This window comes from Parvimonas sp. oral taxon 393 str. F0440 (genome assembly GCA_000223315.2).
Taxonomy (GTDB): Bacteria; Bacillota; Clostridia; order Tissierellales; family Peptoniphilaceae; genus Parvimonas.
Genome location: AFUS01000004.1, coordinates 461,372 through 519,042, shown reverse-complemented (window position 1 = coordinate 519,042; position 57,671 = coordinate 461,372). Strand labels below are relative to the sequence as shown.

The window sequence follows — 57,671 nt, the reverse complement described above, 5'->3', positions numbered from 1 at the left end:
AATATATTCGTCTAAAATTTTCTTGATTTCTACCGGAGTTGGTAATTTTTCTAAACTTTCTTTTTTCTTTGTTCTTTCTTGGTATTCAAGCATAGAATGGCAAATTTCAATACATTCATTGCATATATTTGCATTAATTCCGCTTACTATTTGATCTACTTCTTCAACCTCTTTTCCACAAAAAGAACATCTAGTAATCTTTTTTTCCAAAATTTACTCCTTAATTTTCAATTACTTCATCAATTATTCCATATTCTTTTGCTTCATGAGCAGTCATATAGAAATCTCTATCTGTATCTTTTTCAATTTTTTTAAGTGATTGTCCTGTTCTCTTTGCCAAAATTTCATTTAGAGTAGCTCTAACTTGTAAAATCTTTTGAGCTTGAATTCTAATATCTTCAGCTTGCCCTTGTGCTCCTCCTAATGGTTGGTGAATCATAATATCAGCATTAGGCAGTGCAAATCTCTTTCCCTTTGCTCCTGATGTCAATAAAAATGCTCCCATACTTGCAGCACGACCAATACAAATAGTACTTACATCAGGTTTAATATATTGCATTGTATCATAAATTGCAAGTCCTGCACTAACTGATCCTCCTGGACTATTTATATAAATTTGAATATCTTTTTTGGGATCTTCTGATTCTAAAAACAAAAGTTGTGCAACAATCAAATCAGCCATTTGATCATTAACTTCTCCACTTAAAAATATAATTCTCTCTTTTAAAAGTCTTGAATATATATCATAAGACCTTTCTCCTCTATTAGTTTGTTCAACTACCATTGGTATAAGTGCCATAATTACCTCCTAATAAAAAATATAGCTTAACATAATGCAAGCTATATTTTAACTAATTATTCTTCAACAGTTTCTTTTTTAGGTTCTTGGAATTTAACAAGACTTACCAAATGATCAACCGCTTTTCTTCTAATTAAACTTGCAGTAATTCCTTCTAGACCTTCTCCTGATTTTAATTCCTTCTTAAATCCTTCAAAATCTTTTACTTTCATATTCTTTCCAAATTCATCAATTTCTTTATCAATTTCTTCTTCAGATACTTCAATATTTTCTAATTTTGCAAAAGCGTCAATAACAAGTTCTGCATTAGCTCTCTTAGTAGCTTCAGGTTTTAATTGTTCTCTAACTGCTTCTTCAGTAGTATTTAACATTTTGAAATAGTTATCTAATTCCATATTGTATTGTCTAATTCTACCGGCAAAATCTCTAAAAGCTTTATCAACTTCTTCATTTACCATAGATTCCGGAGCTTCTACATTTGAACTTTCAATAAGAGCATCAATTGCATTATTTTGTTTTTGAACTAATGCATTTCTTTCTGCTGATTCAATAAGATTCTTTTTAATGTCTGCTCTGTATTCTTCCAATGTATCAAATTCTGAAACATCTTGGGCAAACTCGTCATCTAATTCAGGAAGTTGTTTTTCTTTAATAGAATTTATTTTAACTTTGAAAAGTGCTTCTTTTCCTTTTAATTCTTCTGAATGATATTCTTCAGGGAAAATAACATTGACATCAACATTATCTCCAATATTCTTTCCGATTAATTGTTCTTCAAAACCTGGAATAAAAGTATGTGAACCTACTACTAAATCATAATTTTCAGATTTACCTCCTTCAAATGGAACACCTTCAACACTTCCTTCAAAGTCAATATTTACAGTATCCATATCCTTTACAGGTCTATCTTCAATTGAAACTATTCTTGCATTATTTTCACGTTCTTTATTTACTCTTTCATCAACCATTTCATCAGTTACTTCAAACTTAACATCATCAGCTACTAAATTTTTATAATCACCTAATTCAGGAACAGGTTTTAATTCTTGTTCAAACTTAATAACTATAGCTTTGTTTTTATCAAACTCTTCAATATCTATTTTTGGCATTCCACAGATATCTTTACCAATTTCTAATTCTTTTACAGATTCTTCGAATAGGTCAGGTAACAAATCATTTACTGCATCTTCAAAGAAAATTCCTTCTCCATAATTTAATTCTATGATTTTTCTTGGAGCTTTACCCTTTCTGAATCCTGGAATGTTAAATCTTGATCTCATTTTGTTATAAACTTTATTAATTGAAGCTTCAAAAGCCTCTGAACTAATTTCTGATGTAAAAACTATTTTCTTTTCATCTCTTGATACTAATTTAGTATTCATTTAATTTCCTCCTAATCGCTCTATAAAAATTATATTATTTTCTATTTACATACCCAAAAATTATAACATAAAAAAACATATATTTCAATAGATTTAATACATATTCAAAGAATTTATACCCACAAAGTATTATAATCCTTCAAAAAAAATGCTACTCATTATAGAGTAACATAAAAAAACTATATTCTATTTTTTAGTCTAAATTCACCTTGTTCCAATCTGAATATGTTGTAGTGTTTTTAGTTTTAAATTGACCTTTATATCCACTATACTCTATTTTCCAAATTATATTTTTTAAATAAAATGTATTTTTATCAAATACAGCTTCAAATGTCATATCAACTTCTTTTTCTGAAACATTATGAAGAGCTAATTTATATTCTGATTTTAACAAATTAAAAACTTTTAAACTTTTATTGTCATTTTTTAATTTTAAATGGTATTCAGTATCCGTTTCTTCCAATTTTAAATCTTTTTCTTCAATAGAATAAATACCATCTAACAATTTAAAATAGTTTGGATATATATTATAATTGACGTTATTTTCTTCTTTTCTATTTTCCTCACCATTTACTTTTTTTGTTATAATCATTGTTTTGTTTTCATCACCAACAAATTCGACATCATAATTATTTTGTTCATAATTTGAATTTCCACTATATCTGATAGATGCCTTACCTTTAGTGATTTCCTTAGTACTTTTATCATTAATCAATTCAGCCTTCATAGTTTGAATCATTACAGTTCCCCTATTTTCACTATTTATTTCATTAACCAATATATATGACTGAATAGTATTATTTGCTTCTTTTATTTTTTCAAATATATCACCAACATCTTTTTCATCTGAACAAGCTGTAAAAGAAAATAATATAAATAATAATACCATTATAAAAAATTTTTATTTTTAAACATTATATAACACCCCAAAATATTTCTATTATTCCAATACACATTTTAATAAATTCTATTAAAAGTTTTAACTAGAATAAGAACCCCACCCTTCCACGATGCTTCGCATCGGATGGGTTCCCGGGAACCTTGTTATTTCACAATAAAAAGTTGGAGAAAACTCCAACTATTTAAATTCTATAAACTATTTTGTTCCAAACAATCTATCTCCTGCATCTCCAAGTCCTGGAATAATATAGCTATGTTCATTTAATCTTTCATCCAATGCAGCTACAAAAATATCTACATCCGGGTGATTTCTTTGAACAGCTTCAACTCCTTCAGGAGCAGCAATTATACAAACTAATTTAATATTTTTACAACCTTTTTGTTTTAAAAGTTTTATTGCATCAGAAGCTGAACCTCCAGTTGCAAGCATTGGATCAAGAACTAAAAAGTCTCTTTCTTCTGCATCTACAGGTAATTTACAATAATATTCAACAGGTTGTAAAGTTTCAGGATCACGATATAACCCAATATGACCAACTTTTGCAGCAGGAAGAATATTTAACATACCTTCAACCATTCCAAGTCCCGCTCTTAGGATAGGAACTACTCCCAACTTTTTACCTGATAATCTCTTAACCTTTGTCTTTTGTAAAGGTGTTTCAATTTCTACTTCATCAGTTTTTAAATCTCTTGTAACTTCATAAGCCATAAGCATAGAAATTTCATTTACCAAAGCTCTAAAATCTTTCCCACCGGTTTTTTTATCCCTTAAATATCCCAACTTATGTGAAATTACCGGATGATCGAATACTGTTAATTTTGACATATTATTACCTCCTACAATTATGCAAAAACTTTTATTATATTAACCTAATCTTTACTATTATACAAAATTTTTTTAAATTAGTAAAGTCTGTTAATTATATTGATAAAATATTTTTAATATTTTTACACAAAAATTTTTATTAAAAATATTGAAATGTTTTTATTTTTATGTTATACTATTTCAGTAATTAAATTTGCCGGCGTGTCGGAACTGGCAGACGAGACAGACTCAAAATCTGTTATCCGCAAGGGTGTGTGGGTTCGAGTCCCACTGCCGGCACCATTTTGAAACTAACTTTTGTTAGTTTTTTTATTGTGAAACAACAAGGTTCCCTGGAACCCACCCGATGCGAAGCATCGTGGAAGGGTGGGGTTCTTATTGCAAAAAAAGGTATGAATTAACATACCTTTTTCTTTATTTTACATTATTCATTTTTTCTCTACATACTTTTTCAATTAAATCTAATTTATCAATACTTTCTTGTTCAGTTTTTCCTATTGTATAAATATATAATTTAATCTTAGGTTCTGTTCCTGACGGTCTTAAAGCATACCAAGAGCCATCATTCAAGTAATATTTTAGACAATTTTGTTTTGGAAAATCCAAATATCCATCTTTAAAATCAATGATTTCTTTTAAAGAAATATCTCCCATTTCTTCAATAGGATTTTCTCTAAAGTCTTCCATCATTCTTCCAATTCTTTGTTGTCCTTCAATTCCTTCAAGTTCAAGAGAAATTTGTCTTTCATTATAATATCCAAATTCTTCATAGATATCATTTAAAACTTCTAATAGACTCTTTCCTTGTTTTTTATAGTATGCAGCCATTTCTACAACCATCATTGAAGCTCCGACAGCATCTTTATCTCTTATAAATGTACCATAGCAAAAACCAATACTTTCTTCATATCCGAAAACATAATTTTTTCTTTAGTTACATCATATTCATTTGTCTTACCACAAATATTTTTAAAACCTGTTAATGTTTCAACTGTTTCTATTCCATATTTTTTAGCTATTGCTCTGGATAAATCTCCTGTTACAATAGATTTTACTAAAACAGGATTTTCAGGTAAATTATTAAGTGCATGTCTTTGTGAGAAAATGTAATATGATAATAGAGCTCCTATTCTGTTACCATTTAAAAATACATATTCTCCATTTTTATCTTTTACTTCAAGAGCAACTCTATCACAATCAGGATCTGTTGCAATTAAAATATCAGCTCCAACTTCTTTACCTAATTTTTCAGAATAAAGAAAGGCTTTAGGAACTTCAGGATTAGGATATCCAACAGTAGTAAATTCAGGATCAGGCAATTCTTGTTCTTTTACAACAAAAATATTTTCAAATCCTCTTCTTTTTAAAACTTCTCTAACAGGTAAATTTCCAACACCATTCAAAGGAGTGTAAACCACTTTAATATCTTTATCTATATTTTCATCATTTATAGTTAAATTTAAAACTTCTTTTTTGTAATCTTCATCTACTGAATCATCAATATATTTAGCAATTCCACTCTTTATAGCATCTTCAAAAGGAATTAATTTAACATCTTCAAACTTTTCAATTTTATCCATATGAGCTGAAATTTGATTTGCTATATCATCAAGAATTTGTGATCCCTCTTTCCAATACGCTTTATATCCATTATATGCTTGTGGATTATGACTAGCAGTAACCATTACTCCCGCTATACAATTTAATTTTCTAATCGCATAAGAACACATTGGAGTAGGTCTAATTCCCTTATATATATATGATTTAATTCCATTTCCAGCCATTATTGAACAAGTAAGTTCTGCAAATTCTTTAGAGCCATATCTTACATCATAACTTAAGGCAACTCCTCTTTCAATAGCTTCTTGTCCATGATCAATAATAGTATTTGCAAGAGCTTGTGCAGCCTTTGAAACCATATATTTATTCATTCTATTTGTTCCGGCACCTAGTTTTCCACGAAGCCCTGCTGTACCAAATTCTAAAACTTTATAAAATCTATCTTTAATTTCTTCTTCATTATCTTTTATTGAAAGTAAATCTTTTCTTGTATTTTCATCAAAAAACTCATTATTTAACCATTCTTCATAAACTTTTTTATAATCTATCATAAAGTCCTCCTAAATATATATATTCTACTATATTTTACATCAAAAGGTATTTTATTTCAACAGTTTCAAACTAAAGCAAAATTTAAAATAGATGTTTGTAACTTAAAAATTATGGTATAATTAATTAGTATGATTAAAAAATAATATGAGGTGATTAAATGAGATTTATTTCTTGGAATGTAAACGGACTTAGAGCTTGTATCAAAAAAGGATTTTTAGATTATTTTAATGAAATTAATGCGGATTTTTTCTGTTTACAAGAAATTAAGATGAGTGAAGGTCAACTTGATTTAGAACTTGAAGGCTATGAAACTTTTTATAATTATGCACAAAGAAAGGGATATAGCGGAACTGCTATTTTTACAAAATTTAAACCTTTGAGTGTAAAATATGGAATGGGAATGGAAGAACATGACAATGAAGGAAGACTTATAACTTTAGAATATGACGATTTCTTCTTAGTAACTTGTTATACACCAAACTCAAAACAAGAACTTTTAAGACTTGACTATAGAATGGTTTGGGAAGATGCTTTTAGAAATTACTTACTTGATTTAAATAAAACAAAATCAGTAATAGTTTGTGGCGATTTAAATGTTGCTCATAAAGAAATTGACTTAAAAAATCCGAAGACAAATAGAAAAAATGCAGGATTTACGGATGAAGAAAGAGAAAAGATGTCCATTCTTTTAGATAGCGGTTTTACAGACACTTTTAGATATTTCTACCCTGATAAAGAAAATGAATATAGTTGGTGGAGTTATTTTGGAAAATCAAGAGAAAGAAATACAGGTTGGAGAATTGACTATTTCTTAACTTCAAAAGATATGGACGATAGACTTGTTGATGCACAAATTCATCAAAGTATTTTAGGAAGCGACCACTGCCCTGTTTATTTGGAAATAAAATAGCTTACTTTTAAAAGATATATTTTTATTTAAATGTATCTTTTTTATGCCTATTTTTAACATAAAAAGACTATTACATCAATTGCAATAGTCTTTAATTCTACTCTACGATTTTTAATTTTATATTATTCTTATCCTCAATTTCAATATAATTATTTTCTTTTACATAATCAATTAAAACTTCGGCAATATCTCTAGTATCTTCTTTAAGAGTTTTAAGTTTTGGGAAAAAAGAAAAGTTTCCTCCTCCTGTCGCTCTATAATTATTTAATACAAGTTTATATTTTTTATCTAAAATCAACTCTTCTCCATCAACTTTTACATCTGTTATATAATTTTTACCACTTTTTGAAATGTTCATTGTGTATTCTATTCCATCAAGCATATCATAATTATACATCTCTCTTTTTGGATATAAAAACTTTGGATTAATATCAATTTTATTATCCTTAACTATCCAATAAGTTGAAAGCTGTGTTAAATAATCTAAAATATTTTGCCCACTCATTTCTTTTAAAACTAATGTATTTGGAAATGGATAATTTAAAATTATATCTCTATATCTTAACTTTTTACCAAAACCGGGCATAACTTCAAAAAGACAACAAGAAGAAATATCCGCTCCCATTGTTTCTTTTTGAATTTTGTTTATAAAACTTGTAATTGAATGTTTTGCCAATTGAGCAGTCTTTGTATCAGAAATATACATTTCTTTATTACAACTTCCAATTTCAATATCCAACCATTTTTCCGTTTCATTTAAAACTTCTTTAAATTTTTCTTCCATTTCAAAATCAATTTCATATTCTGAAATATCTTTAAGATTAACTGAGATATCTTCATCAAATAAAATTTCCATACAAGTTGCACAGCCATCGGCACATTGTATTACAAGAGTGTCTTTTATCTTTCCTGTTAAAGTTCTATGTTGATGCCCTGTAACTAAAACATCTATTCCGGAAATTTTATCACAAATCTCATACCCTACATTTTCTCCTGTCAAGTTTTCAGTAGGATTTCCACTTTCCAAATCTCTTTCAAAACCGCCATGATAAAAAACAACCACATATTCAACCTTATCTCTAACAGCTTCAACTGAATTTTTAACAGTTTCAAAAACGCTTAGGATTTCTAAATTTTCTAAATTTTTAGGATTTTCCCAATGGTCAATATAATCAGTTACAACTCCGATTAGTGCAACTTTTTTATTATCTATGCAAATAATATCTGTATTTCCAAGTTTTTCATCTTTATACTTTACATTACCAGTAATACATTTTGCATTAGTTTCTTTAACATAATTATATAAAAAAACACTACCATAGTTAAAATCGTGATTTCCTATATTTATATAATCACAATGTAAATGATTAAGAGCTTTAGCAACTATATTTTCTTTTAAATTTGCATTAGCATAGGTTACCAAAGGTGTTCCCTGATTTATATCTCCATTATCAACATAAATTACTTTCCCTTTTTTCTTTCATCTTTTAAAAAAGTTGAAAATCTTGAAAGTCCTTTATTTGCTATATCAGAGTTTACAAAATTATATGCTAGTAAATTACCATGAACATCAGTGGTAGATAAAATTTTAAAAGCCATTAATATCCCCTCGCTAATTTTCTTCTTACATTGTTTGAAAATACCTCTATAATTAAAACTAAAATAATTATTCCAACTAAAATTGAACCAACTTCATTCCAACGATAATTGTTCATTGCAAAAATAAGTGGTGCTCCGATTCCACCTGCTCCTACAAGTCCAAGAACAGATGCATCTCTTAAATTCATATCAAATCTATAAATAACGATAGAAATTAACTTTGAATAAATTTGTGGTAAAATTCCATATCTTATTTGTTCAATTTTAGTACATCCAATCGCTGAAAGAGATTCGATAATACCAAAATCTAAATCTTCTATAACATCTATATATAATTTAGTAACCATTCCTATTGAAACAACTGACATTGTAAATACACCAGCCAACGCTCCAGGGCCTGTAACACCTATAAACATAAGTCCATAAATAAAAGCCGGAACAGTTCTAACACACATTGTAAAAAATCTTCCAATTACAGCCACATATTTTGAAACAATTTTCTTAGCAGAAATAAATGCAAAAGGAATAGAAATAATTGCTCCAATTATTGTACCTAAAAATGCAATACACATTGTTTCAAAAAGCAAATAAATTACACCTTTACTATCGAATCTAAAAAGGAATTCCAAATCAGGATGTAATATACCATTTATAATATTTTTAGCAATTGTCATTGAGTCTTTTACATCATCACCTTTTTTAATAGACATTGCTGACCAAACTAAAAGTCCTAAAACTATAACAATAACAGCTATGATATAAGTATAAGATTTTGGCTCTTTTTTTAATTTTTCTTCTACTTTTGAATTCATCATTTCCATTACTCCAACCTTCCTCTAAAATGTTCACTTATAATTTCTATTACAAAAACAGTTAAAAGTAATAAAAATACTATAGTACCAACTTTTGAATATTCTCTCCAACCGAGTTTTTCATTCAAAATCATACCAATACCACCTGCACCAACATAACCTAAAATTGCTGCATATCTAACATTACCTTCAAAGTTGAATAGTGCTGTTGAAATATATGAAGGTAAAACAACCGGTAATATAGCATATCTAAAAGCATAGAATTTAGTAAATCCCATAGATTCCATACATTCAAAAGCACCCATATCAACAGTTTCAATTGACTCATACAATAATTTTCCAACATAAGATAATGAAAAAATAAAGATTGCAACAGTTCCTGCAAAAGTACCAAGACCCCATATATAAGTAGCTATTAAAGCACAAACAAGAGATGGTAGAGTTCTTAAAATACTTAAAAACAATTTAAAAAATCCATTTACAAATTTATTTTTAGTTATATTGCTGGAAGCTAATATAGCAACCGGTAATGAAACTAGTGCTCCTAAAAACGAACCCATTAATGACATTTTTATAGTGTCAAAAAGTGGAGTTAAAACATCTTTTGAATAACTAAAATCAGGCGGAATCATACCTTTTAAAATATTAAAAAAGTTTCCAAAATTATTAAAAACTTCAAAATTAAATCCTGTAACCTTTATTGAAATATACATCAATAAAATTACAATGATTGTAATTAAAGGAGTTTTTGAACGTGGTCTAAAAACCACTTTTCCATTGTCTAAAGTTATCTTTTCTTTTGGAAATACAGTATCAAATATATTTTTCATATTATTCTCCAGTTACAAATAAATCTTTTTGGTAAATTTTATCTAAAATTTCCTTTGTAATATCACTTGATTTTCCATCATAAACAATTCTACCTTTGTTTATACCGATAACTCTATCACAATATTTTAAAGCTAAATCAACATCGTGAATATTTATTAAAATAGTAATTTTATTTTCTTTATTGATTTTTCTAAAATCTTCCATAACTTGATTTGAAGTTACAGGGTCAAGAGCGGCAACAGGTTCATCTGCTAAAATTATTTGTGGATTTTGACCTAAAGCTCTTGCCAATGCAACCCTTTGTTGTTGTCCACCTGAAAGTTGATCAACTCTTACATAAGCCTTTTCCAACATATCTACTTTATCGAGAGCTTCTAAAGATTTTATCTTACATTCCTTTGGAAATATTCCAAAAAATTTTCTAAAACCTGTTAAATCCGGAACAAATGCAGTTAAAACATTTTTTATAACTGTAGTTCTAGTAACTAAGTTAAAAGATTGAAAAATCATACCAATTTTTCTTCTAAATTTTCTAATATCTGATCCACTTAATTTTTTTACATCGACATCATTTACAATTAATTCTCCTGAAGTAATTTCATGCATCTTATTGACACATCTTATTAATGTAGATTTTCCGGAACCCGAAAGTCCTATAATAGCTACAAATTCTCCCTGTTCAATTTGTAAATCCACATCAATTAACCCCTTTGTTCCATTAGGATAAACTTTACTAACTTTTTTAAATTCTATCATTCTTTTCTCCATATATTTTGTTAAAAAAGGAGAGATTTCTCTCTCCCTAATTCTCACACAATTTAATTAATTCAACATTATTTTAATTTTTTTACAATTTCTTGAGCTTTTGCTTCATTATCATAATCAGCATCTTTTGCCGGTTTATAACCTTCATGACTATAAACTGATATAACTTTCTTACCTTCTTCAGTTTTAGCAATTTCAATCAATGCTTTTTCTAAAGCTTTCTTAAATTCAGGTGTTACATTTTTAGACTTCTTAGAAACACTTACAGTGTCATTGTAAATTGGAGTTGTTACACCAATAAGATTTGTTTCTTCCCAAATAGATGCTTTTCTTCCGTAATTTTCAGTCCATTTCTTTTCTTGATCAAGTCTTGCATCAGCATATGTACAAAGTACATCAACTTGTCCTGAAGCAAGTCTTGCAAATGCAGAGCCGTAAGAATCACTTAAAATTGCATTATTTCCTAAATCTTTAATAGTTTTTCCAAAAGTTTCATTTAACCAAAGAGTTGGATAAATATATCCTGCAGGAGAAGTTGGATTCATAACACTCCATTTTAAATCTTTAACATCATCCCATGTTAATTTTTCTCCGGCATTTACTTTTTTAGCTATTGCTTGTCCTTTTTCAGATGGTCCGGCAATCATTAATGCTCTATAAGAAGTAGCTTGATCTTCTGTTTTCTTTGTCGGTTTTTTGTCATTCCAAACTTTAGCAGAATCGTCATTTATAGAAAGCCCTTTTCTAGTAGCAGTTAAAAGAACTTCTGCTCCGTCTCTATATAAAACATAAGTTCCTGCCGGAATAAATCCAACATCTAAAGTTCCGGCATTAAGACCTTCCCCAACTGCTTCAAAACTTGTTCCAACTGTTATTTCAACATTTTTTACATCAAAACCTTCTTTTGCTAATTGTTCCTTTAATAAATTTTTTAAAGGTTCAGTTGCAGTAACTATTTCTGATGGTTCTCTTGAAGGTACAAAACCGATTGAAAGTTTTTCAATAGTAGTTTTTCCATCAGCAGATTTTTTTCCTTCTTTTTTAGAGCCACAGCCCACAAGAAGTCCTGCACTTAAAACAAGTGCCAAAGATGAAATTAAAATTCTTTTAAATATTTTCATAATTCCCCCTATATATTAGTGAAACATAAATTGTATGATTTGCCCTTATATTATATCATTTTGAATAAGCGTTTACAATTAGAAATATGACTTTTTTTCAACTTTTTTAATATTTAATTATATTAATATATTCTCTAAATTTTAATAACAAAAAACGAGTCAATTAAACTCGCTTAATTTTAATATTAAAACACTCCACATAGGCAGACAGCCCAAACAAAATTACAATTAGCTTTTTTCAATTCTTTATAACACTCATCAATCGTAGCTCCACTTGTGTGTATATCATCTAATAGCAAAATATTTTTCCCACTTAAATCACAATCAACTAAAAAGGAATTTTGTAAATTTACACTTCTTTCTTCAAGGGATAAAAAATGTTGTGATTTTGTATTTTTTATCTTACGAAGATTATCAAATAATGGTATATTAGAATACTTTGAAATTTCCTCTGCAAGAAGTTTTGAATGATTATATCCTCTGAGTTTCATCTTCTTTTTACTTGAAGGGACATAAGCTATGTAATCCATCTTTTCAATCAAAGATTTATCCAAATTTTCATATATCAACTTTCCAAAAGGATTTTTTAAATACACTCCATTTTCAAACTTAAATTCCTTAATTTTTATCTTTAGTATTCCAGAATAATAGAATAAAATATCTTTTTTAAAATATTCTTCTCCATAATCATTAAAAATTTCCTTGTCATATTTTCTTATTTTGGATATACAATCCTCACACAAATAAAAATCTTTTACAATATTATCTTTACAGAAAAAACAATAATCTTCATTAAAAAAGAAACTTTTTAAAAAATTTTTTATCATTACAACAATTCCTCAACAAGACCGTAAAAATGTTTAATTCTATTTTCCAAATTTGAATATCTGCTATTTATAGTGTTGTTTCTAATCATATTGTTCATAACATTTTTATCTCCTACTAAAACAATATTTTCCTTTGCTCTTGTAATAGCAGTATATAATAAATTTCTAGTTTGAAGTAGTTTATATCCATCAAACATTGGAATGATAACAGATTTAAACTCAGAACCTTGAGACTTATGAATAGTTATTGCATAAGCTAATTCCAAATTATCCAAATCTTCTAAAGTATAATCTATAAGCCTTTTATCATCCATTTCAACAGTCAATTTCTTGCTTGATTTATCAATAAAAATAATATGTCCCATATCTCCATTATATACTCCAAAATTTTCTTCCCCATCAGAATCAACAAAAGAAAGATTATAATTGTTTTTAGTTTGCATAACTTTATCATTTACACGAAAAAGTTTATTACCAACTAATATTTCATCAGTTTCTTCATTTTTTGGATTTAAAATATCTTGTAACAATCTATTTAATTCAAAAACCCCACAAATTCCTTTTCTACTTTGAGTAAGAATTTGAATATCTCTAGAAAAATCATAGCCATAGGCTTTCGGAAGTCTTTTACTAATCAAATCAACTACAACATTTCTGGTAATTGCAGGAGTTTCAGTTTTTAAAAAGAAAAAATCACTATTTTTTTCATTTAAAATCGGCTCTTGCCCATTATTAATTTTATGAGCATTAACAATTATATTACTATTTTCAGATTGTCTAAAAATATCAACAAGTTTTGTATATTTTATCTTTTCAGAATTTATTAAATCACTTAAAACATTTCCCGCTCCAACACTTGGTAACTGATCAACATCCCCGACAATGATTAATCTCGTATTGTCCTTTGTTCCTCTTAGCAATTTCTCAAAAAGGACCACATCAACCATACTCATCTCATCAATTATAATTAAATCTGTTTCTAAAGGATTATCTTCATTATATTCAAAATGTCCAATATCATCATAACTACTTGGAATATATCCTAACATTCTGTGAATAGTTTTAGCTTCTATTCCGGTAGTTTCTTCAATTCTTTTTGCAGCTCTACCTGTTGGAGCACAAAGAGAAATATTATAACCATTGTCTAAATATATCTTAGCAATTGTATTTATTATTGTGGTTTTACCAGTACCCGGTCCACCTGTTATAATTGATATATTTTCTTTAAAACAGGATTTTATTGCATCTATTTGAATTCCTGACAATTTTATAGACAAACTTTTAATTGCTTCCTTTATTTCCTTTTCAATGTCAAATAAAATTTTGAAATCTTCATTTAATGCCATTTTTGCAAGTTTACTTGCAATATAGCTTTCAGAAATATATAAATAATCCAAATAAATATTTGATTCTTCAAATGAATTGTCTATAACAACTTCTGAAGATAAAAGTAAATTCATATATACAGGCTCTATAAGTTCTTTTTCCACTTTTATAAGTTTAGAAACTTCATCAGTAAGTTTTTCTTTTGGATAATAAACATGTCCAAAATTTATAGCTTTTTGATTTAGTACATATAGAATTGCAGACTCAATTCTATAAGGGCTATTTTTATCTAAATTATTCTTTAAAGCTATTTCATCTGCTTTTAAAAAGCCAATCCCCTTTACATTTTTTATCAGCTTATACGGATTTTCATTAATAATTTCTAAAGTATCTTCTCTAAAGATGTTATAAATTTTTTTTGATAAACTTAAACTTATCCCAAGTCCGCTAAGATGAAATAATATATTTTTGCTAAATCTTAATTCCTCAACTGATTTTTTTATTTTTTCGATACTTTTCTTTCCGATTCCTTTAACTTCTATCAATCTGTCAGTTTCATCAAAAACTATATCTAAACTTTTTTTCCCAAATTTTTCAACAATATAACTTGCATTTTTAGGCCCAATTGTAGAAATAATCCCACTAGAAAGATATCTTTCAATTTCTATAATAGAACTAGGCAATTTTTTTGATAGGAAGTTACATTAAGCTGTTCCCCATATTTGTTATCGTATGTAAACTCCCCTTCAACTTCTAAACTTTCTCCGACATTAACAGAATCAAAAATTCCTACAATTTTGATTTCACCATCACTTGTATTTAAGTCAAAAACAGAATATCCATTTTCCTCATTTACATATCTGACCTTTATAACTTCTCCTGTTAATTTCATAACTTCTCCTGTATATAAATTTAGGAAACTATAACTAGTTTCCTAAAAAATTAATCTTCTATTCTTTCAATATTTGCACCTAATGATTTCATTTTGCCTACAAAATCATTATAACCTCTATCTATATGATAAATATTTCCTATTGTTGTTGTACCTTCTGCAACAAGACCTGCTAAAACAAGGGCAGCTCCTGCTCTTAAATCAGTAGCATTAACTTCTGCACCGACAAGTTTTCTAACCCCTGCAATTCTAGCTTCTTTTCCACTTGTTGCAATAATAGCACCCATTTTATTAAGCTCATCAACATGCATAAATCTATTTTCAAAAACAGTTTCTGTAACTTTTGCCTGATCTTCACAAACACATAGATAAGCCATAAATTGAGCTTGAACATCTGTTGGAAAACCCGGATAAGGTAAAGTTTTAATATCTGTACCCTTAATCTTATCGCTTCCCTTTACAAAAATTGAATCTTCATCTTCATTTACAACAACATAAGCTCCTGTTTCTTTCAACTTTGCTATAACAGGTTTTATATGATTTGAAATACAATTTTGAACTACAACTTTTCCTCCGGTAATTGCAGCAGCTAACATAAAAGTAGCAGCTTCTATTCTATCAGGAATAATTGTATGAACCGTACCACCTAATTTTTCAACTCCTATAATTCTTATAGTGGAAGTCCCCGCTCCTGAAATTTTGGCTCCCATTTTATTTAAGAAGTTTCCTAAATCTACAATTTCAGGTTCTCTTGCAGCATTTTCAATTATAGTTTCACCTTTAGCTAAAGTTGCAGCCATCATTATATTTTGAGTTGCACCTACTGAAGGAAAGTCCAAATAAATTGTATCTCCATAAAGTCTTTCACATCTAGCAGAAATTTTATCAGGCTCTTCTTCAATTAATGCACCTAATATTTTAAATCCTTTTAAATGCAAATCAATAGGACGAGAACCTATTGCACAACCACCCGGTAAAAACGCATCCGCTCTTCCAAATCTTGCAAGTAACGGACCCATTACCAAAAACGAAGCCCTCATCTTTTCCATTAAAGTTCTATCAGTTACAAAAGAATTTATATTACTTGAATCAATAGAAACTCTATTTTCAGATAAAAATTTTACTTTTGCACCCAAACTCTCTAAAACTTTTAAAATTATCTTAACATCTACTAAATTAGGTACATCCTCTAAAACTATAGGTTCCGTTCCCAAAAGCGAAGCAGCTATAATAGGAAGCGCCGCATTCTTTGCTCCGTCTATCTTTACTGTTCCTTCTAAAGGAGCACTCTTTTTTACTAATATCTTAGGCAAACAAATCCCTCCAAAATATTTTTTTATTAAACACATTATTTTATTTTTTAATCAATAAATTTAATTTATTATGGTAAAAATAAATTTTTTCTTATAACATATAAATTTTAACATATAAATTTATAAATATTATACCACATTTATAGTGTATTTTTAAACTATTTATTGTTTTTCTTAGATTTATATCTCAATTGTGAGTCTAAAATCTTCTTTCTCATTCTTAAACTCTTAGGAGTTATTTCAATATATTCATCACTTTCTATAAATTCCAACATTTCTTCCAAACTCATAATCTTTGGAGGACTAAGTTTTAAAGCATCATCAGAAGCTGAAGATCTAATATTGGTTTGTTGTTTCTTTCTACAAACATTAACTTCAATGTCAAGTCCTTTAGCATTAGAACCTACAACCATTCCTTCATAAACTTCTGCTTGAGGAGATATAAATAATGTTCCTCTCTCTTGAGCTGAATTTAATCCATAAGCTGTTGCAACTCCTGTTTCAAAACAAATTAAAGAGCCAACATTTCTCTTTGGAATTTCACCCTTAAAGGGTTCATAACCTTTAAATTCAGTATTTAGAGTTCCACTTCCTCTAGTATCTGTTAAAAATTCTGAACGATATCCTATAAGTCCTCTAGCAGGAATATTAAATATAAGTCTTGTATATCCTGCTTGTGAAGGATTCATATTAACTAAGTCAGCTTTCCTTTGTCCCAATTTTTCTATAACAGTACCTACGAATTCTTGATCTACATCTATAGTTACAGTTTCTATTGGTTCTAATAATTTGCCATTTTGGTCTTTTTTGTATAAAACTTCGGGTTTTGAAACTTGGAATTCATAACCTTCTCTTCTCATATTTTCAATTAAAACTGAAAGATGAAGTTCTCCTCTTCCTGAAACTCTAAAGCTGTCTGTTGAAGCAGTATCCTCAACTCTTAAACTTACATCCGTTTCTAATTCTTTATAAAGTCTTGCACGAATTTGTCTACTTGTAACAAATTTTCCTTCTTTACCTGCAAAAGGAGAGTTGTTAACTATAAAATTCATAGCAAGAGTAGGTTCAGAAATCTTTACAAATGGAAGTGGTGTTACATCTTCCAAAGAGCAAAGAGTATCACCTATGCTAATACCTTCAACTCCCGTTACTGCAATAATATTTCCTACAGATGAACTTTCAACTTCTTTTCTGGATAAATTTTCAAATTCATATATTTTAGTAATTTTTATTTTCTTATTTATACTGCTATCATTATAATTTACAATTACAGCATCATCTCCAAGCTTAACACTACCGCTTTCTATTTTACCAATACCTATTCTTCCTACATACTCATTATAATCAGTAGTAGAAATAAGTAATTTAAAAGGCGCATTTTCATCTCCTTTTGGTGCAGGAATATAGTCAACAATAACATCTAAAAGAGTTTTCATATCTTCAGTCTTTTTGTTAAAATCCATAGTTGCATATCCTGATCTTGCAGATGCAAAAACAAAAGGACTTTCCAAATAATCCTCTGATGCGTCAAGTTGGATAAATAAATCTAAAACTTCATCAACAACTTCTTCACATCTAGCTTCAGGTCTATCAATTTTATTTATACAAATAATAGTTGGCAATTTAAGTTCAAACGCCTTTCTTAAAACGAATTTAGTTTGAGGCATAGGTCCTTCAAAAGCGTCAACTACAAGAATAACTCCATTTGCCATTTTTAAAACACGTTCAACTTCTCCACCAAAATCAGCATGTCCCGGTGTATCAATTACATTAATTTTTATTCCATTATAATCAATGGCAGTATTTTTTGAAAGAATTGTAATTCCTCTTTCTCTTTCTATATCATTTGAGTCCATTACTCTTTCTTTTACATCTTGATTTTCTCTAAAAACACCGCTACTTTTTAATAAACAATCTACCAAAGTAGTTTTACCATGGTCAACATGTGCTATAATCGCAACATTTCTTATATTTTCAATATTTCTCATATACTTTCCTTTCTATATTATATATCCAATGCATAACAATTAATTATAGCATATATACAGTAAAAAGTAAAATAATTTCATTGATTTTATGCCTATTTATCAAAAAAGACAATCCCATTTTGAATTGCCAATTATAAATATAAATCTTAAATTTTTATTCTAGTAAAATATTGGTCTTCATTTTCGGTAAATATGTAAGCCCCACAGTTTAGCTGAGTTTTTAAAGAGTATGGATTATTCTTATTTACACTCATATAAATTTCGTCTTCTTCAATTTTATCTTTTATAAGCTCGATTACTAATTTAAGTCCTCTAGTTGCATAGCCTTTATTTCTATATTTTTTATAATTCCATAACCAATATGTCCTGCACCCTCTCTTAAAGAGTCATTAAGCTTTTTTCGAACTTTAAAAAGTCCTACAATTTCATCATCCCACAAAAAATAATAGTTTTGAGCAACTCTATTAGGTTTTAAGTCAATTCCCTTAGATTGTTTTTCACAATTTGGAATTACCTCATTTACAAATTCTTCAAATGAAACATTATAAAATTTATTCACGAAACCATTCTCATCTTCAGGAATTGAAGTCATTGCAATATATTCTTTCTTTGCATCTTCAATATTCATCTCTTTTAAAAATAACATATAATCACCTTAAATTTCTATAAAATTTTGAGCATAATCATCTTTTATATTCAACTCATCTATTTTATTTTTTATTTCTTCATATTCAAAATATAATCCTATTAAACTGTCAAATTTATTATCGTCTCCCATATTGATTTTTTCTATTTTTCCACCATCAATTTCAACAGTATAATCTCTTTCTTCACCTAAGAAAAAAGTACATTTAGGAGATTGTCCATATATCCAGTCTTTTGTAGCATATTTTTCAGATTTTATTTTATCTATATTTAAAATATCCTCTTTTGTTAATTCATATATTTCAAAATTCTCTTGAATTTTTAAGATTTCATTTTTTAATTTTTCTAAAAAATCTGAAATTTCGTAATCCAGTTTTGAAATTTCTTTTAAATTTGCAACACTGCTCTTTACGGATTTTGCAGATTTTGAAATAATTTTTTTGTTTTTTACATTCAAAGCATTTCTTAGTTTATCTAAGTTACTATCAAAAAGAATACAACCATGGTGTAAAACTCTTTTCTTTCTCATAAATTGAGAATGTCCACAAATTTTCTTTTCCTGAACTCTAAAGTCATTTCTCGGAGAAATATTAGCATCAATATTCAAATTTAAAAGTGCTTTATACATAGGTTTTAAAAATTCCTTAAAATCAAGTGCAGTATCTCCTGTAGTATTTGTTATGTAAGTATAATTAAGATTTCCAAAATCATGAACAACTGTCCCACCACCTGAAAGTCTTCTAGCAATCTTGATATTATTTTCAAAACAGTATTTCATATTTAATTCTTCTATTAAATTCTGATGTTTCCCTATAACTACAGACGGTTCATTTATCCAAAGCATAAAAACTTCATCTTCTTTAAATTTTTCAAAGATATATTCCTCCATAGCTAAATTAAAATATACATCTGTAATTTTATTTTTAATAAAAATCATAATTTCTCCTCAATTCCAAAAGTATCAAAACTATTTTATCATATTCATTAAAAAAAGGATAGAATTTCTATCCTTTTTTTAAATAAATTTTATTATCGCATATTGTAAAATTAAGTTAGCCAGTAGTAGCATAAAAAACCATCTCAAAGAGGTATAATAGTAATTGACTAGAAAACTAAGAAAGGAACCTAAATGAGATGTATAGTAATTGTAACACAAAACATAAGCATTTAACAATAGAGTTAAGAAAATTAATAGAAAAATGGAAGAAAGAAAAAACAATAGAGAAATTACAAGGCTTTTGGGAAAAAGTCCTCAAACAATAAATAATTAAATTAAAAGAAATTTAGCCATTCAGAGAACTTCTTATAGTAAATTAAAAAAGATATACAAAGCAGATTTTGCTCAATTAATTTAAGATAAAAATAAAAAAGATATGGGAGAAAATTAAAGGTATATTTTGAAATTAGAGATAAAATTTTACATTTTTTAAAATAGAAACATTCACCTGAAATAATTTCAAAAACAAAAATAGATAATAAAGTATCAACATCAACAATATATTATTGGATAAATAAAAGCTTTTTTGGATTGAAAAGAAGTATTTTAAATTATCCTAGAAAGAATAAAATAAATAATAATTCTAAAGAAAAAATAGAAAGAATATTAGAAAAATCTGTAGGAGAAAGACCGAATTATATAAATGAAAGAGAGAAAATAGGTCATTTTGAAATAGACACAGTGATTTTAACAAAGGAAAAAGATAATTGTTTGTTGACGATGACTGAAAAAAAGTAGATTTGAAATAATAAGATTAATACCTGATAAAACTATAAAATCAGTAAGTAATGCATTAAAAGAAATACTTAGAGAATATTAAATAAAAAGCGTTACAGCTGATAATGGCTCAGAATTTGGAAGACTTTTTGAAGTATTTGAATATGAAAAAATCTTTTACACTCACCCTTATTCAAGTTATGAAAGAGGAACTAATGAAAATCATAATTGATTAACTCATAATAGATTAATAAGAAGATTTTTAGCTAAAAGAACAAAAAATACTACTCACCAAAGAATAGCATTTATTGAAAATTGGATTAATGATTATCCTAAAAAAATATTCAATTACAAAACACCTAAAGAGTTATTTGTATGTGGCTAATTTATTCTTGCAATTTACCTTGAAAATAAAATAACAAACATCATTAATATTTACTATTGATTTTATTTAATAATTATGATACTATCTATTCAATAAATAATATACTTTTAGTGAGTACCGTATTGCAGTTTTGGAGGTGGATTATTTTTTTCAACTTTGCTAGGTATAAAAACGGAGATAGTTTGTGTTTAATAGATTAATAAACGTTTTTTATATATGAATTAGGGAGGAAAATAATATGAAATTAAAATATAAAATATTAGGGTTATTATTGATACTGAGTGCATTTTTTGTAACCAATACTGTGAATGCAAATGAAACAAATACTAAAATAAAGAATGCTTTTAGAATTTTAGATTTAACTAAGGAAAAACTAGAAAAAGAAAATGATACCAAAATAAAATTATCTAATTAAAATATAAATGGTTTCGATGGAAAATTATATAAAAAGAATAATATTATTTATAAGATAAATAATATTTCAGAAATAATATTCGATAGTAATGGAAATCTATTGAATATGGATAGAACATCTGAATTGAAATTAGATAATAATAATAGTAGCATATCATTCAACAATATAAAGAAAAAAAATATAATTACTGAAATTACAAAATTGATTCCTGATGGTTTCAGACTCAAAGAAGAGCAAGATTTATTAGATGGTGCTGGAACAAAACTAATTTTTTCAAATGATACAGACAATATTGAAAATAAGTATAATGTAATTATTGTCAGTATTGAAAATTCTACCGGTAGAATTATAACTTATTCAAAAATCGAAGAATTTAACAAAAGAGTTTTGGCAAACATAACAATTCAGGAAGCAAAAAACATTGCTGATGGATATTTACACAAAAATAATGTAAAAGCCAACTTTGTAAAAATCAAATTTGTTATAGATAAATTAAAAGAAGACGAAAAACCTAAACCGATTTATAAAGTAATTTATGATAATGAATTTGAAGTCTGGGTTGATGCAAAGGACGGAAGAGTTTTACTTATTAACGGAGTTAAAAGTTTAGATGGAAAATCTTTTTATATTTCCGAAACTTTTGAGCCTGAAAATGCTGTAAACTTAAGAGAAATATTGAGTATTTTAGGATATAGCACAAGTGTAAATTATTTTTCATCAAGTACTGTAAAAGCTTATTTAAAATGACATAATTCTTATGGCTTTACTTTTTCGGGACATGGAAGTACTAACTCTATTACTGATAACTCAGGTAATTATGTATACCCTTCAGATGTCTCCGGAAAATGGAAGTTTGTATTTTTGGATGCTTGCTCAACTGCAGCTAATAATACATGGTCAAATGCTTTTCAAATTTATAATAATTCAAGTAAGATGATTTTTATGGGATGGTTTGAAGATGTCCATATAAAAGTTTCAAATAAATTTTGTAAAAATTTAAATAGATATGTGAAAAGAAACTCTTCAATTTCATTTTATTCAAATATATGGAATGCGTTGAATGCTACGGATGATTACTACCCATTAAGGTTTAGAGGTGATAAAAGTTGGAATGGAAAAATTTAAACAGCAAATTTATACGGATATTGAGCGTATTCATTGTACTCTTTTTGATATGTGCTTGTAATAATAAAGAACAAAATAAACCAATTACAACTGAAACTGAAAAAACTAATGAAACTACCAAACCTAAAAATTCAATTGAAGTTATGGGTAGCATAAATATGGATCAAAGTACTAAAAATTTTCATTTTTATATTTCAGATAAAAACGAAAAGGATATTATAAACGAATTTAAAACTCCTTTCTTAGATTTTACTGCTGATTACAAAAGCGGAAATAAAGACAGATATAAAATCGCAATAGAAATACTAGTAAATATAAATGATGATGTTAAATTTGGAATCAGTAGCTATGAAGATTTGAAATCAGGAAAGGAAGTAATCATGGAAAGATATGATCCGAAAGATAAAAATATTGTCGGAACCTTTGAATTAAACAAAGATGAAAAATTATATAATCATGTTCTTAAATTATGTGATATGATTATTGAAAAAACCAAGTAATAAATAAGGGACTGCTTTCAGATTAATAATTCTGATACAGTCCCTTAAATTTTTATTGTTTTCTCGGTAAATGTACACTAACTCCTTCAACATCTGCAATAGCTTCATAAATTGCTTCTGAGAATGTTGGATGTCCAAATACCATTTTAATTGCTTCTTCAACAATAACTTCAGATTGCATTAAAACCGAAACTTCATTAATCAACTCGGATGCTCTAGGTCCAACGATATGAGCTCCTAAAATTTCACCATATCTTGCATCAGAAATAATTTTAACCATTCCTGATGAATCTCCATGAGCTAAAGCCCTACCATTTGCTCCATAATTGAATTTTCCAACTTTTACATCATAAGATTTTTTAGCCTCTTCTTCAGTTAAACCTACACTACCAATTTCAGGATATGTGTAAATTGCTCTAGGAATAACATTGTTATTATACTTATCTGATTTACCTTCAACAATTTCAGATGCAACAATATTTCCCATTTTAAATGCAGCATGTGCAAGAAGATTTTTACCATTAATATCTCCAGGTACATAAACATTCTTTAAACTTGATAGCATTTTATCATTTGCTACAACATTTCCATTTGAAACTTCAAGTTTTACATCTTTTAATGCAGTTAAATCAGCTTCTCTAGTTGTAAGTAAAATTACTTTTGCACTAGCAACTTCTTCTGAACCTGATAATACTTTTTCTCCTGAAATTTCAGTAATTTCTTTACCAAATATAAATTTAATTCCTGATTTTTCTAAAGACTTGATTAAAATTGAAGAAACTTCTGAATCTACAACTTTAATTGCTGATTCTTTTCTTTCAACAACAGTTACTTTACTTCCAAAAGAGCTGAATATTTGAGCCATTTCAACTCCAATATAATCTGCTCCGATTATTACTAAAGATTCCGGTGCTTCTTTTAAATCTAAAGCTTCATCAGTGTCTATAACATTTGAATTTTCTGAACCTTTAATATTTTTAACACATTTAGAACCACCGGCAAAAATTACAGAACCACATACAAGTTCTTTTCCACTTTCTAAAGTAACATTTCCATTTGAATTAATATAAGCAGTTTCTTTAAACATTTCTACTGAATTGCTCTTTAATAAGAATTCAACACCAGCAGTAAGTTTCTTTACTATAGAATTTTTGAATTTTAAAGCCTTTGCAACATCAATAGTAGCATTATCATTTTCTAAAATAATTCCTCTTTTGCTTGATGATTTAATTCTTTCTAAATCTTCAACATTTTGTAAATATGTTTTTGTTGGAATACAACCTCTATTTAAGCAAGTACCACCAAATTTGTTATTTTCTGCTATTGCAACTTTTGCTCCTTTTTGAGCAGCTTTAATTGCTGAATAATAACCTGCAGGGCCTCCACCAATTACAACAACATCATATTCACCGTCTTTTAATTCTTTTTTAGTTTCAGCTTTAACTTCAACAACTTTTTCTTCAGGTTGTGCTTTAACTTCTTCCTTAACTTCTTCTTTAGCTGGTGCTGAAGCAGTTTCAGGAATAACATCTCCTTCATCTCCTATATATGCAATAGTTGTTATAACCGGAACAATTTCTCCATCTTGTTTTAAAATTTTAAGCAAAGTTCCTGAAGCTTCAGCTTCAATTTCCATATTAACCTTATCAGTCATAATTTCTAGAATTATTTCTCCAGCTTCAACTTTGTCTCCCTCTTTTTTAAGCCATTTTACAATTTGACCTTCTTCCATTTCACTACCAGCTTTTGGCATTATTACTTCTGTTAACATAATTTTCTCCTCACACTAAACTAAAATTGAAATAGGATTTTCTAAATAATTTTTCAAAGTATTTAAAAATTTAGCAGCTTCCATTCCATCAACAACCCTATGATCAACAGTAATTGATAATTTCATAATAGGTCTTACAGTTATTTCTCCATTTACTACAACAGGTTTATCAACAGTTGCACTTACACCTAAAATTGCACTATTAGGTTGATTTATAATAGGAGCAAAAGAATCAATTCCAAACATTCCTAAATTACTAATAGTGAATGTACTATCTTCTAATTCTTCTGACTCTAATTTCATTTCAACAGCTTTCTTAGTTAAGTCTTTTAATGAAATCATAAGTTCTCTTAAACTCATTTTCTCAGCATTTTTAACAACCGGAGTTAAAAGTCCACTTTCAAGACCAACAGCCATAGCAAGATTTACATATTTATGAAGTAAAATTTTAGTTCCATCTGCTGATAAACTACAATTTACATATGGATGTTTAACTAAACTCTTAACAGTAGCTAAAGAAATTATATCTGTAATAGTAAGTTTATATCCTGTTTCATCAATTAATTGTTGCATAATATTTGCTCTTAAGTTTTTAACTTCAGTCATATCAACTTCTATATTTGCTACAAAAACTGGTGCTGTGAAATAGCTTTCACTCATTCTCTTAGCAACAGTTCTTCTCATCATTGACATTGGAACTTCTTCAACTTCACCGTATGATTTTTTAACTTCTTGAACTTCAACTTGTTGTTCTTCAACAGCATTTTCTGTAGAAATTACATCTTTATTTGTTAAAAATTCTAAAACATCTTCCTTTAAAATCTTACCATTAACTCCAGTTCCAATTACCTTAGTTAAATCAACACCTTCAACTTCTGCAATTTTTTTCGCAAGAGAAGAAACTTTAATAATTCCAAAATTTTTAAAATTTAAAATATCTTCTTTTTGAATTCTTCCCTTAGGGCCTGTTCCTTTTAGCAATGATAAGTCGATATTATTTTGCTTAGATAAAAATCTTGCAGCAGGTGTTGCTCTTAATTTTGTATCAGACATAATTTCCTCCTATCTATTAACTGCTTTTCTAATTGTATTTTTAATATCTTCAACACTTGGTACAATTACTGCCTCTAAGTTTTTAGCAGAAGGTATATTTGTGTCGGCTCCAGCAAGTCTATAAATTGGCGCATCTAAATAATCAAAAGCATCACTTTCAGCAATTCTAGCTGAAATTTCTCCACCAAATCCACCTGTTTTAAATGAATCATGGCAAAGAACAAGTCTTCCTGTTTTCTTAACAGATTCAACTATCAAGTCTTCATCTAAAGGTACTAATGTTATTGGGTCAACAACTTCTACACTAATTCCTTCAGCTTTTAATTCTTCAGCGGCCTGTAAAGCCCTTTCTAACATTCTTCCCCAAGAAACTAAAGTTACATCTTTACCTCCGACTTTAACTTCCCCTTTTCCGATTTCAACAATTTCTCCAACCTTAACTTCTCCTTTTCTTCCAAAAAGGGCTTTGGATTCGATAAAAATTACAGGGTTATTATCTCTTATTGATGCTTTTAATATTCCATAAGCATCATTCACTGTTCCGGGTGCAACAACTTTTAAACCCGGAATATGACAGAACCATGATTCAAGAGCCTTGCAGTGTTGAGCAGCGGCTCCAGTACCAGATCCAGACGCACAACGATAAACAACCGGGACACTTACTTCTCCACCTAACATATATCTCATTGGAGCAGCTTCATTTACTATAGCATCCATTGCTATTGTAACAAAATCCATAAAAGTTAAATCAACGATAGGGCGCATTCCAACAGACGCAGCACCTGCGGCAGCTCCTGCTATAGCAGCTTCACTTATAGGACAATCTCTAACTCTTTCTTCTCCAAATTCTTCAAGCATTCCGACAGTAGTTCCGAAATCTCCTCCGAAAATACCAACATCTTCTCCCATTAAAAATACATTTTCATCTCTACGCATTTCTTCGGACATTGCTTCTTTTATTGCTTCACGCAAAGTCATAATTTTTATTTCACTAGCCATAATCTTCTCCTATTAAATAATATTAAGCATAATTGTCAGTACAAGCATCTTTTTCATCTGCTAAAGGTGATTCCTTAGCAAAAGTTATTGCATCAGCGATTACTTTCTTTACACTTTCTTCCATTTCATCAAGTTCACTTTCAGTCGCAATTTTATTTTCAACCAAATATTTTTTAAATGCAACATTAGGATCTTTTTCTTTCCATTCGTCAACTTCTTTTTTATCTCTATATTTTCCTGCATCTGAAGCAGAGTGACCAAACCATCTATAGCTTTTTGCTTCAACCAAAACAGGTCCATTACCTTCCCTAGCGTAATCAAGTGCTTCACTCATAGCATCATAAACATCTAAAACATTATTACCATCTTCAACATAAATTGATTTTACTTTATAAGCCTCTGCTCTATCAACAACTCTTTCAACAGTCATTGATCTTTGTTGAGACATTGAAATACCATAATTATTATTTATTACATAAAATATTAAAGGTAATTTCCAAATTGACGCCATATTTAAACATTCATGAAAACTTCCTTCATTTGTAGCACTTTCACCCATACAACAAACTACAACATTTCCTGTCTTTTTCATTTTTTGAGCAAGAGCTGCACCAGTACTTAAACCATGTCCACCGCCAACAATACCATTACATCCCATATTATTTACTTCCAAATTGTAAAGATGCATACTGCCTCCACGGCCTTTACATTGCCCAGTAGATTTTCCCAAAATTTCTGCCATCATTTTATTTATATCAATACCTTTTGTAATTGTTTGACCATGTCCTCTATGATTTGAATACATTAAATCTTCTTTTCTCATGGGATAAATAGCACCTACATTTGCAGCTTCTTCCCCAACAGAATAATGTGTCATTCCATGAATAAATCCTCTTGAATATAATTTACTAAGTTCCATATCAAAATGTCTTATAAGTAACATTTTATCATACATTTCTAAAAGTTCTTTTTTTGTTAATTTTTTTGAATTACTCACTATAAACCTCCAAAATTTAATATCAAAATTATTATTTTGTACTATGTATTTACCTCATATTAATAAGATATATCAAAACTTATTTAATTTTTTAACAATAAAGTTTTAGAAATATAATAATTGTGATTTAAATCACAATAACTTTTAATATTTTTATTACTTTTTTGTAATTATTTTATTTTTAACTAATTATGATAAAATATATCTGTTAGAAAAATTTAAAAGGAGAATCTTATGAAAAAATTTTTAAAAATATTTTTAATATTAATGACTTTTCTTCTAGTGTCATGTTCAAATAATAAGAAAGACAAACAAAGCGATAATTCAAAAACTTCAAATACAGAAATAGTAACAGCCGTTAAAAAACAAGAGTACAATCTGGATCCGAAATTATCAGACAGCCTAAATAATGATTCAGTGGTATCTCAACTTTTTGAAGGTCTTACTGAATATTCATCTCATGGAAAAATAGCCTTAAACCAAGCTGAAAGCATAGAAAAAAGTGCAGATTTTAAAAAGTGGACTATTACACTTAGAGATAATTTAAAATGGTCTGACGGATCAGATATTACTGCAGAAGATTATGTAGAGTCTTGGATGAGCATTTTAAATTATGAAAATAAAAATCCTAATGCTTTTAAACTATTTTTTATTAAAGACGCAAAAAAACTATATGATGGAAAAGCAAAACTCAAAGAATTTGATGGAATTAAAATTTTAAACAAAAACACAATAGAAGTAACTATGGAATATCCTGTTAAAAATTTCGATGAAATACTTTCAAATGTATTTATGTTCCCTACTAAAAAAGATAGTAAGATTGACAAAGAAAATCTTATTACTAATAGTGCTTTTAAATTAAAAAGCTACACCGATGAAGAAATAATTTTAGAACAAAATGAAAATTATTGGGATAATGTAAATACAAAGATTAAAAAAGTAACTTTGAAATTAGTAGAAAATGAGATATTAGCTTATCAACTTTTCGACTTAAAACAAATTGACTTTTTCGGCCTTCCATTTTATGAAATACCATATGAAAGACGTCTTGACTCAAGTAAAAAACCGGAACTTCTAAACTTTAAAACTAATATTTTTGAATTTTTAAAATTAGACACAAACAATAAAATATTAAAAAATGATACTTTAAGGAAAAATTTGAATGATTTAATAGATTCTAAATTTTTAGCTGAATTCATTTTGTATAATAATTCAGTCCCTATGATTCAAAGAGAAAATTTAGTTTCAGAACAAATTTCAAAATTAAAAAATGAAGTTGAGGAAATTTTAAAATCTTCAAATTTACAAAATGAGATTCTTACTTTAAGTAGTAATGGAACAAAATTATCTGAAAGGATTTTGGCATCTCTATCAAAAGAGTGGATTGATAAATATAAAATTAAAGTAAGTATAAAAAATGACGGAACTTCAGAAATAACACACTCAATCTTTAATATGGGAACTACAGACGAATTGGATATAAAATATTATATTAATCACTTTTTACAAAATGATGACTTCTCAAAAATGTACACTTCTATTGAAGATATACAAAGAGATAATCTTATTTTCCCACTATATAAACGTTCATTTTCTGTTCTTGTTCATAATAATATACAAGGACTTCATGTAAATCCAAATGGACTATTATTAATAAAAAATTTATTAAAACACTAAAAATCTCTTTTTCTAAGATGCTTCGCTTTTAGAACATTGTTATTCTACAATAAAAATTAATATTTAATTATTAATTTTTTGTGATATAATATAGCTGATGTAAAAATTACAAATATAGGAGTTTAGGTTATGAAAAAAATTTTATTAATTTCAACAGGTGGAACAATCGCATCAATGCCAACCGATGAAGGATTAACCCCAAAAATAAATTCAAAAAAGCTACTTGAATACTTAAATTTTACAAAACTTGATTTTGAAATAGATACAGTAAATCTTTTAAATGTAGATTCAACAGATATGCAACCGGAACATTGGTTAAAGATAAAAGATGAAATTCAAAAAAATTATGAAAAATATGATGGCTTTGTAATTACACATGGTACTGATACAATGGCATATACAGCTTCAGCTCTATCATATCTAATACAAAACAGTCAAAAGCCAATAGTTTTAACCGGTTCACAAAAATCAATAGATATGCATATAACAGATGCAAAAAATAATTTATTAAATAGCCTTTTATATGCCTCAAAAAGCAATTCAAAAGGTGTTAGCATTGTTTTTGACGGAAAAGTAATTGCAGGAACAAGAGCCAGAAAAGAAAGATCAAAAAGCTTTGATGCTTTTTCATCTGTAAACTTCCCATTCCTAGCAATTATGCAAGATGAAAAAATTTATAGATATATAAACGATGAAAAGTGTGAAAAAGAAGTTAAATTTTATGACTCATTAAATACTAATGTTTTTGTATTAAAATTAATTCCTTCAATGACCGCTAAAATTCTACCTGAAATTTTCAAAAACTATGATGCAATAATAATTGAAAGCTTTGGCGTTGGCGGAATTCCAAAAACGATAGAAACAGAACTGAAGAGATTAATATCAGAATACGACAACGAAAAAACTATAATAATGACAACACAAGTTCCACAAGAGGGTTCTGATGTTGGAGTTTATGAAGTCGGAAAAAGAATAAGTTCAATCTCTTACTTAGAATCCCAAAATATGACAACAGAAGCAACGGTTACAAAAATAATGTGGATTTTAGGAAATTTTGGTAATGATTTTGAAACAGTAAAAAAATTATTCTATACAAAAATAAATAATGATATGATATTTAAAGAAAATTAATAAACTTTAAAACTAATTTTTTATAACAAAAAACTCAGGATTACAAAAACCCTGAGTTTCAGAGTGCAGACAAAGCATAAATTTTGTCTGTGCTTTTTTTATGTATTTTTGTTTTTAATTAAAAATTATATGAAAATTTCTTAAAATCTTAAATTTTATATAAATTTCTCTAAAATTTAAAAAATTAGGTCTCTTTCTACTTAATCTACTCATCATATTTGCTAATTTCTTCATATTTAGACACGCAAAAGTTAGGAGAGCTTTTATTTGCATTTTTGCTTTCCCTTTTTCGTTTGTATATCTAAATCCATGATATTCTTTTACTGTTCCAAATGTTCTTTCTATCGTCTCTTTTCTTCTTTTATATTCTTCTTTTCCTGTTTTTGTATATCTGTATTCTTCACATTCTTCTAAGTAATTCTTCCATATATGTATTGTTATTACTTTTTGTTTGTTTTTGCTTTCTGTACACTTATCTAAATTCTTACACTTACTACATTTTTTTCTATCGCTTTTATACTCTCTATATCCTTCTCTTGTTGTCGTACTATATTTTAATATCTCATTTTCAGGGCAGATGTAACAATCATAATATTCATCATATACATAATCTTTTGGATAAAATCCTTCTTTTCTCTTTCTTTTTGGGCTTGTATATGGTAATACCGGTTGTATTTTATCATCTATCAACATCTTTGCTGTTGCCGGTGTTTTGTATCCTGCATCCATTACTATTTTTCTTAACTCGAATTTCTTTAAGTCCTTTTCATAAAAATCCATAAATGTTTCACTATCATGTAAATTTCCTGCATAGCTTCTACAAGCTAACACCCAGCCATTTTTATCACAACTTGTCTGTACACTATATGCAAAAACCTCGTTATGTTCTCCTTTATGGAATAATCCACTTTCTTTATCTGTTGTACTTTCTACTTTTTTTACTATTTCTTTTCCATTGGTGGGACTTAATTCCTTTTTCCCTTTTAATTCTCTATCCTTTTTTATCTCTTCATTTAATTGACTATGATATTTCTTTGCTTTCTTTTCTATCTTTACTTCTATATTCTTATGTCTATTTGCATGTGCTTTTACATGTGTCGAATCTACAAATTGTATCTTTTCATCTACAAAGCCTTATTTCTCTGCTTGACTTAATATATTTACAAATATCTTTTCAAATATATCTGCATCTTTAAATCTTCTCTTGTAATTTTGTCCATATGTTGTAAAATGTTGTATCTTATCATAAAAATCATATCCTAAAAACCATCTATATGCTACATTTACCTCTATTTCTCTTATTGTTTGACGCATACTTTTTATACCAAAAATGTATTTTAAAAATATTATTTTAAAAAGTACTACTGGATCTATATTTGGTCTGCCATTATCTAAACAATATTTATCTTCTATTAAATCATATATGAAGGAAAAATCTATTGTTTCTTCTATTTTCCTTAATAAATGATTCTTTGGAACTAAAGAATCTATACTTACCATTTGCACTTGATTTACTCTATTTTCATCATTCTTATGTAGCATTTTCAACATCTCCTTTTATATTATTATACTACTTTTTAACTCTTTTCTCCACTAAAAAAGGTGTCTATGATTTCTCATTGACACCTTTGTCTTCAGTCTGAGTGATTAGTAAAACTAATCACTCTAAATTTTATAATAATGCAGATTTTATTTTTTCAACAAAATCCTCAATATGTTCTCTTGCATATTTTTCAGCCATTTCTTCATCCCTTTTTTCAAAGGCTTCTAAAATCTTTCTAAATGTTCTTGTAAAAATTTCCATATCACTAAAATAAATATCACAATAATGCCACAATCTCTCTGTTTGGCAATGCAAATCAGATAATATATCTATAAGCCATGGATTCGCACAAGACTTTGTAACTATTTTGTGGAATTCTTCATCAAGTAAAATTGCTTCCTGATAATCTTTCGTAGTATCATAAGTTTCTAAAGTAGAAACTATTTCTTTAAGTCTCTCTCTATCATTATCTGTCAGTTTTGAAACTGCTAATCTTGTTGCAAGAGGATCTAACACTTTTGTAACTTCAAATAATGATTTTATATTTAAAAAATCTAAAGTTGCAACCTGAACTCCATATCTTGGAACAATATCAACTAATTTAATAGCCTCTAATTGTTGAAATACTGTTCTAATTGGTGTCCTACTAACTCCAAACTCTTCTGATAACTCTATTTCATTTAAAATTTTTCCGGGTTCATATTTTAATGTTACAATTCTATCTTTTAAGATATTAAAAATTTCTTCCTTGGTTCTACCTGTTTTATCCATAAAACATCCATCTCCTACATTAACTCAATCATATGTTTTGTTATATCCATAGATTCAGTTCCTAAAACACTAATTTCATACATTTTATTTCTTTTTACATCAATAATTTGACAATTTGTTTCTTCACAATTCATATTATTTTGCTCTTTTATTGAAATATAACCATATTCATCATCTAAACTTTCAAAACCTAAAAAGTAATTGTTTTTATTTATTGTATCAAATATTAAAATTTTAAAATCTTCTGAGCTTTTTTCAGATAAATATTTTTCATCATAATCAAAACCTTCAAAACTTAGATATTCACTTAAAAATATGGCATTATCAGTTGTCAAATAGCCTTTTAACTTTTCATTATATTCAAACCAACTAGGAATTCTCAATGAAAAGTCTATATCTTTCAAAAATTTATCATAAAAATGATATCCAACTTCATATCTAACTTTTCTATATACAAAATTTGATGATGAGAATTTATCAACTCCCAAATATTTATATATTTCTCTACAATATTTTTGTGGCAAATGTATTTGTACATTATTTTCAATTAAGTTTTCAAACATAAACATAACCATAGATAATCTTTCATCAAAATCATCAACTAATGTCAAATCTTTTAAATTATTCCAAACATGGTAAAGCAAATAATTTTCATCACAATAAGGATCAACTACTTTTTCACTAAATAAGAAAACTCTTCTATAGATTGTTTCAAAATCTTTTTTATATAATTCTTCAAACTCCGAAAGAGAAATTACTCCTGTATAAGTACAAATATAATCATCAGTAGTTATAGGAAATGATTTTTTATTATCCATAAAAATAGACTTAATTCTAACATTTTCTTTGTTATTTAAAATCAAATCCGCTCTATCTTTAAACCAAAGAACAAACTTTTCTTTAAGTTTTTTAATATCATTATCTGTATAGAATCCCGTATCATCTTTAATTTCAAATTTACAACCTAAAAATTCAAAAAGTTCATTAACGAAATCAATAACTAACAAATGATAACCCATTCCGTAATAGCAAGTTTCTGTTCTCATTTCAATTTCTTCATCAATTTTAAAATTACAAGAAAGATAAGGAAGAATTTCAAAATTTAAAACTATAGAACCATCAATTTCTTCAAGTGAATATCCATAATTATCATCTTCAGCAAATTCATCAATTTTTTCTAAAAATCCGTCTATATCATATTGAAATTTAATGCTTATACCAAAATTTTTCATAAAACACCTCTATATAAAATCACATCATACTTATTTATTTTATCACAAATTTCAAACAATATCAAACTGTTATTAGGACTCTCTTTTGTGGTATAATAAAATCGGTTAATATGATTTTTTAAGGAGAGAATGTTATGAAACAAAAATTTTTTAACTTTATGAAAGATAGATATGGCGGAGATGTTTTAAATAATATTATAATCTACCTTTCACTGGGATTTGCTGTTGTAAATCTTTTTAAGAAAAGTGATATTTTAGCAATAACTTCATTAATTTTATTTTCTGTTGCTATGTTTAGGATGTTCTCAAAAAACAAGAGAAAAAGAGCTATGGAGCAAGTGAAATTTTTTAATCTAATTTCTCCAATATACTCAAGACTTTTAAAATTTTCATCCAAAGACAGAAAAAATTACAAGTATTTTAAATGTAAAAATTGCGGACAGGAACTTAGAATTCCAAAAGGAAAAGGAAAGATAAAAGTTATTTGTCCACATTGTAAACATGAAGAAATTAAAAAAAGTTAGAGTAAATTTTATATAAAAACCTAATCTACACAAAATAGATTAGGTTTTTCTTTTAATTACTTATATTTTTTCTTTTTATTATTATACTCGCTATTCCTAATAAAGTCGGAACTAATATCGAATTACTGGAGATATTTGTTTTTGGTAATTTTTTATTTGTTTTATTTTTATCTATAACTTTATCCTTATCTATTATTTTATCTTTTTCATTATTTCCTTTTTTATACTCAACTGCATACATTGAAAAATGTCCTGTTTTAAATATTATAGATTTTTCATTTTGAGTAAAAGTTTTTTCTTCCAGATTTCCTTTTTTGTCAATATAGTAAACCTTATTTACTGTTTTACCTTTTTCTCTAGGAATTGAAACTGTATAATCACCATCTTTAATTTTAACTTTTTCATTAGTTATCTTATTTACAAATGAGATGTCAAAGATTGAAACATCTTTACCTTTAAATGCTAAGAAGTCTTCTCCATTTATTTTTTCAACAACAAGTATAAAGTCTAATAATCTTTTCCCTGAAACTGAAATATTAGTTTTTGGATCAATTAATGTTGTAATCAACTCATCTTCAGGTTTTTCTTCAGGATTAGACGGTTTAACACCATTTAATTTTGACAAACTTTCACTTAAAGCTTTTGTTAAAATGTCGATATTTTTTTGACTTATAGGATTATTTAAAGCCTCTTCACAATCTTTAAGAATCTTATCAAAATCTGATTTTATATTTTCATCAGAATAAATATATTTATCAAAATTCTTAATAGTTTTTGCTTTTTCTATTTCTGTTTTTAAATTTTCAAGATTTACATCTTTTAATATAATCTCATGATGTTTACTTTGCTCAAATTTTAGATGTTCTTTATTGTAAGTGTAAACTTTAACTTTAATAACATTTTTTTCACTATCCATATTGTCATTAAAAGCATTCTTGTCTAAAAATGTTAGACTTGATGGAATAACAACTTCTTCAATTAGACAACTTTTGAATGCGTCTTTTCCTATTATTTTGAGTCCCTCATTTAATATCAAATTTTTTAAATATCTGAATTTTTTATTTGAAGCAAAAGCTTGATCTTCAATAGTTTCAACTGATGATGGAATTTCAAGAGTTGTAATTCTATGTGATAAAAAAGCATATCTTTCTATTTTTTTCACAGTATTTGGAATATTTATACTTTCCAATGGACAACCTGAAAAAGCTGATTGACCGATTTTTTCTACACCATCAGGAATGTCAATGTTTTTCAAATTAAGATTTCTTGAAAAATACCATTTGGTACAGTTTTCATATTCTTAGAAAGTTTTGCATAAGAAATATTATTTAATGAAAAAGTTCCTTCTCCCATTTTAACAACTGAATCGGGTATTTCAATACTCACTAATTGATTCCCATTAAATGCAAGTGTTCCTATTTCTTCCAATCCTTCCGGTAAGATAACTTCCTTTAACTTATTCTTTTGAAAAGCACTTTTTCCTATTTTCTTTACTGTTTTTGGAATTTCAACACTTAAAAGACCATTTAATGATTCTCCAGTATCTGTTGTATATTCATACTCTCCTGTATATTCAAAAGCATTATCTCCAATTTCTGTTATAGATTCTCCTTTTTTGTTTTTATTAGGAATAATTAAATTTTTGTTATATCCTGATTTTTCCTTTCCAAGCTCTGAAAAACCTACTATCTTAGTGCCTTCAAAAATAAAATCATTCTTGTTATATTTTGCTTCTTCACTTAAAACAAGTTTTCCTTCCGCTTTTAATAACTCCAATAGTGCTTTATCAATATCATCTTGTTTAGCTGAAGCATCTTTCACTACAGCCTTCGCTTTTTCAAGTTCTTCTATAAACTTATTATATGAGTCTTCTGTATATAGAATTTTATTAATATTACTTAATCTTGAAATATTTTTTATTAATGCTTTTTTATTTGCACCATTTGGAACCAAATTTTCGATTGCTTTACTTAAACTTTTTGTTATTTCATCAATATCTTTTTGTGTTGAATTATGATTTAACATAATAGTTTTTGCTTCTGCATAAATATTTTCTAATTTTTCAAAACTTGTAGTTTCATAGTCCGATTTATCCAATTCTTTAGCTATTTCAAGTATTTTTTGAAGTTTATTACGGTTAACATCTTTACCAACTAAAACAAATTTATGATAATCACTATGTGGATTGATGTAAGTCGAAGTTTCCAAATGTTTTTTATTTCTTGTGTATAAAATAACTTTTCCATCTTCATTTCCGGTATTTTCAACAAATACATTTTGAAGAAGTTTAAATATACTAAATGGTAAATCTACCTCTTTAATTTTATTGTGTGCAAAACTAAAAGAGTCAAATTGAAATAGAGAAACACTATCTGAAACTTTAAGTTCTTCTATCTCATTATACGCAAAGCTTTCATTTCCAACTTTTACAACAGTTTGTGGAATAAATAGTTTTTTGATTTTATTATTCTTAAAAGCATAGGATTCTATAAATTTAACACCATCAGGAATTTCAAACTCTTTTAAATTATTCTTTTGAAAAGCTCCCGTATCGATTATGTATTCATTGTATCCTTCTGAAATATTTATCTTAACTGAATTAAGTTCTTTGTTTTCAAATGCTTTGGAACAAATACCTTCTATCCTTTTCTCAACATCAACACCATTTTCTTTAATTATAACAGTTTTTGGAATTACCAAATCCCTATTTGTCTTTAATTTTTCAAGACCTTTTTCTGAAAAACCGGAGATTCCAAAATAACTTCTCTTTGAAATTATTTTATTTTTTACCTCTTCATATTTAAAGTCTTCGGCATTAAATTCTTTATTATTTGTAATAGTCCTAACTCTTACCTTAATTTCATATCTATCCAAAACGGATTCTATTAAATTTTTGTTTTGATTCGCTTTTAAATAATCTTCATCCTTAAACTTATTGAATTTTCCTGAAATAATCGAACCGTCAGTTAAATTTTTATCTACATTAAAATCTATCCCCGCTTCAAAATACTCATCCAAAGAACCATCACTTGCACCACCTATTTTTACAAATCCTGATGTAAGTTTAATTTTATCTTTTAATTTTTTAATTATATCTTCTTTTGAGTCGTTTTCATTAACTTCTATTTCACCGCAATTCAAAGTTATTTTTTTAAGATTACTACAAGATCCGTCACAGAAAGCTCTTACAAAAAGCATAATTTCTCTTCCTTGTGGAATGTTTAACTCATTTTGATTTTTTAGGAATAGTTCATCGTGTAAGAACAATTTATTTCCCTTTTCAGAAATACTAATATTTATATCATTACCATTACCGGAAAAGACTTTATGTCCAACATGTCCCAAATTTTCTCCAAATACAATATCATTAGAGATTTTACATTTTTCAAAGGCATTATCGGAAATTTTAGTCAAAGAATTAGGAAGATTAATTTTTTGTAAAGAAGAACAATTAGAAAATGCTCTTTTACCTATTACTTGCAAACCTTCATTTAGTTTCAATTCTTTCAATGATGTTTTTACAAAAGCCATATCATCAATTTTCTTTAATGTTGATGGGAAATTTATTTTTCTAAAGTTGTAACACCTGCAAAAGCACCGTTCCCTATAATTTCCATTCCCTCATTTAAAACAACAGACTTTATTTTTTCCCTTTAAAAGCCATTTTACCAATGGCTTTAACTTCTACACCATTAATTTTTGTAGGTATAACTACCTCTGTATCATCGCCTGTAAATTTAGTTATTGTATTTGTGTTTTCGTCAAATACAAATTTACTTTCGTCAGTATAGTTTCTAGCAACCGAAACCGATTCATTAGCAAAACTGCTAATCGGCATTACAGTCAACAAAATGGAAAGTAATGCTACATAAGATAAAATTTTTTTGATTTTCATTTTAATATCCTCCTTAAAATGAATTTTATCATAGTACATATTCTTTGTCAATTTATTAGTTATTTCATCTTATATTATAACTATTTACTTTTAATTTTAAAAAATAATAGATATGAGTAAATATTCTTAGTTGAAGTATTACTTAAATTTACTAAGATTGATAAATATTAAGTCTTATCAATATTTTTTCAAATTTATAATAAACTATAAATGAATTCTATATAAAATTATTCCACTTTTAAAACACAAATTATTGAAAAGAGTATAAAAATTTTTTAACATAAAAACCCCTAATCCTTTTTATAAGTTTTTAGGGGTTCTCATCTTTTTATTATAACTTTTATTTTATTTTTCTATAATTCTAGATTTTGTGTCAAAATTATCATCTGTTCCTGTAAGTGATGCGTTTTGTTTGGACATATCAAACATTACATCTATAATATCTTTGAATGTATTTATATTCCTTGTTTTGTTTTCCAATTCATCAATTCCTTTTTGCTTGAATTCTCCTAATTTTGAACTAAATTCTTTTTGTGAAGAAGTCAGTTTGTCGCTACCTTCTTTTAATTGGTCAGTGCTTGAATCCATTTTTTTAAGTCCTTCATTAAGTGAATTAATAGCATTTGAAAATGGGATAACAGCTTTTTCTTTTACTTGTGATAATGAATTTAAAATTCCGGATTGGTTTTTAAATTCTCTCAATCCTTTAGATAATTGCCCAGAACCATTCTTTAAAGAATTAGAATTTTCATCTAATTTACTCATCGCTGATTGTAACATTCCCATTGCAACTTTATTTTGATTAGTAGCTGATTTTAAACTTTCAGTTCCAGTTTTAATTTTTCCGGTTGCTCCATCTAATTGTTCAATTGATGATTTTAAAATATTCAAGTCATCTCCTTTCAAACTTTCTGTTATTTTTGAAAGTCCTTTGTTTAATTCTAAAGAAGATTTTTCCAATTGTGATTTTGTCTCATTCATCTTTTCATAAACATTTGATAAAGCATTTGATAAATCGGTATTGCCTTTCAATAGCATATCTGAATTAGTTACCAGTTTTGACATGGTTTGTCCTAAAGTATTTAATTTAGCCAATGCTGATTGTTTTGCTCTTAAAGTTTTTGATTCATCTAACAAATCATTTTTCGTTTTATTTAAAATTGATATTTCAGATGTCAAACTTCCATCTTTGTTTTTGCTTGATAAATCATTAATGACTTTTTGAATATTATTTGCTTTTGCTTCTAAATTTTTAATATCATTTTCTAAAGAAATATTAGAATTTAAGTTTTTTATTGAATTTTCAACTTGATGAAGTTTACTATTAAATTCTTGAGTTGAATTTTTTAATTCAGTAGATTTTTTTGAAATTTGTTCGATGCCTGAGAGTAATGTTCCATAGCTATTTCCCAAATTAGTCAAGCCTTGAGATAATTGTGATGATTTGTTTAATAATTCATCTTTTTGAGCAATTATATTATCAAGTTTTTTAGTTCCAACTTTCATCTTTTCAGTAGCATATTTTAACTTTCCAACTCCATTATCTAAATCACTTGAACCTTTATCAAGTTGAGTTGCTCCATATTGAATTTTTTCAACATTTTTATTTATTTCACCTACAGCTCCTGTATAAATATTTACTCCGTTAAATAGTTTCACACTGCCTTCATACATTTCAGAAATATACTTTTGAATTACTCCAACTTTTGGTTCTAGAGAATCAAATTTACTCTTAATTGTTTTCATTGAATCAGATAATTTTTCTGTTCCTGAATAGAGTTTTTTTACTCCTGTTTGCATTTGACCTATTCCATCATTCAATTTGTCTTGCCCTTCTGTTAATTTAACAGAAGCATCAAATAATTTTTGTGAATTATCTTCTAATTGTTTTATCCCATCCTTTAATTTATCAAGTGAATCAATATTTTTCTTTTCTTGGAATAATTCATTTGTAATAACTGAATAGATTTCTATCGGTTTGTAATTTTTTATTTCCATTTCCAATGAAATGGTGTCTTTAAATAGCTTTAAATCTTTTTCTTTTAAAATATCTTCAAAATTTTGCTTCAATCCGGGAGTCAAAATTGATGTTACTATTTGATTTTTACCATCTTTAACTATTTTTACATCATCTGATTTTATATCGCTTACTTTATCATCACTAAAAATCATAGCTGTTGCCACGATATATGGTGAATATACATCTTTGTTTTTCCGTTTATACTTTTTGTTTCATATCTATTGTTTTTAGAACTTAAAACTATCTTTAAATGTCCGGTTTTTCCTTCTAATTCAGAATTTTTAATTTCTTTATTATCCAAATAATATTTTACAGTCAACTCTACAGGTAAATCTTTATCAGTTTTTCCTTGATAATATATATCTTTTTTATCTTCGTTCCAGTTTAAATATCCATTTTTTCCTAAAACTTTTTCATCTGTTTTTAAATTTTTACCTCTTTTAAATTGGATTTATCTTTTACTTTTATATTTTTATTGGAATTTAACCAAACTGATACAGTTTTATCTTTAATTTCATCACCATCTACTGTTACATAAAGCGTTTCGCTTTTCTTAATTACATTATTTTCTTGTGCAAATGAAACATTCACAATAACCATTGAAAAAAGCAAACTTAATGCTACAATTTTTTGAAATTTTTTATTCATTATCATCCTCTCCTCTATACTAAATTTTTTGTTGTTTTTTTAATAAATGGAAAAGTTACACTCAATATAGCCGGTAATAAAATTATTATTACTAACATACTTATAATAGCTCCTCTGGCTAAAAACATACATATTGTAGATACTATTTCCATTTTTGAATAAAGTCCTACCCCAATAGTTGCAGCCATAAAAGATAATGCACTTGTTACTATTGACTTGGAAGTTTCTTTTACAGAAACTCTCAAAGAATTATTTAAATCTTTTGTCTTTCTATATTCATGTAAAAATCTGTCAGTCATCAAAATTGAATAATCTATAGTTGATCCTAATTGAATTACTCCTATTATTATTGATGTGATAAATGGAATAGTCTGACCTAAATAATAAGGAATAGCCATATTAATCTGAATAGCCAATTCTATTGCAGATATTAAGATAATTGGTATTCCAATAGACTTAAATGCAACTGCTATAATTATAAATACGGTAATTATGGAAGCAATATTCACCATTTTGAAGTCTTTTTCTGAAACTTCTGTCAAATCATCGGTCAATACCGCTTCTCCTGTTAGATATCCTTCATCATCATATTTTGAAATAATATTTCTGATTTTTTCTATTTGTCTATTAACTTCAGGTGATGCGGTTTGATATTCCGAATTTATCATTATCATTTGATAGCCATTCTTCACAAAATTATCTCTTAATTTATTAGGCAAAAACTCAGCAGGTAAAGTAACTCCAGTTACAGAATGTGTACTCAATACACTATTAATTCCATCAACTTTTTCCAACTCATCAATCATAGAAGTTAAATTTGAGTTTGATAAATCTTCTTTAACAATAATAAAATGTGTACTTGCCATATTATAATCTTTTTTCATTTTATTTAACGAAACAATTGAATCTAAATCTTGTGGTAAAGATCTATCAAGATTGTAATAAAGTTTTGTATTATTAGAACCTATAATAGCAGGTATAAAAAGCAATATAAATACTAATGCTAAAATTTTTCTTTTATTAATATCAAAATCAGCTAATCGATTAAATGAAGGTAACAAAACCTTATGATTATATCTATTTACAGCTTTTTCTGCAATTAAAAGCATCGGTGGAAGTACAATTACTGTACATAACAAACCGATTAGAACGCCTTTAGCCATTACAAGTCCAATATCTTTTCCTAATGTTAATCTCATTAAAATCAAAACCAAAAAACCGGCAATTGTTGTAAGTGAAGATGAAAATAAGGAAGTGAATGTATTTTGAATTGCCCTGTCCATCGCTTCATTACGACTATTTCTTTTTTCTTTTCTTCAACATACCTGTGATATAAAAAATTGAATAATCCATTGTCACCGCTAATTGAAGAACAGCTGCAATAGCTTTTGTTAAATACGATATCTCTCCCAAAAATATATTAGTTCCAAAATTATAAATAACCGCATATCCTATTGTTAACATAAACACAAAAGGAATAACAGTAGATTCATTAGTAATGCTCAATATAATTAAGCCTAAAACAATTGCTAACCCGACATAAATAACAGTCTCTTTATCTATTAAATCCTTTGTATCTTTAACTAGTGAACTTACTCCACTCAAATATTTTTTATTTGATTGAATATTTCTTATGCTTTCGATAGCATTCATAGTTTTGAATGATGAAGCCGGTTCATTAAACTTTACCATCATCAATGTACTTCCCTTGGAATAAAAAATATTCTTAATTTTATCCGATAAAAAATCACTGGGAATAGAATCTCCAATTATTGATGTTCTTGAAATAACATCTTCTACACCATCTATTTTCATTATTTCTTTTTTTAACTCTTCAGCATCTCTATCACTACCATCTAAAATTACCATTACTGTAGCTGCATTTTTAAAATCTTTATCTAAAATATTTTGTCCTTGAGTAGACTTTAAATCAGCAGGTAAATATGAAAGAATATTGTAATTTACTCCTGTATTTTTGTAACTTATTATTGACGGAATCAATAACATTGTCATTATTAATAACACAAGTCTTGGATGGTGTGAAATAAATTTTGTAAATTTTCTCATATTAATCTCCATTACTTATCAATATTTTTTTATTACTTCAAATAAAACAGCTTTCATTTCATCAATTGATAAAATAGAATCTTTCATAATTGCACTCTTACAAGTAGAAATTACTATTTCTATGGTTAATGAAAGGATATATAACTTTTGTGAATAAGAATATTTATGCGAAAACAACTTCTCATACTTACTAAGTATAAACTTTAAAGTTGTATCAGCCTCTATAAATCTTTTATCATTTTCAATCTTTGTATATAAAGTCCAATTAATATTTTGAGATATTAGCTCTAAATCGAATGGATTTTCAATCAAATAATCAATGATATAATTCACAAAACAAGTATATCTTTCAATAGGATCAGTTTGTGTACATTTATGTTCAGCTTGAACAACTAAATTAATAGCTTTATCTAAAATTATTTTTCTTTTAAATCTTGTTTACTTTTAAAATATAAATAAAAAGTTCCCAACCCAAACTCAGTTTTTAACATAATATCTCTAATCGTCGTTTTCTCATATCCTTTTTCCTGAAATATATCAAGTGCAGCTTGAATAATTTTATATTCTTTACTCATTTTTTTATCTTTAATATTAGTCATAATTCTCTCCTTTTTATAAACTGAACAATGTTCATTATTTTTACATTGAATATTATAGCACTTTTATGAACAATGTTCAATACTTTTTTGAAATTTTTTATTATTTTTATGCTCTTATTGTAAAAACTTTATTATTAATTCAAACATAAAAAAAGCTAGGAAAGAATCCTAACTTTGATATATAATTAACTTTATTTATTTGTAGCTCCCTTACTTTTTAACAATTTTTCCATTTTTTCAGTATAATGTACACTTCCGTCAGAAAGTATCCAATAAGCCTCTGCTCCATTTACTTTTTCCAAAAGTTTTTTCCTTCTTCAACATCCATTAAAAATAAACTAGTTGATAGAAAATCTGCAAGACCGGAATCATTACATAAAACTGTTACACTTTTAATTTTATCTTTAGGATAACCGGTTTTTGGATCAATAATATGATTATATGCTTTATCTCCTACAAAATAAAATCTTTGATAATCACCACTCGTTACTGCACAAGTTTCATCAGTATAAATAACCTCTTTAATATCAACTTTGTCAGAATCAAACTTTGGATCTTGAATTCCTATTCCCCATTTATTTTTATCTTTTTCTAAAGGGCTTCCAATTGCTTTTACATTTCCTCCAGCTGAAATTATTGCAGATTTTAATCCCATTGATTTTAATTTATTCATAACTTTTTCAACTGAATAACCCTTTGCAATAGCCCCAACATCTAGCTTCATATCCTTATCTTTTATAAAAACCGTACTCTTTTCCTTATCAATTACAATATTATTAATATCTGTATGTTTTAATCCCTCTTTTATTTTGTTTTCATCCGGAAGTTTTCCTTTAAGATTAACTGCAGAATCTTTTTCAGCTCTCCAAAGTTCTGTTATACTTCCTAAAGCAATATTATTTTTATCAGACAATTTTTTGTAATTTTCAATAGAAAATTCCAACAGCTCTATAATCTCTTTATCAACCTTTACAGGTTCTTTTCCGGCATTGTCATTTATAGATTTTATATTATTTTCGCTTGCATTTTCAAAAGAATTGTAAAGGTTGTGATATCTTTTCATATCTTCTTCCAATACTTTAAAATATTTATTAAATTCCTCTTCATTCTCACAATAAGCACTAAATGCTATATCTGTATCAAAAACGCCAAAAAAAGATTTTGAGAATTTCTTAAAACTTGTACTCTCATTCTTTTTAATCTCATTTTTAGAATCTACGTCTTTACTTTGTTTTGAACAAGCTCCAAAAACCAAACAAAATAATAACAATCCTATAACACTTCTATTAAATTTATTCATATTTCTCCAACTTCTATTAAAATTTTTTGTTTTTCAAATACCAAATAGGATATATACTCGAAAATCCGTCATAAATATCATTAATCTTTTTTATCTTTTCATTTATAATTTCATCATCTACATCTTTATTTTCAACAAAAATATCATATAAATTTTCAATTATAGTATATACACCCAAAAGCTTGAAAAACATTCTGGGAACATTATTGTCAAAATATCCGTCAACAATTCCAGTTAATAAATTTGTATTATTATAATATAAATTCAAATTCCTAAACTCAAAATAAGAATCTGATCTTAAAATTTTATATTCCTCTACAATTTGAAATTTTCCATCTTTTGTAATTTTAATATCCTCAAGGCCGTTAAGTCCTATAATAGTAGTACAAGTCCTATCTTTTAAGCAATATTTATTTCTTTCCAAAAAATCTAAAAGAACATAATCAAGATTTCCTCTATACTGACCAAGACCATATTTATGCAAAAATTTATTTATCCTATAATTGTAATGCTTATTCCATCTACCACAATCACAGCCTTGAAAACTTTTATGATATTCAAAAATAAATTTTCCAATTTTAAAGCCTATATTATAAGACTCTTCATCAGTCAAATTATTTTTTCATCAATAATAAAAGGAATAATTCTATAACAAAACTTGTCATTTAAAATTCCAATATCTTCATAAGAAATATTAGAAAACTTTTCAGATAATTTATTTAAACAATCAAAAATTTTACTTATTTTAGAAAACTTACCAAAAGGAAATAAATTTAAAATATACTTTTCTTTTTTATTTTCCAAAATAAATTCTTTTTCACTTATTTTATTTACTTTTAATTTATTTTTTTTACAAATTCTATGTTTTTTACCAACTCAAGCATATTTTCCCTCTATGTACTAAACTCCAACAGATTTTAAAAGCGCCTCATTAACCTTTTTCATAAAGAACTCATCTGTAAAGCCAACCTTTTCTCTAAGTCTTTTTTTATCTATGGTTCTTATTTGCTCCAACAATACTACAGAATTTTTGGGAAGCCCAAATTCTGCAGAAACTTCGACATGTGTTGGAAGTTTGACTTTATTCATCTGAGAAGTTATAGCTGCAATAATAACAGTAGGACTATATTTATTTCCAACATCGTTTTGAACAACTAGTACAGGTCTTACGCCTCCTTGTTCAGAACCTACAACGGGACTTAAATCAGCATAAAAAATATCTCCTCTTTTTACCTTCATATATCTTTTCTTCTAGTAAAAACTAAAAGTACTCCCTCTTAAATAGTATTACCTATTTATTATATATTTTTAAACAAAATAAATCAACACTTAATAATCATTATTAAAAATATTTGTAGCATAAATATTAAAATTTTTATAAAAAAAGTGGATATAAATCCACTTTTAATATTAAATCTAATCAGAAGTAATTTACTACTTTAATTCTACAGTAGCTCCAACTTCTTCTAATTTAGCTTTCATTTGTTCAGCTTCTTCTTTAGAAACTCCTTCTTTAACAGCTTTTGGAGCGTTGTCAACTACTTCTTTAGCTTCTTTTAATCCTAAGCCACTTAAATCTTTAACAGCTTTAACAACTTTCATTTTTTCTGCTCCAACTGATGCTAAAATTACATCAAATTCAGTTTTTCTTCTACTGCTGCAGCTGCTTCTCCACCAGCTACTGCTCCAACTACTACAGGTGCAGATGCAGAAACTCCAAATTTTTCTTCTGCTGCTTTAACTAATTCATTTAATTCAAGAACTGATAATTTTTCAATTGCTTCTAATATTTGTTCGAAATCCATAATATACCTCCTAAAATTTTACGCAACCATTAAGCTGCTTCTTCTTCTTTTTTCTTTCTTAGTGCATCTAACATATACACAAAATTTGATACCGGAGCTCTGAAGCTTCCAAGTAATTTCGCAATAAGTACTTCTCTTGAAGGGATGTTTGCAACAGCTTTAACGCCTTCGTTGTCTAAAATTTTTCCTTCTAAAATACCTGCTTTTATAACTAATTTGTCATTTGTCTTTGCAAATTCATTAGTAATTCTTGCCGCTGCTGTTAAATCTTCTCCTGAGAATGCAACTGCACTAGGTCCTTCTAAATATTGATTGAAATCTTCAAAGCCTAATTCTTTGAAAGCTAATTTCATCATAGTATTCTTATAAACCTTATATTGAACACCGGCTTCTCTATACTTATTTCTTAAAGCAGTTACTTGTTCAACAGTTAAACCTCTGTAATCAACTAAAACTAAAGAACCTGAATTTTCAATCTTTTCTCTAATTTCTGATACAACAGCTTGTTTTTGTTCTAAAACAAAATCTTTCATCTTTTCACCTCCACCAAAGGCTACATATTAAAAAATCTCTACCAAGAGTAGAGATAAAATACATAATAAAGTATTTCCACCTATGTAGGATTTTTAAACTGATGTCCCTACGGTCTTGGGTAGCCTATAAAATTAACACATATATTATACCATATTTTAAAATAAATGCAATACTTTTTTACAATTTTTTCGTATTTCTTTTATTTAATTTTTATGGTAAAATATATACATTATTAAAATAGATTAAGGAGAGATAATGATAAAATATTTTTTAATTTTACTTATTTCAATGGTACCGGTAATTGAATTAAGGGGTGCCATTCCATACTCACAAGCAATGGGACTTCCGATTTTAAATTCATATATAACTGCAATAATAGGAAATTTAATTCCTGTTCCATTTGTTTACTTTCTTGCAAAAAATTTTTTATTATGGGGAGAACATAAAAGATATATTGGAAAGTTTTGTAAAAAACTTTTATTAAAAGGTCATAGAGCAGGAGAAAAAATTTTAAAAAAATCAGGTAAAAGTGGAATTTTAATTGCCCTTGCAATTTTTATAGGTATTCCATTTCCGGGAACGGGTGCATATACCGGAATGCTCGCCGCAAGTATCTTAGATATTGATTTTAAAACAAGTTTATTAGCAGCTATAATGGGATTAGTTCTTTCAGGAATAATTATGGCAACAATAAGTTTTAATATTTTTTAAATTGGACAACTATGTTGTCCTTTTCTATTGCAAAAATTTGTTATTTTAGTTATTATATATGTAAGATATTTATTATCTAATATATTTTTGGAGGTAGTATATGGAATTTAAAATTGGTAATTCCGGAATGGTTAAAGTTCTTTCATTTTTTGAAGGAAACGATATTTGCGGAATAAGTAAAGAGTTAAAATCTTATGTAAAAGAAAACAAACTTTTTAATGGAAAAAGAGGCGAAGTTTTTTCAAATCTTGGTCCAAACACTGAAAATGTAATTTTATTAGGACTAGGAAAAGAAGAAGAAAATTCTTTAGAAAATATCAGAAGATCTTTCCTTTCTCTAGGAAAACACTTAAAAGCTAATAATGTAAAATCCTGTAATATAGAAGTTAAAAAGTTTGACGGTATCTGTTATAAATTAACTGCTCAAGCAATGATTGAAGGTATTATAAATGTTACTTATGCTTTTGATAATTTCTTAAAAGAAAAGAAAGATAAATTCGAATGTGAAGTATTCTTTGATGTTTTAGAAGACAAAAAAGAAATTGTAGAAAATGGAATTAAAGAAATTGAAGCGATAATGGAAGCAGTATTTATGTGTAGAGATCTTGTAAATAGACCTGCAAATGATATATATCCGGAAACTTTGGCAAAATTTGCAAAAGAAGAACTTGAAAAAGTTGGAGTAGAAGTTGAAGTTTTAGAAAAGAAACAAATAGAATCTTTGAAAATGGATGCTTTTCTAGCAGTTGCACAAGGTAGTGACCTACCACCTAAATTTATAATTATGAAACATTTACCAAACAAAGATGAAAAACCTATTGTTTTAGTTGGTAAAGGTTTAACTTATGATTCAGGTGGATATGCAATCAAACCTGCTACAGGAATGGTTACTATGAAAACTGATATGGGTGGAAGTGCTTCCGTTATTTCAACAATGTATGCAGTAGGAAAAATGAATGTTCAAAGAAATGTAATAGCCCTTGTTGCATCTTGTGAAAATATGATTAATGGACATGCTTATAGAAATGGAGATATAATTTCTTCAATGAAGGGTTCAACTATTGAAGTAGTTAATACTGATGCCGAAGGAAGATTGACTTTAGCTGATGCTATTTACTATGGAGCTTCAAAATTAAATCCTGAATGCATAGTTGATGTTGCTACTTTAACAGGTGCTTGTATTCAAGCTTTAGGTTCAAGAGTTATCGGAGCTGTAAGTAATAATGATGAAGTTTATGCAAAAATTAAAGAATCAGCAGACTTTATGGGTGAATATTTATGGAGATTCCCTGTTTATGAAGAACATAAAGAAAGCGTAAAAGGAAAAGTTGGAGAATTACTAAATGCAACCGGACCGGGAACAGGTGGTGCAATTACTGCCGGAGTTTTCTTAGAACATTTCGTTGAAAATACTCCTTGGGTTCATTTAGATATTGCAGGTCCTTCATTCTCAAGTTCAGCTTGGGGAACAAATCCTGAAGGAGCAAGCGGTACTCCGGTAAAAACACTTTACAATTTTGTAAAAAAATACAATAAAAAATAATTAAGAATTTAAAAATGGTATGCCTTTTATGGCATACCATTTTTGCTAAAATTTATATCTTTTTAATCTTAAACTGTTTAAAACAACACTTACTGAGCTAAAACTCATTGTAAATCCTGCAAGCATTGGATTTAAGTATCCGAATGCGGCAAATGGAATTGCAATAATATTATAGAAAAATGCCCAGAATAGATTTTGTTTGATTATTTTAAGAGTTTGTTCACTTATATTGATTGAATTTAAAAGTGTGTTTAAATTGCCATTCATCAGAGTAATATCTGAAGTTTCCATAGCAATATCTGTACCGGTTCCCATTGCAAAACTTATATCTGCACTTGCAAGAGCTGGAGCGTCATTTATTCCATCCCCTACCATTGCAACAATTTTACCTTGTTTTTGCAATTCTAAAACCTTTTGAGATTTTTCATTTGGCATAACTTCATAAAGCACATTATCTATTCCAAGTTTATTTGCAACTTTTCTGGCTACAACTTCACTATCTCCAGTTATCATATAAACATCAATATTTTTTCTTTTAATTTCTTAATTATTTCAAATGCATTTTTTGAAATTTCATCTTCTAAAACAACAAAACCTGCAAATTCACTCCCTATTGATATAAAGATTGTCAATAATTCATTTTCTATATTTAATTCCAGTTTTCCAAGTTTTTCTTCGATATATTTTCTCTTTCCAATTAGAATTTCTTTATCATTATAAACTGCTTGAACTCCCATTCCTGCGATTACTTTCAAATCTGAAATATCCAATTCTTTTACATTTTTTTCTTTACAGAAATTTACGATAGATTTAGCAATAGGATGATCTGTATTTTTTCTAAAGAATAAATTATACTTAAAAAATCTTCTTCTGATAAATCAGTATTATTTTTTATTTCAATAACTTTTAATTCTCCTGTTGTAAGTGTTCCCGTTTTATCAAAAATAATACTATCCATTTTATGAATTTTTTCTAAAACTTCGCCACTCTTTATTAAAATACCATTTTGTGCAGCGACACCTGTACCCGACATAATCGCTGTTGGCGTTGCCAAACCAAGTGAACAAGGACAAGCTATAACCATTACTGCACAGCTATTTAATAAACTTGTTGTAAAATCTTTTGTAACAATATAAGTAATTACTAAAGTAGCTAAAGATGACAAAATTACACCCGGTACAAAATAACTTGAAATTTTATCTGCAAGTCTTTGAACAGGGGCTTTTTTTGTCTGAGCATTTTGAACCAAATCAAGTATTTTAGATAATACAGAATTTTCTACTGTACTCTTTACTTCAATTTTTAAAATCCCCTCAATATTATTTGTCGCTCCGATAACGGTATCTCCGATACTTTTTTCGACAGGAACAGATTCTCCAGTAATCATAGCTTGATTTACAGAACTATTCCCTGAAATAATAACTCCATCAACCGGAATTTTTTCATAAGGTTTAACTAAAACAATATCTCCAATTTTTACATCTTCAATATTCTTTTTAACTTCTTTATCCCCTTCAATTACAATTGCATAGTCCGCTTTTAAATCCATCAATTTCATAATTGCACCGAAAGTATTTGACTTTGCATTTGCTTCAAAAAATTTACCAAGTAAGATTAGTGTTATAATCATCGCAGAACTGTCAAAATAAACATCAACACTTCCGATTAATACTTTATAGACTGAATAAAAATAAGCCATTGATGTTCCAAAAGCTATTAAAACATCCATATTTGTACTTTTATTTTTAAATTTCTATAAGCATTTATATAATATCTTTTCCCTACATAAAATTGAACAACACTTGCAAAAGCCCATTGAATATAACCATTAAGTATAAATTTATGCATATTAAACATATGGAAGAACATTGAAACCATAAGTGGCACACTAAATACTATTGAAATAATTAAGTCCTTTTTTAAGTCCTTAATTTCATCTTCATATATATTTTGTCTTTCCTTTTTTCTTTTTTAACCGAAATTTTATATTTCTCTAAAATTGAATTTATTTCATCTAAAGAAACAACATCTTTTAAGTATTTTACTTTTAAAATGTCATCTTCATCTTTTACTAAAACAGTATCTTTTTCTTTTAACTCAGAAATGATTTTTTCTATATCTTCTGCTTTAAGACTACTCTTTTCGATTTTCAATTCATCTCTTTTTGGTTTATATCCAAGTCTTTTTATAACTCCAATAAGACCTTCAACTTTTGCTCCATCTTCAACGGAAACCGTAACTGTTTTGCTCATAAGATTTACAGAAACATCCTCTACAATCTTAAGTTTTGAAAGCCCCTTTTCAACCTTCATTGAACAGGCTTGACAAGTCATTCCGTCAACAAAAATATTAACCTTTTTACTCAATTAAATCGCCTCCTAACGACATTTTTGAAATTAAAATCTCTAACAATAAATCTATATCTCTATTCTTTGTCTTTATATCCGATTCGACAGAATATGTAAAATCAATATAATTACAAAGAGTTTCTACTGAAAAATTATCACAAACGGAATACAATTTTTTACATTCATAGTTTGAAATTTTTAGCTCTTTTGAAATATAGTCTAAATGTTTTTGTTTTAGTTTCAAAACTTTTACTCCTAAAAGATTTCTTATATATCTAACAATCATATAAAATGTAGAAAAAGAATCCTCTCCTGATTTTTTAAGCTCAACCAAAATTTTAATTGAATTTTTATAATCTTTTTTAGAAATTGTATCCAGCAATTTAAAAATGCTATTTTCAAATTTATCAACTAGAATTTCATCAACATCTTTAAAATCTAAAACATTTCTGGAAAAGGAATTAAGTAGTTTGTTTACTTCATTTTCTACATCATAAAGATTTTTTTCTCGACTACTATCTAAATACCCAATTCTATCAATAATATATTTCAATACATTATCTTTAATTTCGATATTTTTTAAAACAAATCTTTTTTTAATAAATTTAAAAAGTTCAATCTCATTAAATCTTATAAGTTCAATATTATGTCCTAAAATCGAAATTTGTTTATAAAATTTACCGCGAAAAGCAAGACTTCCTTTCATCACAAAAAGAAGAACTGTTGTATTTGGAATTTTATCTATATAATCATACATTTCCTCAAAGAAGTTTTTATACATAGAAATTCCATTTTTTGAAAGATTTACATCATTTACAATGATAAGTCTTTTATTACTGAAAAATGGAGCTGTTTCACAATCAATCTTTAACTTCTGCAAATCAATTTTTGAAAAATCATATTCAATATAATTCATATCAAAAAAATCTTTTGAAACAATTTTCTCCTTAAATAATTCAACAAACCTATCTATCAAAAAAATTTCTTCTCCACTCAAAACATATATACCATTAAGTTCCCCATTATCTAGCAACTTCATAGCTTGTATATAATTCATAGTTCCTCCTTAATAAAGTCTAAATCTATTATTAAATCATTATTTATTTTAACTAATACTAAAAAAGCAAATAGATACATTATAATATTTAAAATATCCATAAAATAGAATTTCAAAAACCCAAATAAATTACTATCAATTTCTCTAAAACCTGTAATTTTTTCTTCAAACTTATTAATACTAAGCATAATATTTCCCTGTAAGTCTGTTCTATAAACATCACTTCCTACAGATTTTATTCTATCTAAAGCATCTTTATGCGGATGATTATATCTATTTTTATAACCACAAGAAATTATAGAAGTTTTTGGACTTGTAGCCGATAAAAATTCAGAAGAACTGGAATTCTTACTCCCATGATGAGCAACTTTGAGATAATCACAGTCTATATCATTTTTTATGAGCTGATTTTCTGTAAAAGCTCCAATATCTCCGGTAAAAAGTATTTTCTTCCCATTTGCTATAACTCTAACAATTATAGATCTTTCATTTTCTTCCGTAGAATCTTTGGCTTTTAAAACTTCCAAATCTACATCCTCTAAATTTAATTTTAAATTATTTTCAATATTATAAATATTTTCAGCCTTAACTTCTCCATATTTTTTTACAAAATCTCTATACCCATCTTTTCTAAAAAATAAGTTTTTAATCTCCACTTCTTTAGATAAATAACTCAAATTTTTACAATGGTCTGCGTCTAAATGTGAAATAAACACAAAATCTAGTTTTTTAACCCCATTTTTCTGTAGATATGGAATTAAAACGGATTTTCCGTTATCTCCTTTCCCAAAAGTAATTCCACCTGTATCTATTAGAATATTATTCTGTTTTCCTCTTATTAAACAGGCATCTCCTTGACCTATATCTATAAAATTTATATTTACCTCATTTTTATAAATGTTAAAAATATTTGTAGAAGCAAATAGAATCATAGCAGAAACTATAAAAAATTTAAAGCTATCAAATGTAAAATACTTAAAATCTCTCCTCTTAAAATAAATTAAAAGTAAAAAATATGTAAAAATTAAAAGTACTATGTTATATTCATAAAAAGTGATATTTATATTTATAGCCTTTAGAAAATCAACATTTAATCTTATAAGATTTAATAAACTATTAACTAATAATCCCAAAAATACACAAACTTTTAAACTAAATAAACCAAATAACAAAATAAAAAACGAAATAACTATGCAAATTACAAAAATTGGTGTTAATACTAAATTACTAAAGAATATAATTATTGAAAACTTTCCAAAAGTGTATAAAATAATAGGTAAAATTATAAGCATAACTGAAAATGTAAGTTTTAAAGATTTTAGAACAAAGCCGTCCCTCTTCTTTGAAAATTCTGGTAAAATCTTTATAATTCCAAATACAGAAAATGCGCTTAAATACAATCCTACATCAAAAATCATATATGGATTTATCAATAAAATAACAAAAACAGTCAATAAAAGGTCATTTAATCTATCTTTAACTTTCCCATAAAGTAACGAAAATATAGAGATAAACAAAAATATTTCCGCTCTTAAAACACTTGCAGGATTACCAATCAAATACGCATATAAAAATATAAAAAACAAAATTATAATTTCTCTAAAAATTCTTTTTATCGGTAAAATAATCAATATTTTACTTAAAATAAGATATATTATTCCAATATGTAAACCGCTAACAGCTAAAATATGTGAAAGTCCAATTTCTCTAATATCATTTTCAAAAGCAGTATCATAATTATTTGCAAGAAATATCCTCTTCATAATATCCGAATTTTCAGATGAAAGAGAAGTATCAAAGACATTTTCGACAAAATTATGAAAAGTTCTCTTTAAATTTTTATTCTCTCCGATTTTTTTCACATCATCAGAATAAATATTTGAATATATATTCTTTTTTAAATTAAATCTCTTATAATTAAAAAGTCTTGGATTACCATTTGACCTTATTTCTCTAAGTTTTCCGGTTACACTTACAATATCTCCAATTTTAAACTGTTTATGATTTGTAAAAAGTAAAATTTTCTCTGATTTTTCTGTATTTTCAATATTTTTTAATTTAATTTCATATTTGTATCCATTTTCATCAGAACGTGCAGTTGAATTTAAAACTTCCCCTGTTAAAGAGACTTTTTGATCAAAGAATGAGTTTAAATTATTCTCTTTTTCTGCAAAAAAACTTACTAAAAAGCCCAATGAAAACATTAAAAAAAATAATTTTAATTTATTGAATCTAAAAATATATGAAAATATACAAGCAAATCCAAAAATTAAAAAATATAGAATTTTGTAAAATGTTCAATTTTTAAAAATAACAAAATAAAATTCCACATATTAAGGAAATCAGATAAAAATAATATTTCTTTTCATACTTCCTCCAAATACAAAATCATAAACCATTTTTCAATACATAATTATTATATCATAATCTCTTTTTTATAATTAAATTTTGGTAATTATGATGAAATAATTACAGCTTTATCATTTGGCATAAATCTATAATTATTATATCATAATTTGAACAATAAAAAAGCAGTATAATTTGATTTACTGCCTTTCATCTCATATTCAATTATTTAATTTTAATAGCAACAATACTAATCTCCAATATATTTAATATATATTTGGCAAGGATTCCATTCATCCCATAGAGTTGGAAAAACTTCCAATTCCTTATATCCTGCAGATTTGTAGAAATTATTTGTTATATCATATTCTTTATAATGACCGCTTTGAACAGTTTTAACTTGAGTATAAGTATAACCAAGTTTTTTTGCCAATTCTTCATAAGCATCATTTAGCTTTGTTCCTATTCCCATTCTATGATAGTTTTTCTTAATTCCCATAACAAAAATATCTGCACAATCCTCACTTGTAGCATTCAATACCACAAAACCTACTGCCTCATTATCCATAAAACAGGCAATAAACGGTTTATCTTTAGAATCTGTAATATATTCTTCCGTACTTTCTGGCATACCAAACCATTCAGGAAGATCATTTAATATTTCTCTCGATATTTTTTCCTTTTCTTTAATATCAACAATTTCTTTAATAACCAATTCTTGCAAATTACTATCTCCTTTAAATTTACTATTTTATATTTTTCGTAACAAATAACAAATGATTTGTTGCTCCTAAAAGTTCTTTATTTTTACAATGATTAAAATGCCATTGCAAATAATTTTCATAAGCTACATCGCTCATTTTTTCAATTTTTTCAAATAATAATTCAGAAAAACCATCAGATGCAATTATACTTTCTATCTTTAGTCCTGATTCCTCTACTAAACTCTTACTCTCATCAATAGTAAAAAATATAAAAGGTCTGTTCCATACTCTTTGTGTATTCTTATTATATGCACCATTTTCAAAATAATTAAAATTATAGTTTGTTTCCGTAATAGGTACCATATCATGATTTATAAACGCTATAAAAATATGTCCTCCATTTTTACAAACTCTAATTGCATCATTTAATGTTTTCATTTGATGCTCTTTATTGGATAAATGATATAGTGGCCCAAATAAAAGTACAACATCAAAATAATCATCAGGCAATATTTCAAGCTCTAAGGAATTTAATTGTTTTGTTATAACATTATTAAAATTGTAATTTTTTAAATTTTCATTTAATTTCAAAAAATTATTTTCAGAAGGTTCAAAAGCATATATTTCAGAAACTTTATCAGCATAATTTATAGTATAAACTCCCGTTCCCGCTCCTATATCAAGCATTTTAGTATTAGAATTTATAACTTTATCGATCTCTCTTATTGTAGTTAATTTTTCCACCATTCCGAACTTACTTTTCAATCTTGAATCTTCATCAAAAAATTTATACAACATCTCATTTCTCTGTAAATCATCATCTATATTCATTACCTCACAAAAACTTAAATCCTTATCCATAAAAACCTCCTGATAAATTTTAAATAGTATAACATATTAAAATTCTAAAAACAACTATTTAACAAAAAAAGAGCATAAGCTCTTTAATCAATATATTTTATATTCCCACTTGCTGATTTTTTAAGTCTGTTCATTATTGAAAATCCAAGTCCCTTTTCATCACAACCCTCAACAATAATCAAATCAACATTTTTTTCGTCGAATTCTCTAAGACCTCTAAATAATTTTTTAGACATTTCTTTTAAGTCAAAAACTGAACCCAATGATAAAATATTTTCATTTTCTACACTTAAAATAGTTTCGTCAAACTTAAATATTCCAATTTTTAAGTCTTTATTTTCTTTTATT

The 57,671-nt window shown here is 27.1% G+C and carries 55 protein-coding genes, 1 tRNA gene, 7 pseudogenes and 1 other annotated feature (2 of these 64 running past the window's edge); of the genes and pseudogenes, 12 read left to right on the top strand and 51 right to left on the bottom strand.

The genetic code is table 11. The features are described 5' to 3' along the window. The 5 genes from clpX to upp form a co-directional block, all read right to left on the bottom strand. On the bottom strand, window positions 1–210 hold the 5' end (the start) of the coding sequence (gene clpX, locus HMPREF9127_RS03490) for an ATP-dependent Clp protease ATP-binding subunit ClpX (protein ID WP_009447711.1). It extends 1,014 nt beyond the left edge of the window; the window shows 210 of its 1,224 coding nt (coding positions 1–210); the start codon lies at window positions 208–210; its stop codon lies off the left edge, out of view. Between the two features lie 10 nt (window positions 211–220). Beyond that, window positions 221–799, bottom strand: coding sequence for an ATP-dependent Clp endopeptidase proteolytic subunit ClpP (clpP, locus tag HMPREF9127_RS03485; protein ID WP_009448417.1), 579 nt, complete (start codon window positions 797–799; stop codon window positions 221–223). Between the two features lie 56 nt (window positions 800–855). Then, window positions 856–2,181, bottom strand: coding sequence for a trigger factor (tig, locus tag HMPREF9127_RS03480; protein WP_009448369.1), 1,326 nt, complete (start codon window positions 2,179–2,181; stop codon window positions 856–858). A gap of 193 nt (window positions 2,182–2,374) precedes the next feature. Beyond that, complete coding sequence (locus HMPREF9127_RS03475; RefSeq protein WP_009448110.1) at window positions 2,375–3,070, bottom strand: hypothetical protein; 696 nt, start codon at window positions 3,068–3,070, stop codon at window positions 2,375–2,377. A 207-nt stretch (window positions 3,071–3,277) separates the two neighbouring features. Continuing rightward, entirely contained in the window at window positions 3,278–3,907 is a 630-nt protein-coding gene (upp, locus tag HMPREF9127_RS03470; RefSeq protein WP_009354226.1) for a uracil phosphoribosyltransferase, read from the bottom strand. 195 nt (window positions 3,908–4,102) lie between these two features. On the opposite strand from upp, the gene HMPREF9127_RS03465 reads away from it, so the two are divergent. After that, window positions 4,103–4,189 (top strand) — tRNA-Leu (locus HMPREF9127_RS03465). A 132-nt stretch (window positions 4,190–4,321) separates the two neighbouring features. On the opposite strand, the pseudogene HMPREF9127_RS03460 reads toward HMPREF9127_RS03465, so the two are convergent. Continuing rightward, window positions 4,322–6,015 (bottom strand): annotated as a pseudogene (locus tag HMPREF9127_RS03460) (phospho-sugar mutase). Between the two features lie 161 nt (window positions 6,016–6,176). Here HMPREF9127_RS03460 and HMPREF9127_RS03455 point away from each other — a divergent pair. Further along, window positions 6,177–6,929: an exodeoxyribonuclease III gene (locus tag HMPREF9127_RS03455; protein ID WP_004833166.1), complete on the top strand. Its 753-nt coding sequence runs from the start codon at window positions 6,177–6,179 to the stop codon at window positions 6,927–6,929. A 97-nt stretch (window positions 6,930–7,026) separates the two neighbouring features. Here HMPREF9127_RS03455 and HMPREF9127_RS03450 read toward each other — a convergent pair whose 3' ends face one another. From HMPREF9127_RS03450 to lplA, 13 genes are all read right to left on the bottom strand, one after another. Next, window positions 7,027–8,352 (bottom strand): bifunctional metallophosphatase/5'-nucleotidase, encoded by a 1,326-nt coding sequence (locus HMPREF9127_RS03450; RefSeq protein ID WP_009448085.1) that lies wholly within the window; start codon window positions 8,350–8,352, stop codon window positions 7,027–7,029. A 38-nt stretch (window positions 8,353–8,390) separates the two neighbouring features. Beyond that, window positions 8,391–8,528, bottom strand: coding sequence for a metallophosphoesterase family protein (locus tag HMPREF9127_RS08980; protein ID WP_255261683.1), 138 nt, complete (start codon window positions 8,526–8,528; stop codon window positions 8,391–8,393). Further along, window positions 8,528–9,343 (bottom strand): phosphonate ABC transporter, permease protein PhnE, encoded by an 816-nt coding sequence (gene phnE / locus HMPREF9127_RS03445; RefSeq protein ID WP_255261682.1) that lies wholly within the window; start codon window positions 9,341–9,343, stop codon window positions 8,528–8,530. The genes HMPREF9127_RS08980 and phnE (HMPREF9127_RS03445) overlap by 1 nt, the downstream gene beginning before the upstream one ends. A gap of 5 nt (window positions 9,344–9,348) precedes the next feature. Further along, window positions 9,349–10,170 carry a phosphonate ABC transporter, permease protein PhnE gene (phnE, locus tag HMPREF9127_RS03440; RefSeq protein WP_009448304.1) on the bottom strand — a complete coding sequence of 274 codons (822 nt, stop codon included), beginning with the start codon at window positions 10,168–10,170 and terminating at the stop codon, window positions 9,349–9,351. A gap of 1 nt (window position 10,171) precedes the next feature. Next, window positions 10,172–10,927 (bottom strand): phosphonate ABC transporter ATP-binding protein, encoded by a 756-nt coding sequence (phnC, locus tag HMPREF9127_RS03435; RefSeq protein WP_009448479.1) that lies wholly within the window; start codon window positions 10,925–10,927, stop codon window positions 10,172–10,174. Between the two features lie 77 nt (window positions 10,928–11,004). Next, on the bottom strand, window positions 11,005–12,057 hold the full coding sequence (locus HMPREF9127_RS03430) for a phosphate/phosphite/phosphonate ABC transporter substrate-binding protein (protein ID WP_009448300.1): 1,053 nt from the start codon (window positions 12,055–12,057) through the stop codon (window positions 11,005–11,007). Between the two features lie 185 nt (window positions 12,058–12,242). Next, complete coding sequence (locus HMPREF9127_RS03425) at window positions 12,243–12,884, bottom strand: ComF family protein (RefSeq protein WP_009447882.1); 642 nt, start codon at window positions 12,882–12,884, stop codon at window positions 12,243–12,245. Beyond that, window positions 12,884–14,893 (bottom strand): SF1B family DNA helicase RecD2, encoded by a 2,010-nt coding sequence (recD2, locus tag HMPREF9127_RS03420; RefSeq protein ID WP_009447748.1) that lies wholly within the window; start codon window positions 14,891–14,893, stop codon window positions 12,884–12,886. The genes HMPREF9127_RS03425 and recD2 overlap by 1 nt, the downstream gene beginning before the upstream one ends. Further along, a complete protein-coding gene (locus HMPREF9127_RS03415; RefSeq protein WP_009448005.1) occupies window positions 14,875–15,102 on the bottom strand; it encodes a YrrC family ATP-dependent DNA helicase in 228 nt (75 codons plus the stop codon). Before HMPREF9127_RS03415 ends, recD2 begins: the two co-directional genes overlap by 19 nt. A 50-nt stretch (window positions 15,103–15,152) precedes the next feature. Further along, window positions 15,153–16,415 carry a UDP-N-acetylglucosamine 1-carboxyvinyltransferase gene (gene murA / locus HMPREF9127_RS03410; RefSeq protein ID WP_009448140.1) on the bottom strand — a complete coding sequence of 421 codons (1,263 nt, stop codon included), beginning with the start codon at window positions 16,413–16,415 and terminating at the stop codon, window positions 15,153–15,155. 158 nt (window positions 16,416–16,573) lie between these two features. Continuing rightward, the gene (gene typA / locus HMPREF9127_RS03405) at window positions 16,574–18,403 is read right to left on the bottom strand and encodes a translational GTPase TypA (protein WP_009448218.1); all 1,830 of its coding nucleotides are present in this window, start codon (window positions 18,401–18,403) and stop codon (window positions 16,574–16,576) included. Between the two features lie 298 nt (window positions 18,404–18,701). Then, a complete protein-coding gene (locus tag HMPREF9127_RS03400) occupies window positions 18,702–19,049 on the bottom strand; it encodes a GNAT family N-acetyltransferase (RefSeq protein WP_009448476.1) in 348 nt (115 codons plus the stop codon). Between the two features lie 9 nt (window positions 19,050–19,058). Next, a complete protein-coding gene (gene lplA, locus HMPREF9127_RS03395) occupies window positions 19,059–19,985 on the bottom strand; it encodes a lipoate--protein ligase (protein ID WP_009448293.1) in 927 nt (308 codons plus the stop codon). Between the two features lie 197 nt (window positions 19,986–20,182). Here lplA and HMPREF9127_RS03390 point away from each other — a divergent pair. The 5 genes and pseudogenes from HMPREF9127_RS03390 to HMPREF9127_RS03375 all read left to right on the top strand — a co-directional run bounded on the left by HMPREF9127_RS03390 (window position 20,183) and on the right by HMPREF9127_RS03375 (window position 23,187). Beyond that, window positions 20,183–21,147: pseudogene (locus HMPREF9127_RS03390) on the top strand (IS30 family transposase). A 238-nt stretch (window positions 21,148–21,385) separates the two neighbouring features. Beyond that, window positions 21,386–21,562 (top strand): hypothetical protein, encoded by a 177-nt coding sequence (locus HMPREF9127_RS08190; protein ID WP_009447745.1) that lies wholly within the window; start codon window positions 21,386–21,388, stop codon window positions 21,560–21,562. Between the two features lie 105 nt (window positions 21,563–21,667). Further along, complete coding sequence (locus HMPREF9127_RS03385) at window positions 21,668–22,309, top strand: YcdB/YcdC domain-containing protein (RefSeq protein WP_009448324.1); 642 nt, start codon at window positions 21,668–21,670, stop codon at window positions 22,307–22,309. Between the two features lie 114 nt (window positions 22,310–22,423). Next, on the top strand, window positions 22,424–22,687 hold the full coding sequence (locus tag HMPREF9127_RS03380; RefSeq protein WP_009448238.1) for a hypothetical protein: 264 nt from the start codon (window positions 22,424–22,426) through the stop codon (window positions 22,685–22,687). Continuing rightward, window positions 22,669–23,187: a hypothetical protein gene (locus HMPREF9127_RS03375; RefSeq protein ID WP_039849366.1), complete on the top strand. Its 519-nt coding sequence runs from the start codon at window positions 22,669–22,671 to the stop codon at window positions 23,185–23,187. Before HMPREF9127_RS03380 ends, HMPREF9127_RS03375 begins: the two co-directional genes overlap by 19 nt. 52 nt (window positions 23,188–23,239) lie before the next feature. Here the strand turns inward: HMPREF9127_RS03375 and lpdA are convergent, their stop codons facing one another. Genes lpdA through HMPREF9127_RS03355 form a run of 4 tightly spaced genes read right to left on the bottom strand, consistent with a single transcriptional unit; the run spans window position 23,240 to window position 28,007 of the window. Continuing rightward, on the bottom strand, window positions 23,240–24,958 hold the full coding sequence (lpdA, locus tag HMPREF9127_RS03370; protein WP_009447928.1) for a dihydrolipoyl dehydrogenase: 1,719 nt from the start codon (window positions 24,956–24,958) through the stop codon (window positions 23,240–23,242). Window positions 24,959–24,973: 15 nt separating this feature from the next. Further along, window positions 24,974–26,011 carry a dihydrolipoamide acetyltransferase gene (locus HMPREF9127_RS03365; protein ID WP_009447805.1) on the bottom strand — a complete coding sequence of 346 codons (1,038 nt, stop codon included), beginning with the start codon at window positions 26,009–26,011 and terminating at the stop codon, window positions 24,974–24,976. Between the two features lie 9 nt (window positions 26,012–26,020). After that, window positions 26,021–27,010 (bottom strand): alpha-ketoacid dehydrogenase subunit beta, encoded by a 990-nt coding sequence (locus HMPREF9127_RS03360; RefSeq protein WP_009447712.1) that lies wholly within the window; start codon window positions 27,008–27,010, stop codon window positions 26,021–26,023. A 22-nt stretch (window positions 27,011–27,032) separates the two neighbouring features. Further along, window positions 27,033–28,007, bottom strand: coding sequence for a thiamine pyrophosphate-dependent dehydrogenase E1 component subunit alpha (locus HMPREF9127_RS03355; protein ID WP_009447841.1), 975 nt, complete (start codon window positions 28,005–28,007; stop codon window positions 27,033–27,035). A gap of 234 nt (window positions 28,008–28,241) precedes the next feature. Here HMPREF9127_RS03355 and HMPREF9127_RS03350 point away from each other — a divergent pair, with 234 nt between their 5' ends. Both HMPREF9127_RS03350 and HMPREF9127_RS03345 read left to right on the top strand, forming a co-directional pair. Beyond that, window positions 28,242–29,684 (top strand): ABC transporter substrate-binding protein, encoded by a 1,443-nt coding sequence (locus HMPREF9127_RS03350; protein WP_009447947.1) that lies wholly within the window; start codon window positions 28,242–28,244, stop codon window positions 29,682–29,684. Window positions 29,685–29,813: 129 nt separating this feature from the next. Further along, window positions 29,814–30,815 carry an asparaginase gene (locus tag HMPREF9127_RS03345; protein ID WP_009448440.1) on the top strand — a complete coding sequence of 334 codons (1,002 nt, stop codon included), beginning with the start codon at window positions 29,814–29,816 and terminating at the stop codon, window positions 30,813–30,815. Window positions 30,816–30,929: 114 nt separating this feature from the next. Here the strand turns inward: HMPREF9127_RS03345 and HMPREF9127_RS07725 are convergent. From HMPREF9127_RS07725 to HMPREF9127_RS03325, 3 genes and pseudogenes are all read right to left on the bottom strand, one after another. Beyond that, window positions 30,930–32,357, bottom strand: a pseudogene (locus tag HMPREF9127_RS07725) (IS1182 family transposase). A gap of 130 nt (window positions 32,358–32,487) precedes the next feature. Continuing rightward, on the bottom strand, window positions 32,488–33,129 hold the full coding sequence (locus HMPREF9127_RS03330) for a GntR family transcriptional regulator (protein WP_009447815.1): 642 nt from the start codon (window positions 33,127–33,129) through the stop codon (window positions 32,488–32,490). Window positions 33,130–33,143: 14 nt separating this feature from the next. Next, window positions 33,144–34,361: a hypothetical protein gene (locus HMPREF9127_RS03325; protein WP_009448370.1), complete on the bottom strand. Its 1,218-nt coding sequence runs from the start codon at window positions 34,359–34,361 to the stop codon at window positions 33,144–33,146. Window positions 34,362–34,495: 134 nt separating this feature from the next. Between HMPREF9127_RS03325 and HMPREF9127_RS03320 the strand changes: the two genes are divergently transcribed. Then, a complete protein-coding gene (locus HMPREF9127_RS03320) occupies window positions 34,496–34,885 on the top strand; it encodes a zinc ribbon domain-containing protein (RefSeq protein WP_009448244.1) in 390 nt (129 codons plus the stop codon). A gap of 52 nt (window positions 34,886–34,937) precedes the next feature. Here HMPREF9127_RS03320 and HMPREF9127_RS03315 read toward each other — a convergent pair whose 3' ends face one another. The 15 genes and pseudogenes from HMPREF9127_RS03315 to rplJ all read right to left on the bottom strand — a co-directional run bounded on the left by HMPREF9127_RS03315 (window position 34,938) and on the right by rplJ (window position 47,752). After that, on the bottom strand, window positions 34,938–36,140 hold the full coding sequence (locus HMPREF9127_RS03315) for a leucine-rich repeat domain-containing protein (protein WP_009448053.1): 1,203 nt from the start codon (window positions 36,138–36,140) through the stop codon (window positions 34,938–34,940). Next, window positions 36,137–36,910, bottom strand: a complete 774-nt coding sequence (locus tag HMPREF9127_RS08975; protein WP_255261703.1) for a leucine-rich repeat domain-containing protein — start codon at window positions 36,908–36,910, stop codon at window positions 36,137–36,139. The genes HMPREF9127_RS03315 and HMPREF9127_RS08975 overlap by 4 nt, the downstream gene beginning before the upstream one ends. Before the next feature lie 246 nt (window positions 36,911–37,156). Further along, window positions 37,157–38,476, bottom strand: a pseudogene (locus tag HMPREF9127_RS08970) (leucine-rich repeat domain-containing protein); the annotation flags it as partial. 49 nt (window positions 38,477–38,525) lie between these two features. Further along, window positions 38,526–38,780: a hypothetical protein gene (locus HMPREF9127_RS03305; protein ID WP_009448357.1), complete on the bottom strand. Its 255-nt coding sequence runs from the start codon at window positions 38,778–38,780 to the stop codon at window positions 38,526–38,528. Window positions 38,781–39,125: 345 nt separating this feature from the next. Beyond that, window positions 39,126–40,952 carry a hypothetical protein gene (locus tag HMPREF9127_RS03300; RefSeq protein WP_009447740.1) on the bottom strand — a complete coding sequence of 609 codons (1,827 nt, stop codon included), beginning with the start codon at window positions 40,950–40,952 and terminating at the stop codon, window positions 39,126–39,128. Further along, a complete protein-coding gene (locus HMPREF9127_RS08965; protein ID WP_255261681.1) occupies window positions 40,949–41,101 on the bottom strand; it encodes a hypothetical protein in 153 nt (50 codons plus the stop codon). Before HMPREF9127_RS08965 ends, HMPREF9127_RS03300 begins: the two co-directional genes overlap by 4 nt. 122 nt (window positions 41,102–41,223) lie before the next feature. After that, the gene (locus tag HMPREF9127_RS08960; protein WP_009448412.1) at window positions 41,224–41,448 is read right to left on the bottom strand and encodes a hypothetical protein; all 225 of its coding nucleotides are present in this window, start codon (window positions 41,446–41,448) and stop codon (window positions 41,224–41,226) included. Between the two features lie 14 nt (window positions 41,449–41,462). Next, a pseudogene (locus tag HMPREF9127_RS03295) lies at window positions 41,463–43,515 on the bottom strand (efflux RND transporter permease subunit). Window positions 43,516–43,533: 18 nt separating this feature from the next. Continuing rightward, a pseudogene (locus tag HMPREF9127_RS03290) lies at window positions 43,534–44,114 on the bottom strand (TetR/AcrR family transcriptional regulator). A 289-nt stretch (window positions 44,115–44,403) separates the two neighbouring features. Continuing rightward, complete coding sequence (locus tag HMPREF9127_RS03285) at window positions 44,404–45,414, bottom strand: FAD:protein FMN transferase (RefSeq protein WP_009447993.1); 1,011 nt, start codon at window positions 45,412–45,414, stop codon at window positions 44,404–44,406. Window positions 45,415–45,430: 16 nt separating this feature from the next. Beyond that, entirely contained in the window at window positions 45,431–46,027 is a 597-nt protein-coding gene (locus HMPREF9127_RS03280) for a hypothetical protein (protein WP_009447832.1), read from the bottom strand. Continuing rightward, window positions 46,024–46,218, bottom strand: a complete 195-nt coding sequence (locus HMPREF9127_RS03275; protein ID WP_009447785.1) for a hypothetical protein — start codon at window positions 46,216–46,218, stop codon at window positions 46,024–46,026. The genes HMPREF9127_RS03280 and HMPREF9127_RS03275 overlap by 4 nt, the downstream gene beginning before the upstream one ends. A gap of 96 nt (window positions 46,219–46,314) precedes the next feature. Beyond that, window positions 46,315–46,653 carry a type II toxin-antitoxin system PemK/MazF family toxin gene (locus HMPREF9127_RS03270; RefSeq protein WP_009372758.1) on the bottom strand — a complete coding sequence of 113 codons (339 nt, stop codon included), beginning with the start codon at window positions 46,651–46,653 and terminating at the stop codon, window positions 46,315–46,317. Between the two features lie 195 nt (window positions 46,654–46,848). Beyond that, window positions 46,849–47,219 (bottom strand): annotated as a pseudogene (gene rplL / locus HMPREF9127_RS03265) (50S ribosomal protein L7/L12). Window positions 47,220–47,248: 29 nt separating this feature from the next. Continuing rightward, entirely contained in the window at window positions 47,249–47,752 is a 504-nt protein-coding gene (rplJ, locus tag HMPREF9127_RS03260; protein ID WP_009447941.1) for a 50S ribosomal protein L10, read from the bottom strand. A 20-nt stretch (window positions 47,753–47,772) separates the two neighbouring features. After that, window positions 47,773–47,890 (bottom strand) — a sequence feature (ribosomal protein L10 leader region). 118 nt (window positions 47,891–48,008) lie between these two features. On the opposite strand from rplJ, the gene HMPREF9127_RS03255 reads away from it, so the two are divergent. Beyond that, window positions 48,009–48,464, top strand: coding sequence for a COG2426 family protein (locus tag HMPREF9127_RS03255; protein ID WP_009448163.1), 456 nt, complete (start codon window positions 48,009–48,011; stop codon window positions 48,462–48,464). Between the two features lie 100 nt (window positions 48,465–48,564). Next, entirely contained in the window at window positions 48,565–50,007 is a 1,443-nt protein-coding gene (locus tag HMPREF9127_RS03250) for a leucyl aminopeptidase (RefSeq protein WP_009448468.1), read from the top strand. Between the two features lie 45 nt (window positions 50,008–50,052). Here HMPREF9127_RS03250 and HMPREF9127_RS08955 read toward each other — a convergent pair whose 3' ends face one another. The 10 genes from HMPREF9127_RS08955 to HMPREF9127_RS03215 all read right to left on the bottom strand — a co-directional run. Then, complete coding sequence (locus HMPREF9127_RS08955; protein ID WP_009448462.1) at window positions 50,053–50,520, bottom strand: HAD-IC family P-type ATPase; 468 nt, start codon at window positions 50,518–50,520, stop codon at window positions 50,053–50,055. Beyond that, window positions 50,517–50,777: an HAD family hydrolase gene (locus HMPREF9127_RS08950; RefSeq protein WP_255261680.1), complete on the bottom strand. Its 261-nt coding sequence runs from the start codon at window positions 50,775–50,777 to the stop codon at window positions 50,517–50,519. Before HMPREF9127_RS08950 ends, HMPREF9127_RS08955 begins: the two co-directional genes overlap by 4 nt. A 29-nt stretch (window positions 50,778–50,806) precedes the next feature. Further along, window positions 50,807–51,736, bottom strand: coding sequence for a heavy metal translocating P-type ATPase (locus tag HMPREF9127_RS08945; RefSeq protein ID WP_009447869.1), 930 nt, complete (start codon window positions 51,734–51,736; stop codon window positions 50,807–50,809). After that, entirely contained in the window at window positions 51,724–51,855 is a 132-nt protein-coding gene (locus HMPREF9127_RS08940) for an HAD family hydrolase (RefSeq protein ID WP_255261679.1), read from the bottom strand. Before HMPREF9127_RS08940 ends, HMPREF9127_RS08945 begins: the two co-directional genes overlap by 13 nt. A gap of 71 nt (window positions 51,856–51,926) precedes the next feature. After that, window positions 51,927–52,373: a cation transporter gene (locus HMPREF9127_RS03240; RefSeq protein WP_009448136.1), complete on the bottom strand. Its 447-nt coding sequence runs from the start codon at window positions 52,371–52,373 to the stop codon at window positions 51,927–51,929. Beyond that, window positions 52,366–53,412 carry a DNA polymerase III subunit delta gene (holA, locus tag HMPREF9127_RS03235; RefSeq protein WP_009447950.1) on the bottom strand — a complete coding sequence of 349 codons (1,047 nt, stop codon included), beginning with the start codon at window positions 53,410–53,412 and terminating at the stop codon, window positions 52,366–52,368. Before holA ends, HMPREF9127_RS03240 begins: the two co-directional genes overlap by 8 nt. Then, complete coding sequence (locus HMPREF9127_RS03230; RefSeq protein ID WP_482198147.1) at window positions 53,409–55,682, bottom strand: DNA internalization-related competence protein ComEC/Rec2; 2,274 nt, start codon at window positions 55,680–55,682, stop codon at window positions 53,409–53,411. Before HMPREF9127_RS03230 ends, holA begins: the two co-directional genes overlap by 4 nt. Window positions 55,683–56,008: 326 nt before the next feature. Then, window positions 56,009–56,482: a GNAT family N-acetyltransferase gene (locus HMPREF9127_RS03225; RefSeq protein ID WP_009447839.1), complete on the bottom strand. Its 474-nt coding sequence runs from the start codon at window positions 56,480–56,482 to the stop codon at window positions 56,009–56,011. Window positions 56,483–56,504: 22 nt separating this feature from the next. Beyond that, window positions 56,505–57,323 carry a class I SAM-dependent methyltransferase gene (locus tag HMPREF9127_RS03220; RefSeq protein WP_009448436.1) on the bottom strand — a complete coding sequence of 273 codons (819 nt, stop codon included), beginning with the start codon at window positions 57,321–57,323 and terminating at the stop codon, window positions 56,505–56,507. A gap of 83 nt (window positions 57,324–57,406) precedes the next feature. Then, window positions 57,407–57,671: the final stretch of an L-threonylcarbamoyladenylate synthase gene (locus HMPREF9127_RS03215; RefSeq protein WP_009448374.1), read on the bottom strand. Its footprint extends 761 nt past the window's final position; 265 of the gene's 1,026 nt are visible here — the last part of the coding sequence; the start codon falls outside the window, past its right edge — the gene reads right to left on this strand; its stop codon occupies window positions 57,407–57,409.

What these genes read in the sequence shown, in the direction of transcription:
- clpP (WP_009448417.1), bottom strand. Translation starts at nt 799, where the DNA reads ATGGCACTTATACCAATGGTAGTTGAACAAACTAATAGAGGAGAAAGG.
- tig (WP_009448369.1), bottom strand. Translation starts at nt 2,181, where the DNA reads ATGAATACTAAATTAGTATCAAGAGATGAAAAGAAAATAGTTTTTACA.
- HMPREF9127_RS03475 (WP_009448110.1), bottom strand. Translation starts at nt 3,070, where the DNA reads ATGGTATTATTATTTATATTATTTTCTTTTACAGCTTGTTCAGATGAA.
- upp (WP_009354226.1), bottom strand. Translation starts at nt 3,907, where the DNA reads ATGTCAAAATTAACAGTATTCGATCATCCGGTAATTTCACATAAGTTG.
- HMPREF9127_RS03455 (WP_004833166.1), top strand. Translation starts at nt 6,177, where the DNA reads ATGAGATTTATTTCTTGGAATGTAAACGGACTTAGAGCTTGTATCAAA.
- HMPREF9127_RS08980 (WP_255261683.1), bottom strand. Translation starts at nt 8,528, where the DNA reads ATGGCTTTTAAAATTTTATCTACCACTGATGTTCATGGTAATTTACTA.
- phnE (WP_255261682.1), bottom strand. Translation starts at nt 9,343, where the DNA reads ATGATGAATTCAAAAGTAGAAGAAAAATTAAAAAAAGAGCCAAAATCT.
- phnE (WP_009448304.1), bottom strand. Translation starts at nt 10,170, where the DNA reads ATGAAAAATATATTTGATACTGTATTTCCAAAAGAAAAGATAACTTTA.
- phnC (WP_009448479.1), bottom strand. Translation starts at nt 10,927, where the DNA reads ATGATAGAATTTAAAAAAGTTAGTAAAGTTTATCCTAATGGAACAAAG.
- HMPREF9127_RS03430 (WP_009448300.1), bottom strand. Translation starts at nt 12,057, where the DNA reads ATGAAAATATTTAAAAGAATTTTAATTTCATCTTTGGCACTTGTTTTA.
- HMPREF9127_RS03425 (WP_009447882.1), bottom strand. Translation starts at nt 12,884, where the DNA reads ATGATAAAAAATTTTTTAAAAAGTTTCTTTTTTAATGAAGATTATTGT.
- HMPREF9127_RS03415 (WP_009448005.1), bottom strand. Translation starts at nt 15,102, where the DNA reads ATGAAATTAACAGGAGAAGTTATAAAGGTCAGATATGTAAATGAGGAA.
- typA (WP_009448218.1), bottom strand. Translation starts at nt 18,403, where the DNA reads ATGAGAAATATTGAAAATATAAGAAATGTTGCGATTATAGCACATGTT.
- HMPREF9127_RS03400 (WP_009448476.1), bottom strand. Translation starts at nt 19,049, where the DNA reads ATGTTATTTTTAAAAGAGATGAATATTGAAGATGCAAAGAAAGAATAT.
- lplA (WP_009448293.1), bottom strand. Translation starts at nt 19,985, where the DNA reads ATGATTTTTATTAAAAATAAAATTACAGATGTATATTTTAATTTAGCT.
- HMPREF9127_RS08190 (WP_009447745.1), top strand. Translation starts at nt 21,386, where the DNA reads ATGAAATTAAAATATAAAATATTAGGGTTATTATTGATACTGAGTGCA.
- HMPREF9127_RS03385 (WP_009448324.1), top strand. Translation starts at nt 21,668, where the DNA reads ATGGATAGAACATCTGAATTGAAATTAGATAATAATAATAGTAGCATA.
- lpdA (WP_009447928.1), bottom strand. Translation starts at nt 24,958, where the DNA reads ATGTTAACAGAAGTAATAATGCCAAAAGCTGGTAGTGAAATGGAAGAA.
- HMPREF9127_RS03365 (WP_009447805.1), bottom strand. Translation starts at nt 26,011, where the DNA reads ATGTCTGATACAAAATTAAGAGCAACACCTGCTGCAAGATTTTTATCT.
- HMPREF9127_RS03360 (WP_009447712.1), bottom strand. Translation starts at nt 27,010, where the DNA reads ATGGCTAGTGAAATAAAAATTATGACTTTGCGTGAAGCAATAAAAGAA.
- HMPREF9127_RS03350 (WP_009447947.1), top strand. Translation starts at nt 28,242, where the DNA reads ATGAAAAAATTTTTAAAAATATTTTTAATATTAATGACTTTTCTTCTA.
- HMPREF9127_RS03345 (WP_009448440.1), top strand. Translation starts at nt 29,814, where the DNA reads ATGAAAAAAATTTTATTAATTTCAACAGGTGGAACAATCGCATCAATG.
- HMPREF9127_RS03330 (WP_009447815.1), bottom strand. Translation starts at nt 33,129, where the DNA reads ATGGATAAAACAGGTAGAACCAAGGAAGAAATTTTTAATATCTTAAAA.
- HMPREF9127_RS03325 (WP_009448370.1), bottom strand. Translation starts at nt 34,361, where the DNA reads ATGAAAAATTTTGGTATAAGCATTAAATTTCAATATGATATAGACGGA.
- HMPREF9127_RS03320 (WP_009448244.1), top strand. Translation starts at nt 34,496, where the DNA reads ATGAAACAAAAATTTTTTAACTTTATGAAAGATAGATATGGCGGAGAT.
- HMPREF9127_RS08975 (WP_255261703.1), bottom strand. Translation starts at nt 36,910, where the DNA reads ATGTTAAATCATAATTCAACACAAAAAGATATTGATGAAATAACAAAA.
- HMPREF9127_RS03305 (WP_009448357.1), bottom strand. Translation starts at nt 38,780, where the DNA reads ATGAAAATCAAAAAAATTTTATCTTATGTAGCATTACTTTCCATTTTG.
- HMPREF9127_RS03300 (WP_009447740.1), bottom strand. Translation starts at nt 40,952, where the DNA reads ATGATTTTTAGTGATGATAAAGTAAGCGATATAAAATCAGATGATGTA.
- HMPREF9127_RS08960 (WP_009448412.1), bottom strand. Translation starts at nt 41,448, where the DNA reads ATGAATAAAAAATTTCAAAAAATTGTAGCATTAAGTTTGCTTTTTTCA.
- HMPREF9127_RS03285 (WP_009447993.1), bottom strand. Translation starts at nt 45,414, where the DNA reads ATGAATAAATTTAATAGAAGTGTTATAGGATTGTTATTATTTTGTTTG.
- HMPREF9127_RS03270 (WP_009372758.1), bottom strand. Translation starts at nt 46,653, where the DNA reads ATGAAGGTAAAAAGAGGAGATATTTTTTATGCTGATTTAAGTCCCGTT.
- rplJ (WP_009447941.1), bottom strand. Translation starts at nt 47,752, where the DNA reads ATGAAAGATTTTGTTTTAGAACAAAAACAAGCTGTTGTATCAGAAATT.
- HMPREF9127_RS03255 (WP_009448163.1), top strand. Translation starts at nt 48,009, where the DNA reads ATGATAAAATATTTTTTAATTTTACTTATTTCAATGGTACCGGTAATT.
- HMPREF9127_RS03250 (WP_009448468.1), top strand. Translation starts at nt 48,565, where the DNA reads ATGGAATTTAAAATTGGTAATTCCGGAATGGTTAAAGTTCTTTCATTT.
- HMPREF9127_RS08955 (WP_009448462.1), bottom strand. Translation starts at nt 50,520, where the DNA reads ATGATAACTGGAGATAGTGAAGTTGTAGCCAGAAAAGTTGCAAATAAA.
- HMPREF9127_RS08945 (WP_009447869.1), bottom strand. Translation starts at nt 51,736, where the DNA reads ATGGATGTTTTAATAGCTTTTGGAACATCAATGGCTTATTTTTATTCA.
- HMPREF9127_RS08940 (WP_255261679.1), bottom strand. Translation starts at nt 51,855, where the DNA reads ATGCATAAATTTATACTTAATGGTTATATTCAATGGGCTTTTGCAAGT.
- holA (WP_009447950.1), bottom strand. Translation starts at nt 53,412, where the DNA reads ATGAATTATATACAAGCTATGAAGTTGCTAGATAATGGGGAACTTAAT.
- HMPREF9127_RS03220 (WP_009448436.1), bottom strand. Translation starts at nt 57,323, where the DNA reads ATGGATAAGGATTTAAGTTTTTGTGAGGTAATGAATATAGATGATGAT.